Annotated in this window: 52 protein-coding genes and 2 pseudogenes (1 of these 54 cut by a window edge); 28 read left to right on the forward strand and 26 right to left on the reverse strand. The window is 59.5% G+C overall.

Annotation, left to right across the window (positions count from 1 at the left end; all coding sequences use genetic code 11):
- Window positions 1-8: 8 nt before the first annotated feature.
- Window positions 9-935, forward strand: a complete 927-nt coding sequence (locus ACOI8A_RS17180; protein ID WP_420646796.1) for a LysR family transcriptional regulator — start codon at window positions 9-11, stop codon at window positions 933-935.
- Here ACOI8A_RS17180 and ACOI8A_RS17185 read toward each other — a convergent pair.
- From ACOI8A_RS17185 to ACOI8A_RS17210, 6 genes are all read right to left on the reverse strand, one after another.
- Entirely contained in the window at window positions 852-1169 is a 318-nt protein-coding gene (locus ACOI8A_RS17185) for an AzlD domain-containing protein (RefSeq protein ID WP_420646795.1), read from the reverse strand. The genes ACOI8A_RS17180 and ACOI8A_RS17185 overlap by 84 nt on opposite strands.
- The gene (locus tag ACOI8A_RS17190; RefSeq protein WP_420646794.1) at window positions 1148-1864 is read right to left on the reverse strand and encodes an AzlC family ABC transporter permease; all 717 of its coding nucleotides are present in this window, start codon (window positions 1862-1864) and stop codon (window positions 1148-1150) included. The genes ACOI8A_RS17185 and ACOI8A_RS17190 overlap by 22 nt, the downstream gene beginning before the upstream one ends.
- The gene (locus tag ACOI8A_RS17195) at window positions 1861-2238 is read right to left on the reverse strand and encodes a GNAT family N-acetyltransferase (protein ID WP_420647164.1); all 378 of its coding nucleotides are present in this window, start codon (window positions 2236-2238) and stop codon (window positions 1861-1863) included. Before ACOI8A_RS17195 ends, ACOI8A_RS17190 begins: the two co-directional genes overlap by 4 nt.
- Before the next feature lie 79 nt (window positions 2239-2317).
- Window positions 2318-3064: a 2OG-Fe dioxygenase family protein gene (locus ACOI8A_RS17200; protein WP_420646793.1), complete on the reverse strand. Its 747-nt coding sequence runs from the start codon at window positions 3062-3064 to the stop codon at window positions 2318-2320.
- A gap of 232 nt (window positions 3065-3296) precedes the next feature.
- A complete protein-coding gene (locus ACOI8A_RS17205) occupies window positions 3297-4583 on the reverse strand; it encodes an OprD family porin (RefSeq protein ID WP_420646792.1) in 1287 nt (428 codons plus the stop codon).
- A gap of 295 nt (window positions 4584-4878) precedes the next feature.
- A complete protein-coding gene (locus ACOI8A_RS17210) occupies window positions 4879-5547 on the reverse strand; it encodes a DsbA family protein (RefSeq protein ID WP_420646791.1) in 669 nt (222 codons plus the stop codon).
- 256 nt (window positions 5548-5803) lie between these two features.
- Between ACOI8A_RS17210 and ACOI8A_RS17215 the strand changes: the two genes are divergently transcribed.
- Window positions 5804-7891 carry a TonB-dependent receptor gene (locus tag ACOI8A_RS17215; RefSeq protein WP_420646790.1) on the forward strand — a complete coding sequence of 696 codons (2088 nt, stop codon included), beginning with the start codon at window positions 5804-5806 and terminating at the stop codon, window positions 7889-7891.
- 56 nt (window positions 7892-7947) lie between these two features.
- On the opposite strand, the gene ACOI8A_RS17220 is transcribed toward ACOI8A_RS17215, so the two are convergent.
- The 3 genes from ACOI8A_RS17220 to ACOI8A_RS17230 all read right to left on the reverse strand — a co-directional run bounded on the left by ACOI8A_RS17220 (window position 7948) and on the right by ACOI8A_RS17230 (window position 12553).
- Entirely contained in the window at window positions 7948-8160 is a 213-nt protein-coding gene (locus tag ACOI8A_RS17220) for a hypothetical protein (protein WP_420646789.1), read from the reverse strand.
- A gap of 235 nt (window positions 8161-8395) precedes the next feature.
- Entirely contained in the window at window positions 8396-9502 is a 1107-nt protein-coding gene (gene aguA / locus ACOI8A_RS17225) for an agmatine deiminase (RefSeq protein ID WP_420646788.1), read from the reverse strand.
- 138 nt (window positions 9503-9640) lie between these two features.
- Window positions 9641-12553: an aminotransferase gene (locus tag ACOI8A_RS17230; protein ID WP_420646787.1), complete on the reverse strand. Its 2913-nt coding sequence runs from the start codon at window positions 12551-12553 to the stop codon at window positions 9641-9643.
- Between the two features lie 215 nt (window positions 12554-12768).
- On the opposite strand from ACOI8A_RS17230, the gene ACOI8A_RS17235 reads away from it, so the two are divergent.
- The 5 genes from ACOI8A_RS17235 (at window position 12769) to ACOI8A_RS17255 (ending at window position 17752) form a co-directional block, all read left to right on the forward strand.
- Window positions 12769-13293, forward strand: coding sequence for a DUF3916 domain-containing protein (locus ACOI8A_RS17235; protein ID WP_420646786.1), 525 nt, complete (start codon window positions 12769-12771; stop codon window positions 13291-13293).
- 140 nt (window positions 13294-13433) lie between these two features.
- On the forward strand, window positions 13434-13979 hold the full coding sequence (gene rfbC, locus ACOI8A_RS17240; RefSeq protein WP_420646785.1) for a dTDP-4-dehydrorhamnose 3,5-epimerase: 546 nt from the start codon (window positions 13434-13436) through the stop codon (window positions 13977-13979).
- A gap of 104 nt (window positions 13980-14083) precedes the next feature.
- Window positions 14084-15892, forward strand: coding sequence for a sensor histidine kinase (locus ACOI8A_RS17245; RefSeq protein ID WP_420646784.1), 1809 nt, complete (start codon window positions 14084-14086; stop codon window positions 15890-15892).
- Window positions 15889-17274, forward strand: coding sequence for a sigma-54-dependent transcriptional regulator (locus ACOI8A_RS17250; protein WP_420646783.1), 1386 nt, complete (start codon window positions 15889-15891; stop codon window positions 17272-17274). The genes ACOI8A_RS17245 and ACOI8A_RS17250 overlap by 4 nt, the downstream gene beginning before the upstream one ends.
- Before the next feature lie 22 nt (window positions 17275-17296).
- Window positions 17297-17752, forward strand: coding sequence for a YiiD C-terminal domain-containing protein (locus ACOI8A_RS17255; RefSeq protein ID WP_420646782.1), 456 nt, complete (start codon window positions 17297-17299; stop codon window positions 17750-17752).
- A 9-nt stretch (window positions 17753-17761) separates the two neighbouring features.
- On the opposite strand, the gene cysQ is transcribed toward ACOI8A_RS17255, so the two are convergent.
- Complete coding sequence (cysQ, locus tag ACOI8A_RS17260; RefSeq protein WP_420647163.1) at window positions 17762-18595, reverse strand: 3'(2'),5'-bisphosphate nucleotidase CysQ; 834 nt, start codon at window positions 18593-18595, stop codon at window positions 17762-17764.
- A 5-nt stretch (window positions 18596-18600) separates the two neighbouring features.
- Complete coding sequence (nudE, locus tag ACOI8A_RS17265; RefSeq protein ID WP_420646781.1) at window positions 18601-19167, reverse strand: ADP compounds hydrolase NudE; 567 nt, start codon at window positions 19165-19167, stop codon at window positions 18601-18603.
- An 88-nt stretch (window positions 19168-19255) separates the two neighbouring features.
- Here nudE and yrfG point away from each other — a divergent pair, with 88 nt between their 5' ends.
- Window positions 19256-19918 (forward strand): GMP/IMP nucleotidase, encoded by a 663-nt coding sequence (gene yrfG, locus ACOI8A_RS17270; RefSeq protein ID WP_420646780.1) that lies wholly within the window; start codon window positions 19256-19258, stop codon window positions 19916-19918.
- A gap of 108 nt (window positions 19919-20026) precedes the next feature.
- Here the strand turns inward: yrfG and lysM are convergent, their stop codons facing one another.
- Complete coding sequence (lysM, locus tag ACOI8A_RS17275; protein WP_420646779.1) at window positions 20027-20467, reverse strand: peptidoglycan-binding protein LysM; 441 nt, start codon at window positions 20465-20467, stop codon at window positions 20027-20029.
- Between the two features lie 138 nt (window positions 20468-20605).
- Here lysM and ACOI8A_RS17280 point away from each other — a divergent pair, with 138 nt between their 5' ends.
- From ACOI8A_RS17280 to ACOI8A_RS17295, 4 genes are all read left to right on the forward strand, one after another.
- A complete protein-coding gene (locus ACOI8A_RS17280) occupies window positions 20606-21493 on the forward strand; it encodes a LysR family transcriptional regulator (RefSeq protein ID WP_420646778.1) in 888 nt (295 codons plus the stop codon).
- 92 nt (window positions 21494-21585) lie between these two features.
- Complete coding sequence (fdhD, locus tag ACOI8A_RS17285; RefSeq protein ID WP_420646777.1) at window positions 21586-22425, forward strand: formate dehydrogenase accessory sulfurtransferase FdhD; 840 nt, start codon at window positions 21586-21588, stop codon at window positions 22423-22425.
- The gene (locus ACOI8A_RS17290; RefSeq protein WP_420646776.1) at window positions 22422-24770 is read left to right on the forward strand and encodes an FdhF/YdeP family oxidoreductase; all 2349 of its coding nucleotides are present in this window, start codon (window positions 22422-22424) and stop codon (window positions 24768-24770) included. The genes fdhD and ACOI8A_RS17290 overlap by 4 nt, the downstream gene beginning before the upstream one ends.
- Window positions 24771-24980: 210 nt before the next feature.
- Window positions 24981-25463 carry a glycine zipper domain-containing protein gene (locus ACOI8A_RS17295; protein WP_420646775.1) on the forward strand — a complete coding sequence of 161 codons (483 nt, stop codon included), beginning with the start codon at window positions 24981-24983 and terminating at the stop codon, window positions 25461-25463.
- 56 nt (window positions 25464-25519) lie between these two features.
- On the opposite strand, the gene ACOI8A_RS17300 is transcribed toward ACOI8A_RS17295, so the two are convergent.
- The 4 genes and pseudogenes from ACOI8A_RS17300 to ACOI8A_RS17315 form a co-directional block, all read right to left on the reverse strand.
- A complete protein-coding gene (locus ACOI8A_RS17300; protein WP_420646774.1) occupies window positions 25520-25951 on the reverse strand; it encodes an acyl-CoA thioesterase in 432 nt (143 codons plus the stop codon).
- Window positions 25952-25982: 31 nt separating this feature from the next.
- A pseudogene (locus ACOI8A_RS17305) lies at window positions 25983-27206 on the reverse strand (3-hydroxyacyl-CoA dehydrogenase NAD-binding domain-containing protein).
- 111 nt (window positions 27207-27317) lie between these two features.
- Entirely contained in the window at window positions 27318-29246 is a 1929-nt protein-coding gene (locus ACOI8A_RS17310) for a RecQ family ATP-dependent DNA helicase (protein WP_420646773.1), read from the reverse strand.
- 393 nt (window positions 29247-29639) lie between these two features.
- Window positions 29640-30143, reverse strand: coding sequence for a polysaccharide deacetylase (locus tag ACOI8A_RS17315; protein ID WP_420646772.1), 504 nt, complete (start codon window positions 30141-30143; stop codon window positions 29640-29642).
- Between the two features lie 304 nt (window positions 30144-30447).
- On the opposite strand from ACOI8A_RS17315, the gene ACOI8A_RS17320 reads away from it, so the two are divergent.
- The 3 genes from ACOI8A_RS17320 to ACOI8A_RS17330 all read left to right on the forward strand — a co-directional run bounded on the left by ACOI8A_RS17320 (window position 30448) and on the right by ACOI8A_RS17330 (window position 32603).
- On the forward strand, window positions 30448-30726 hold the full coding sequence (locus ACOI8A_RS17320; protein ID WP_420646771.1) for a hypothetical protein: 279 nt from the start codon (window positions 30448-30450) through the stop codon (window positions 30724-30726).
- Window positions 30727-30832: 106 nt separating this feature from the next.
- On the forward strand, window positions 30833-31960 hold the full coding sequence (locus tag ACOI8A_RS17325; protein WP_420646770.1) for a hypothetical protein: 1128 nt from the start codon (window positions 30833-30835) through the stop codon (window positions 31958-31960).
- 343 nt (window positions 31961-32303) lie between these two features.
- A complete protein-coding gene (locus tag ACOI8A_RS17330; protein ID WP_420647162.1) occupies window positions 32304-32603 on the forward strand; it encodes a hypothetical protein in 300 nt (99 codons plus the stop codon).
- Between the two features lie 367 nt (window positions 32604-32970).
- Here the strand turns inward: ACOI8A_RS17330 and ACOI8A_RS17335 are convergent, their stop codons facing one another.
- Together ACOI8A_RS17335 and hslO are read right to left on the reverse strand one after the other, a co-directional pair.
- Entirely contained in the window at window positions 32971-34512 is a 1542-nt protein-coding gene (locus tag ACOI8A_RS17335) for a phosphoenolpyruvate carboxykinase (protein ID WP_420646769.1), read from the reverse strand.
- 182 nt (window positions 34513-34694) lie between these two features.
- Window positions 34695-35597: an Hsp33 family molecular chaperone HslO gene (gene hslO, locus ACOI8A_RS17340; protein ID WP_420646768.1), complete on the reverse strand. Its 903-nt coding sequence runs from the start codon at window positions 35595-35597 to the stop codon at window positions 34695-34697.
- Between the two features lie 104 nt (window positions 35598-35701).
- On the opposite strand from hslO, the gene ACOI8A_RS17345 reads away from it, so the two are divergent.
- Entirely contained in the window at window positions 35702-36502 is an 801-nt protein-coding gene (locus tag ACOI8A_RS17345; protein ID WP_420646767.1) for a phosphatase PAP2 family protein, read from the forward strand.
- 131 nt (window positions 36503-36633) lie between these two features.
- Here the strand turns inward: ACOI8A_RS17345 and ACOI8A_RS17350 are convergent, their stop codons facing one another.
- Window positions 36634-37041, reverse strand: coding sequence for an RNA-binding S4 domain-containing protein (locus ACOI8A_RS17350; RefSeq protein WP_420646766.1), 408 nt, complete (start codon window positions 37039-37041; stop codon window positions 36634-36636).
- 253 nt (window positions 37042-37294) lie between these two features.
- Between ACOI8A_RS17350 and ACOI8A_RS17355 the strand changes: the two genes are divergently transcribed.
- On the forward strand, window positions 37295-37741 hold the full coding sequence (locus tag ACOI8A_RS17355) for an ATP-dependent zinc protease (RefSeq protein ID WP_175559556.1): 447 nt from the start codon (window positions 37295-37297) through the stop codon (window positions 37739-37741).
- On the forward strand, window positions 37738-38643 hold the full coding sequence (gene rimK / locus ACOI8A_RS17360) for a 30S ribosomal protein S6--L-glutamate ligase (RefSeq protein WP_007949201.1): 906 nt from the start codon (window positions 37738-37740) through the stop codon (window positions 38641-38643). The genes ACOI8A_RS17355 and rimK overlap by 4 nt, the downstream gene beginning before the upstream one ends.
- Window positions 38644-38734: 91 nt before the next feature.
- Here the strand turns inward: rimK and ACOI8A_RS17365 are convergent, their stop codons facing one another.
- Together ACOI8A_RS17365 and ompR are read right to left on the reverse strand one after the other, a co-directional pair.
- Window positions 38735-40048, reverse strand: a complete 1314-nt coding sequence (locus ACOI8A_RS17365) for an ATP-binding protein (protein WP_420646765.1) — start codon at window positions 40046-40048, stop codon at window positions 38735-38737.
- 102 nt (window positions 40049-40150) lie between these two features.
- Window positions 40151-40891 carry a two-component system response regulator OmpR gene (gene ompR / locus ACOI8A_RS17370; RefSeq protein ID WP_420646764.1) on the reverse strand — a complete coding sequence of 247 codons (741 nt, stop codon included), beginning with the start codon at window positions 40889-40891 and terminating at the stop codon, window positions 40151-40153.
- 360 nt (window positions 40892-41251) lie between these two features.
- Between ompR and ACOI8A_RS17375 the strand changes: the two genes are divergently transcribed.
- The 7 genes from ACOI8A_RS17375 (at window position 41252) to tauD (ending at window position 49589) form a co-directional block, all read left to right on the forward strand.
- Entirely contained in the window at window positions 41252-43582 is a 2331-nt protein-coding gene (locus ACOI8A_RS17375) for a Tex family protein (protein ID WP_420646763.1), read from the forward strand.
- Entirely contained in the window at window positions 43582-43965 is a 384-nt protein-coding gene (locus ACOI8A_RS17380; protein WP_420646762.1) for a PaaI family thioesterase, read from the forward strand. The genes ACOI8A_RS17375 and ACOI8A_RS17380 overlap by 1 nt, the downstream gene beginning before the upstream one ends.
- Before the next feature lie 214 nt (window positions 43966-44179).
- Entirely contained in the window at window positions 44180-45763 is a 1584-nt protein-coding gene (gene gshA, locus ACOI8A_RS17385; protein WP_420646761.1) for a glutamate--cysteine ligase, read from the forward strand.
- A gap of 302 nt (window positions 45764-46065) precedes the next feature.
- Entirely contained in the window at window positions 46066-47043 is a 978-nt protein-coding gene (gene tauA / locus ACOI8A_RS17390) for a taurine ABC transporter substrate-binding protein (RefSeq protein WP_420646760.1), read from the forward strand.
- Window positions 47044-47059: 16 nt separating this feature from the next.
- Window positions 47060-47854 (forward strand): taurine ABC transporter ATP-binding subunit, encoded by a 795-nt coding sequence (gene tauB, locus ACOI8A_RS17395; protein WP_420646759.1) that lies wholly within the window; start codon window positions 47060-47062, stop codon window positions 47852-47854.
- Window positions 47851-48690, forward strand: coding sequence for a taurine ABC transporter permease TauC (gene tauC, locus ACOI8A_RS17400; RefSeq protein WP_420646758.1), 840 nt, complete (start codon window positions 47851-47853; stop codon window positions 48688-48690). The genes tauB and tauC overlap by 4 nt, the downstream gene beginning before the upstream one ends.
- Before the next feature lie 56 nt (window positions 48691-48746).
- Entirely contained in the window at window positions 48747-49589 is an 843-nt protein-coding gene (gene tauD, locus ACOI8A_RS17405) for a taurine dioxygenase (RefSeq protein WP_420646757.1), read from the forward strand.
- A 159-nt stretch (window positions 49590-49748) separates the two neighbouring features.
- Here the strand turns inward: tauD and mgrA are convergent, their stop codons facing one another.
- The 3 genes from mgrA to ACOI8A_RS17420 are packed head-to-tail and all read right to left on the reverse strand — an operon-like array spanning window position 49749 to window position 54372.
- Window positions 49749-50786 (reverse strand): L-glyceraldehyde 3-phosphate reductase, encoded by a 1038-nt coding sequence (gene mgrA / locus ACOI8A_RS17410; RefSeq protein WP_420646756.1) that lies wholly within the window; start codon window positions 50784-50786, stop codon window positions 49749-49751.
- 39 nt (window positions 50787-50825) lie between these two features.
- Window positions 50826-52145 (reverse strand): LLM class flavin-dependent oxidoreductase, encoded by a 1320-nt coding sequence (locus ACOI8A_RS17415; RefSeq protein ID WP_420646755.1) that lies wholly within the window; start codon window positions 52143-52145, stop codon window positions 50826-50828.
- A gap of 1 nt (window position 52146) precedes the next feature.
- Window positions 52147-54372, reverse strand: a complete 2226-nt coding sequence (locus ACOI8A_RS17420) for a TonB-dependent receptor (RefSeq protein ID WP_420647161.1) — start codon at window positions 54370-54372, stop codon at window positions 52147-52149.
- Window positions 54373-54578: 206 nt separating this feature from the next.
- On the opposite strand from ACOI8A_RS17420, the gene ACOI8A_RS17425 reads away from it, so the two are divergent.
- A complete protein-coding gene (locus tag ACOI8A_RS17425) occupies window positions 54579-55631 on the forward strand; it encodes a LacI family DNA-binding transcriptional regulator (RefSeq protein WP_420646754.1) in 1053 nt (350 codons plus the stop codon).
- Between the two features lie 15 nt (window positions 55632-55646).
- Here ACOI8A_RS17425 and ACOI8A_RS17430 read toward each other — a convergent pair.
- Window positions 55647-55742 (reverse strand): annotated as a pseudogene (locus ACOI8A_RS17430) (type II toxin-antitoxin system HicB family antitoxin); the annotation flags it as partial.
- Between the two features lie 20 nt (window positions 55743-55762).
- Window positions 55763-56653, reverse strand: a complete 891-nt coding sequence (locus ACOI8A_RS17435; protein ID WP_420646753.1) for a LysR substrate-binding domain-containing protein — start codon at window positions 56651-56653, stop codon at window positions 55763-55765.
- Window positions 56654-56784: 131 nt separating this feature from the next.
- Between ACOI8A_RS17435 and ACOI8A_RS17440 the strand changes: the two genes are divergently transcribed.
- Both ACOI8A_RS17440 and ACOI8A_RS17445 read left to right on the forward strand, forming a co-directional pair.
- Window positions 56785-57525, forward strand: coding sequence for an SDR family oxidoreductase (locus tag ACOI8A_RS17440; RefSeq protein ID WP_420646752.1), 741 nt, complete (start codon window positions 56785-56787; stop codon window positions 57523-57525).
- A gap of 32 nt (window positions 57526-57557) precedes the next feature.
- A protein-coding gene (locus ACOI8A_RS17445; RefSeq protein WP_420646751.1) for a DUF1097 domain-containing protein crosses the window boundary here: on the forward strand, window positions 57558-57671 show its 5' end (the start). The gene runs 393 nt beyond the window's last position; 114 of the gene's 507 nt are visible here — the first part of the coding sequence; its start codon is at window positions 57558-57560; the stop codon falls past the right edge of the window.

Raw genomic sequence — 57671 nt, forward strand, 5'->3', positions numbered from 1 at the left:
CATTACCCATGGATAGCAGAACCTTACGCAACCTCATGCGCATTGTGCAGACCGGCTCGTTGTCGGCCGCAGCCGAGCACTCGTGCCTGACTGTGCAGGCGTTGGCCGCGCAGTTGAACAAGGTCGAAGAACAGTTCGGTTTCCGCTTGTTTCGCCGTTCCAACAAAGGTCTGACGCTGACGCCGCAAGGCACCGAGCTGACGCCTTATATGGATCGAGTGCTGATTGCTACACGGCAGATGGAAGAGAAGGTGGAAGCCTTGAAGGTGCCCGGCCAGCGCACCTTGAAGGTCGCGCTGAACAACACGTTGCCGCCGGACTTCAATCGACGAATGATCGGACGGCTGATCGAGGTTTTTCCCGACTATCAGATGGAATTCAGCTACGCCGAGTCGATGGAAAACCTCAGCAAGCTGAAGAATGAAGACTTCGACCTCGCGGTGCTGATAGGCCCGCAGCGCCCGGGGCTGCCGAGCATCGTCCTGCCGGAAGTGCAGGTCCAGGTGGTTGGCGCGCATTGTGGTCAGGAGAATGATCCGCTGACCTTGCTCGGCAACAAGTTTCAGGTGCGTCCTGCAGAAGATTGTCCATATTCCCACAGCTTTTTGCGTTTTCTCGACGCCGGGCTGGGCAATCACGAGAACGGCCAGCGCATGATTTATTCGTGCAGCGAGACGCTTACCCTGTCGCTGATCACGCAAATGGATGCCGTCGGCATGGTTTCTCGCGAGGCCGCGCAGAAATACGGCCTGACGATTTTCCCCGGTTTCGAGGATTTCCTCGAAGTGCGCCTGGCGGTGAACAACCCGAATCTGTCCGGCAAGGCGCTCAACGACGTGGTCGATCTGCCGCTACATGAACGCGCCGAGCGCAATGTACGCAGCCGTTCCAACCGCCACACTGAGAAAGAGGTTTTTGCTGAAATACGCACATAACAACGTCGGAATCGCTGCGTAGAATTCCGGGCGGTCGAGCTGTATGTGCTGATCCTTGATCAACAAGGGAGTCAGGCTGATCGCAGCGACGATCGCCACCGGCAAGTATTCCAGCGCACGCGCGACGAACGGCGGCCAGTGCTCGGTGTTGATTTGCAGGGGCAAGGCGCGCGGCAGGAAGGTCACGGCCATCATCAGCGCGACCACCAGAATCAGGAACGTTTGGTCAGGCATACACCCACCCCGCAACCCACGAACGTGGCGATGAAGACATTGAACGGCGAGCTACCGACCAGGCTCAGCGCGCCCATGCATACGACTGCGGCCAGTGCGGCGATGAGTTTATTGCGCGTGTTGCACAACGAGACCAGCACATAGAGCATCATCGCGGTCAGCGCGTAATCCAGCTGATACTTGATCAGGTGCGCTGCATATTGCGCGCACAGCGCTCCGAGCAGACCGCCAAGCACCCACGAGGTGTGGCAGAACAGATTGAAGCCAATCAGATAACGCACGTTGACCGGCGCGCCTTTGCCGAGCTTGACGCTGTGAAAGGCGAACGATTCATCGGTCAGCCCGCCGGCGTAGCACCAGCGCTCCATGCGGCTCAGGCCCAATGCGCGCAAGGCCTTGGCCATGTACACCGACATCAGCATGTGCCGCGCATTGATCAAAAACGTGGTCAACACAATGGTGGTCAACGACGCGCCGCTGCTGATCAGCGCCAGCGCCGCGAATTGCGAAGCCCCGGCGTACACGAACAAGCACATCGCCACCGGCAGCCACAGCGGCAGCCCGGCATTCACCGCCATCAGTCCGAAAACGAACGACACCGTGAAGTAACCGGCCACCACCGGACTGGCTTCGGCAAACGTGCGCGACGGCTGATGGCTGACCATCAGCGGCGCACTGCCGGACCTTTCATTCATAGATCCCTCTCAAATGTCCGTTCGCCGTGAGGCTCGCAAAAACCCTGGGCAGTCCAAAAACGCTTGCCCGCGAGGTTAGCATCGTCGACGAACAGAAACATCCGCAGCACACCGACCCGCTTCATGTCGGCGGATGCCGCTTCCACCAGGCGCTGGCCGACGCCTTGGCTGCGATAGCGCGGGCTGACGGCCAAGTGGTTGATGGTGCCACGACTGCCGAGCATGCCGCCGAGCACCGCACCGACGATTTCACCTTGGATGTCGAAAGCGAGATAGGAGGTGGTGGTCTTCTGGATCAGCACGCCGCGCAGGCATTTGGCATCCTGCCATTCGCAGAACGACACCTCGTCGAACTGGCGAAAGAAGCGCTCCATACGCTGCGCGTCCTTGGCCGTAGCGCGCCGCAGCACCACCGGCGTCGAGCACTCGACGCCATCGATTTGAGTGATCTGATTAGCGAACAATGTCGAAAGCGGTCCCGGGCCGCGAGAAGGAGATTGCCAGAATCTGCCGGTACGCCATGGCATGGGAATGCGTGTTGCGCGCAGGGGTTACGTAATGGCGCATGTCGCGGTCGAGGAAGTACGTGGTATCGAGGATTTCCTGGTAGGTGGTCGACGCCAGTTGCTCGCCATGGATGTCGTACAAACGACTCTCCGCACCCTCGACATTGTTGCGGCCCCAGAAGTGCACACCGCTGAACGGATAGCCGTCGCAGTGAATGCCTTCCGGGGTGATTTCAAGTTGTTTGCCGGGTTTGATCTCGATGCGGATCTGGTGAATCTGGCACTGCCAGATTTCCTCGTGCAGCTCTTCCGGCAAGACGTTTTTATACACTTCGAAATCGGTGTCGATCAGGCTGCGCATCACTGGCGAGTGCAGGACTTCTTCAGAAAAGTCGGCAAAGTGCCGCACTACGCCGCCAACGTAACTGTTGTTAGCCTTGGATTGCACGTACGCGCGATGTTCAAGTTGCGTGAGTTCGCGAGTCTTGGGGTTGTACTCGAAGTCGCTGTAACGACGGTAACGCATGCCGGCCTCGGCCTGACCGTAGTAGCTGTCAGGCTCCATGTTTTCCCAACTTTTGGTCAGTCTGACGAAGTCGGCGAAATGACCGTATAGATTGAAGTCGGCGCCCTGCACATTGGCGTATTTGTCGCGCCGTAGCGATTCGCCCACTTCTCTGTTTAAAACGATCATTACCAAATTCTCCGCTGCGTTGAGCGGCCTAATTTATTAGGTGGAGAATTTGCGTCCATGAGAAAGAATTTCAGGCATTTAAAGCCCCGTTTGAAACGCGATCTGCAGCAGCTGAAAAACAACTTTTTAATGACAAAAACACGGGTTATTTGCGCCTCTCAGGGAAAAACAGTCGAAAAAAAACCCCGAGCGATTCGGGGTTTTCTTACGAGTTTTACAACTCAACCGATCATCAGAAGATATTGATCGGGTAATCGACGAACACACGCAGCTCGTTGCCGCTGACGTTGTATTCGCTGGATTTCTGCGAAACACGCAGGATCGAGCTGCGCAGTTTCACGCTCAGGTCTTTGGCCGGGCCACTTTGCACGACGTACTTGAACTGGTTGAAGATCTCGCGCTCGGTGCCGCCTTCGCTGGTGGACGTGGTGATGTTGTCGCCACGGACATAGGCAAAGTTGTAGCTCAGACCCGGTACGCCAAATGCGCCGAAGTCCAGGCCGTAGCCCAGCTGCCAGCTGCGTTCGTCTTCGGCGTTGAAGTCCGACCAGTAGGAGTTGGCCAGGTAGATGGTGTTGCCACCGTCACCGACCCGACCCTGACCTTTCTGGTAACCGCCGTAGGCGTAACCCAGGTTGCTGTCGCCGGTGGATCGCTGGTGCGCCACGGTGAACGAGTGCGGGCCGGTGGCGAAAGTCGCTGCCAGGCTCCAGATCTTGTTGTCGTCGCCGGTCACACCGTTTTCGCGGACATAGGAATTGTCCAGCTTGGTGCGGTAGCCGTTGAAGTCCAGGGTCAGCGACTGATCCTTGTTCAGCGGGTACACATAGTTGGCGTTGATGTACTGCTTCTTCAGCACGTCTTCAACGTCGGAAGCGTACAGCGCGCCCTTGAAGTGCTCGGTGAACTGGTAGCTACCGCCCAACACGTTGATCGCTTTCAGACCACCGCTGTCACGGCCTTCAGCGCTCTTGCGCGATTCGGCGGTGAAACGACCGGCATCCAGCTTCAGGCCTTTGATCTCTTGCGAAGAGATCATGGTGCCGGTGTAGCTTTCCGGCAGCAGACGCGAGTTGTCGTAGTTCAGCACCGGCAGGGCCGGCATCTGGTCGCCGTAGGTCAGCACTGTGTTCGACACACGGAATTTGACCGCTGCGCCAACCTTGGACAGATCATCAGCTGCGTTGCCGCTATCACCCTGCTTGAAGAAGTCGATACCGCCGGCGCCGCTGCGACCCTTGCCGCCGTCCAGACGCAGTGCGTACAGACCGAAGGCGTCTACACCGACACCAACGGTGCCTTGAGTGAAACCGGACGAGAACGTACCGATGGCCGCTTGGCCCCACTCGACTTTGTCATCGTTGCCGTTTTTGTAATCACGATTGATGTAGGCATTGCGCAGCAGCACTTTGAGGCTGCTGTCTTCAACAAAACCCTTGGACTCGGCCTGGTCGTTAGCCATGGCCTGAGTGGCGCTCAACATCCCCAGAGCGATCAGACTGATTCGCTTATTCAACATTTTATTTTCCTTATTACGGGTTGAAACGCGCTGTGTCGAACGGCTGAAACGGCGCTATCGCGCTCTTTTTTCACCCCGAAACAAAAAGGCCCGCCCACGACAAAGTCATGGCGGGCCTTTTTATTATTTTGAGTCATGGCGGTTGGCCACAGGCGTTGGGCCGAATCGTAGCCGCGCCCTCAACAATGTGTCAATTTCAAGAATCGTCTTTAAATAGGCAAAAATCGTCTAAGGAAAGGCTTTATTGCGATAGCCGATTGCAGGAAAACGCCGGTAATCAGTGATTCTGTGGGGCTCAGGCGCAGCTGTCCGGCGTGCAAACCATCGAGGAAACGGACGACGCCGAGGCAGGAATCGCCTGACGCAACCATTCAGCAAATTCCTGCGGCTTGCCTAACCATGGGCTGATATCGATCAGCGTGAAGCGCCCGTCCTGTTCCAGGGCGAAGGTCGGAAAGCCCTGGCCGCCAACCTTGGCCAGCAATGCGCGGCTGTTCTTGATGTGCTGCTTGATGTCGGCAGATTCGAACGCGGCTTCGAAGCTGCTCGCTGCATAACCGACTTCCAGCGCCAATTCGATCAGCACTTGTTTATCGGCAATCCGCCGACCTTCGAGGTAATGCGCGGTCTGCAATCGGCCAAGCAACTGTAAGCCACGGCCATCGAGTTTTTCCGCAGCCAGAACGGCAGCAATCGGCGGCGCAGAATCGAACACCGCGGTGTGATCGCGCAGCAACCCTTCGAAATAGGCTTCGCCAAACGGCTGCCCGCTGAACTCGGCAATGCGCCGGTCGTGGGGCATCACGTAATCGCGCAATTGCGGTGAAACGTTCTGGCGATTGGCGTCGGTCATCATTCCGCCGCCGTGGGCAATCACCGGCAGTACTGCTTGTGCCGCTTGAACCAGCGGTTTGGCGCCGTAGCACCAGCCGCACAACGGGTCGTAAATGTAATGAAGGATCATCGGAAAACTCCGGCAGGAAAGTAGGGAAAAATCGATGGCGGCACATTAGCCCTTTGCTCGTTGCGGAAAAACGCTGGATTGGCTTCCAGTCTGTTTCGCCAATCGGTCGAATTCCGCCTCTGATAATTTGTATCAATCTGGAAACAAGTTGAAACAATCAAACCGGGGAACCTATAAGGAATTATTCACTACAGCAAATGCAAAGCATTACCATTCGCGCCTTCGAATTCCCCTACCCTTTCGGATGCGCCGATCAATGCCTGCCCCGTTCCGTCTCACGCCCGTCACTCTTGGTCTTTCTGCCTTTTTGTCTTCCGGTTTGGCTTACTCCGCGACCGAACTCCCCGCCACCTCGATCAGCGCCGAAGCGCAGGCCGACGACCCGCGAGTGAAAGTCAGCAACACCGCGACACGCACCTCGACTCCGGTGCGCTACGTGCCGCAGGCGATCGATTCGATCAAGACTGCCAACGTTGCGGATTACGGCACCAATGACATCGAAGATGCGCTGAGCGGGATCCCCAACGTCAGCGGCGGTGGCGACACGCGTTTTGACAGCCTGCGGATCCGTGGTTTCGACGCCAGTAACGACTTCTATCTGGACGGCATCCGCGACGACAGCCAGTACAAACGCGACCTGCACAACATCGAGCGTGTGGAAGTGCTCAAAGGCCCGGCGGCGGTTCTGTACGGTCGTGGCAGCCAGGGCGGGATCGTCAACCGCGTGAGCAAAATGCCGGAATCCGGCCGCCGCTCGACCATCGAAGCCCAGGGCGGCAGCGAGGATCTGCGCAGCCTGTACGCCGACCTCAGCACCGACCCGAGCGAGAACATCAGCCTGCGCCTGAACATGGGCAACATGGATGAAAACAGCTTCCGCGACGGTGTCAGTGGCAACCGCAAACTGTTTGCGCCGTCGATGAGCTGGCAGCTCACGCCGGACTTGAACTGGCTGGTGCAGTACGAATACAGCCGCTACAACCGCACGCCGGATCGCGGCATTCCGGGTGTCAACGGGCGCCCGGCGGACGTCGGCCGCGATACCACCTACGGCAACGATCACGATTTCATCGACGACAAGTCGCAATCCCTGCGTTCGAAACTCAGCTACGAACTCAGCGACAACTGGCAACTGCGCCACACCCTCGGCGTGTTCAAGCTCGACAGCGATTTCGACAACACCTACCTGACCGGTTATGTCCCGGCGACCAACAAGGTCACCCGTCAGCACTGGCAGCAGGATCTGACCACCCGCAACATCTACAACAACCTCGAACTCGAAGGCGGATTCGACACCTTCGGCCTCGAGCATCGCCTGCTTACCGGAGTCGAGACCGGCAGCCAGCGCCGCGACCCGACGCTGTACAACGCCGCCACCGGCCGTGGCATTCAAGCCGTGCCAGCGCTGGATCTGTACAACCCGGATCGCAGCTTGCGCCACACCGGACGCATGCAGGTGGCGAGCAGCAGCCACACCGAAGTCGAAAGTCGTGCGATCTACGTGCAGGATCAACTGCGTCTGAACGATCAATGGCAGATTCTCGCCGGTCTGCGCTACGACACCTTCGACATCGAGTCGACCAACAAGCTGCGCAATATTTCCGAAGACCGTGACAGCCACAGCACCAGCCCGCGTGTGGGTGTGGTCTGGACGCCGCTGCAAAATCATTCGTTCTATGCCTCGTGGACCAAGACCTTCTCGCCGGTCGGCGGCGGCTTGATCGGTATTACGCCGGGTGTGGCCGGCAACAGCAACGACCTGAGTCCCGAGCTGACCAAGCAGAAAGAAATCGGCGTCAAAAGCGACTGGCTCGACGATCGCCTGAGCACAACGTTGGCGATCTATGAACTGGAACTCTACAACCGCCGCACCACCGACCCGGTCGATCCGACCCTGACCGTGATGAGCGGTTTGCAGCGTTCGCGCGGGATCGAGTTGACCGGTACCGGCCAAATTGCCGGCAACTGGTATGTGCGCGGTGGCGTCGGTGTGCAGGACGCGAGCATCGTCAAAGACAACAACGGCCTGGAAGGCAAACGCATCAGCAACGTGGCCAAGCGCAACGGCAGCCTGTTCCTGACCTGGAAACCGGAGATGGGCTGGTACGCCGAAACCGGTCTGACCCTGGTCGGCCAGCGTTACGCCGACAATGCCAACACCACGGTGCTGCCGGGTTACGGCCGCTGGGATGCGCTGGCCGGTTACCGCATGAAGGATTGGGATCTGCGTGCAGCGCTGAACAACATCACTGATCGCGAGTATTACGATTCGGCGACCAGTGCTTTCCAGATTCAACCGGGCGCGCCGCGTAGCCTGGTAATGACCGGGACTTACAGTTTCTAACGCAAAAAAAAGCGCTGCCATCCCGGCAGCGCTTTTACCAATCCTTGTCGTTCTGCTTATCCCTCCATCACATCCCACAACGCATCCAGTTCGGCCTCGCTGAACAGGTCAGCGGGGTAACGCTCGATCATCATCCGGCGCGGATCAGGTTCTCTGATCTGACGCGTTCCATTGGACTTCAACCAGTGCGCGACAATCTGGAGCGACTCAGTATTCACAGGCATGGGATGCAACGTTCGCTCGCTGATCACGTTCACTTCGGCGTTCATTTCAGCGCTCCCTCCCCGTTCGTGAGCGGCTACGTTATCCAAGGTTCATGACAGAATTGTTGAAGTTGTCCTTCACTCTCTGTGCATCCAGACCAATACAAGAGCTATGCCAATGTTTCGCGATTGTCGACCAGCGGACATAAAGAAACCCGCAGTCCTGTCGGGCTGCGGGTTTCTCTTCAAACGCCGATGGCTTGGGCGATTATTTAATCAACTCAAGCTGTTACGTCGGCACTCACTCTTTGTGCGGCGCGGGCTGCTGTTGGGTAAGGCAGTGAATATTGCCACCGCCCAGTAACAGTTCACGGCCCGGCACCATTACCACTTCGTGCTGCGGGAACAGGTTCTGCAGAATTTCTCTGGCCGGACCGTCCATCGGATCGTTGAAGCTCGGCGCGATGATGCCGCCGTTGACGATCAGGAAGTTCACGTAGGAGCCTGCCAGCCGCACCGCAGGATTACGCTCCTGAGTGCCGTCCACCGGATCGACGCCAGCGCACTCTTCCTCGGTCGCATACAGCGGCCCCGGAATCGGCATCTTGTGCACCGTAAATGGGCGACCCTTGGCATCGGTGCTGTTTTGCAGCACTTTCATTGCGGCCTGGCAGCGCGGGTAGTTCGGATCCTGTGGATCATCGGTCCACGCCAGCAGCACTTCGCCCGGGCGCACGTAGCAGCAGAAGTTATCCACATGACCGTCGGTTTCGTCATTGAACAGACCGTCCGGCAGCCAGATGATCTTATCCACAGCCAGATTGGCGCTGAGTACCGCTTCGATTTCTTCGCGGCTCAGGTGTGGGGTGCGATTGCGGTTGAGCAGGCATTCTTCGGTAGTGATCAGCGTGCCTTCGCCGTCGACATGAATCGAGCCGCCCTCCAGCACGAAGCCTTCAGTGCGATAACGCGGGCTGCGCTCGATTTCGAGGATCTTGCCGCCGACCTGCGAATCGCGATTCCACGGCGAATACAGTCCGCCATCAAAGCCGCCCCAAGCGTTGAAATCCCAGTTCACGCCGCGCACTTCGCCGCTGTTATTGATGACGAAAGTCGGGCCGCTGTCGCGCACCCAGGCGTCATCACTGGACATCTCGACCACACGAATATTTGGCACGTCGAGGCGCGCGCGGGCGTTTTCGTACTGGCCGGCGGACACTGCCACGGTAACCGGTTCGAAACGCGCGATAGCCTTGGCCACTGCAGCGTGAGCCGCTTGCGCTGGCTTGCCACCCAGACGCCAGTTGTCCGGACGCTCGGGCCAGATCATCCAGGTTTGAGTTTGCGGCGCCCACTCGGCCGGCATGTAGAAGCCATCAGCGCGGGGGGTACTTTTCAATGTGGTCATGGCGATCAGGACTCCGGGAAACCGACGAGGTTTGCAAATTCAGCAATGGCGACTTTATAACCGATAAATATCGGCAATAGAAGAAAATTAACCACCACCCATCTAAAATACGAAGAATAATACAGATATAAATCTGCTTTACAGACCTTCATCAAGCACTTTGGCCAGCATGTCGACAAAGAAATCCACGCTTTGGCGCGACGTGACCATCGGCGGTTTGATCTTCAATACGTTGAGATAGTCGCCCGTGGGCTGCATGAAAATCCCCAACTCGCGGAGACGATCGCACAGCAGCATGGTTTCCTCGGTCGCCGGCTCCAGCGTTTCGCGATTGCGGATCAACTCAACGCCCAGATAAAAACCCGAACCGTGCACCGCGCCCACCAGCGGATGTTTATCGATCAGCGCTTCCAGCCGTGCCTTGAAGTGCGCGCCCACCACCTGCGCGTTCTCCCAAAGCTTTTCTTCTTCCATCACATCCAGCACCGCCATGCCAATCTGGCAGCTCACCGGACTGCCACCGGCAGACGAGAAGAAATACCCTTCGGCTTCCAGCGCCTCGGCGATTTCCCGGCGAGTGATCACCGCGCCCAGCGGCTGGCCGTTGCCCATGCCTTTGGCCATGGTGATGATGTCCGGCACCACGCCCTGCTCCTCGAAACCCCAGAAGAATTGCCCCATGCGTCCGTAACCTACCTGCACCTCGTCGGCGATGCACACCCCCCCACGCGCGCGGACTTTTGCGTAGACCGCCTGCAGATAACCCGGCGGCAGTGAAATCCCCCCGGCATTGCCATAAACCGGCTCGCAGATAAACCCGGCCAGTTGCCGTTGCTGTTCATCGATTTTTGCCAAGTGATGTTCGACGCTGCGCACGTAGTCCGGAGTCGAATCAACGCCGCGAAATTCGCCGCGATAAGTATTCGGCGCTGTCACCGCGTGCACCCAGTCCGGCCGGCTACCGAGGGCTTGCGGGTTGTCGGCAATAGAGGTCGACACCGCATCCGCGCCGACTGTCCAGCCGTGATATGCCTCAAGCACACTGAGCATGTCGCGACCACCGCTGTAGGCCCAGGCCAGGCGGATCGCCAGGTCATTCGCCTCGCTGCCACTGTTGACCAGAAACACCCGGTCCATGCCTTCCGGCGCCAGCTTCAGCAAGCGCTCGGAAAACTCCGCCACCGCCGCATAGTTGAAGCGCGAGTTGGTGTTGAGCAGCGACCACTGACGGCTCGCAACGGCCGCCATGCGCGGGTGACCGTGACCGAGCACCGCAACATTATTGAGCATGTCCAGATAGGAACGCCCCTGCATGTCGATCAGGTGATTGCGCCAGCCGCGTTCGATGCGCGGCGGGTCAACGTAATAGTGCTTTTGGGTACGGGCGAAACTGGCATCACGCCGAGCCAGCAAGGTTTGCCCATCCAGCTCCGGTTCGGCATCGCACGCCAGTCCCAGCAGCGCCGCTGGCGACGGGCACAATGCTTGCCACGCGGCTGCGCGCGAGGGCGTGCAAAACAGCGGCGCGCCGAGTTCAGCATCACGGATCAACTGCACGATCAACGGGCCGTTGACCGAACCCAGCACTTGTCCTTTTACCAGCGCGGCGCCGCTGTGAAGCGAGGTGACAATGCCCCACAGCCGCACGCTCAGTTGCGGGCCGTCCAGACGTAGCCCGCCATCCGCAGTCTGATGCAGCACACCGGCAAACGGCGCTTCCACCGTCGCACCATCCGGCACGCGCAATTCGACGTGCAGCGGAAAAGTCTCCGGCTCGTCAGCGCAGTCGGGCCGCGTGCGCGACAGCCGATATTGCCCGTAGCGACTCGCAGCCAGACCATGCGCAGTCGCCGCTTCACTCAACAGCCGCTGATCAACGCCCTGCTGCTCCCAGTTGCCTGCCTCGAAATGCGGGCTGAGTACGCCGAGATCGATCAGCGCGAATTCGCGGCCAACCAGACCCGGTAACAACGGCGCAAACCCTGCGCTGTCGAAGGTTGGCAAACCCTTCCCGACCGCCGTAAGAATTGCCGCCTCCATCAGCGCCAGTGGCACCGAAGTAGCAACGTGGAAAATCTCCCATTCATGGCTGAGATTGTCACGGCTATACGTATTGCCGGGATCAATGCTGACCTGCTGCTCGCCGCTGAGCACCAGTACCGCCGCCCGCGCGACGATCAATGGCCAGAGCGCCAGCAGCTCAGCGTGTTGCAGTGGATTGACCGCGTGATACGCCTGCACCGCCGGCAGGATGACAAACGGATCGCCACCGGCGTGATGCAGCAGCGCCGCGCACGTCACCGACAGATCGGTAATCCGCCACGTGCGAATCAGATCGCCGAAATCGATCACGCCTTGCAGTTGCCAGTGGCGCAGCGCGTCGCGCTGCCACACTACGTTGTCATCAGTAATGTCCATGTGAATAGCTTGCACCGGCAGCTTTTCCAGCAACGGCTGCAAGCGGCGCTCGGCATACTGCGCAGCTTCGGCAATCAGCGTGCGCTGCTGCTCGTTCTTGATCACCGGCAGCAAATGACTGATCAGCGCGCTGGCGTGGCGCGCATCCCATTGCAGCGTGCGTTCAAGGCCCGGATGGTCGAACCCGGCCAGGGCCAGATCCATCTCGCCGCAGAGTCGGCCAAAACCGGCCACCACATCGGCGCCCAAGTGGTCGAGGTGAGTCAGCGACTGGCCTTCGATGTAGCCCAGCAGCCGCACATGCACCGGCTCACCGCCAATCTGCAGCGACAGCAGATCTGCACCGCTGTTGGACGGGATCACCCGAGGGACATGCACATTCGAATGCTTGGCCAGATATTTGAGGCCGGCGTGCTGGGCCTGCAACTCCGCCAGCGAATAATCACCACGACAGATCTTCAGCACGAATCGTCCGCGCTCGCTGTCGACTCGATAGTTGAGATCCTGCTGACTGCCCAACGCCTGCAACGTACCGCTCAGCCCGTAATGCACCGCCAGCACATGCAGCGCCTGCTCCACTGAAACCTGCGGACTGGGCAAACTGGCGCGGTGAATCAACGTGGCGAACGACATGGAACGACCCCTGAAATTTTATTAGGTGCTTATATCGCCATTGCTTCTGGCGATAAGCAACCCCTTATACCGGTCGCAGATCCGGTCGCGGTGGATGCCTCCCACCGACAGAGCGCCAGTCGAATTTTCCTACAGCATTCTCGGATTGCCTTTCACCTCTCCCCGCTTCACCCTAGTGTCCAAGGATTTCTCAATATCAAGGATAAATGCTCCAGATGACCCTTCGCCGTCTTGCACTCACAAACAAAAAGGTTCGCAATATTCCTCGTCGGCTGAGAGCACTCGCGGCATGGGCGGCAGATTTCGACGGCTATTTTCCTGAGCACCTTACGGCGCAGCAGAAGTACAGCAACTGGAAAATTCCGGTCATCACATCACTGGTCGAAGGGAAACAAGCGACCACAGCTATCCGCAAAGAATGCGCGCAATCGATGATTGACGCCGCTCACCACCTGATTATGGCAAGGCCGAAAGACGCGCTGGACTGTCGGATCGTTGCGTGCATTTGTCTTCCGAGCATGTTTTCCAGTGAGATTTGCATCTACACCGATCTCGAGTACCACCGCAGCCACATTCCATCTGCCGACTCTGGAAGCGTCGAAAACACAATGAGCCTCGCGGCAGACTGGGGACTGGTTCTACCAGAGGGCGTGAAAGAGCGGGGGCTGAGCTACATGACCGAGGACTGGGATGATCAACCTTATGAGGAGCATCAGTGGTATTTCGGTGAGGTCGACTGAAGCATCTCAAGATTGCTTTGCGCACGCCGATCACCGACTGGCAATCAGTGAATCAATCGTTGAACCAAAACAAGGCACTCGCGTCGCTCGACGCTTTGCGCAAGAATGTTGGCCATCTACGCTTATCCACAGGAGCTCCCATGAATGTAATCACCACCGACCTGCCCGGTGTTCTGATCATCGAACCCAAGGTATTTGGTGACGAACGCGGTTTCTTCTACGAAAGCTTCAACGCCAAGGCTTTCCAGGAAGCAACCGGCCTGGACACGCAATTTGTCCAGGACAACCATTCCCGCTCGCAAAAAGGCGTGTTGCGCGGCCTGCATTACCAACTGGAAAACGCTCAGGGCAAACTGGTGCGCGTGACTGTAGGTGAAGTGCTCGACGTAGCCGTGGATATCCGCCGCAGCTCGCCGAATTTCGGCAAGTCGGTGGCTGTGCGCCTGTCTGCTGACAACCATCGTCAACTTTGGGTGCCGGAAGGTTTTGCCCACGGTTTCGTGGTGTTGAGCGAGTTCGCCGAATTCCTCTACAAGACCACCAACTACTACACCCCATCGGCCGAGCGCGCGATTCGCTGGGACGACCCCGATCTGGCCATCGACTGGCAGTTGGGCGAAGAACCGAAACTGTCCGCCAAGGATCAGGCCGCGTCGTTCCTCAAGGACGCTGAAGTCTTTTCCTGAAACCTTGTATGAATCTTCCACGGGGGCGCATCCGACAGCGGGTGCGCAGACTAAGCCCGTGGGCCTAGGCATAATGCGTCTGTTCCCTCAGGCGTTTGATGCTCATGACTCCACCACTCCCCCGCAGACCTCGCTGGCGCAGCCTCGCCCTGCTGGCCCTGTGCCTGGCTCCGCTGCTGTGGCCGCTGGAGCATCTGGCCGAGCGCTATTACCGCAGCGAACTGGCCGGCCAGAATCGTCAGACCCTAGACCTCTATGTGGCCAATTTGCTGGGTACCCTGCACCGCTATGAAGTGTTGCCGCAGATTCTCGGCGATCTGCCGGCCCTGCGCAGGGTGCTCGGCGCACCGGACGATGGCGTCACTCAGGGCAACGCCAACCGCCTGCTGAAAAACATCGCTGCACAGACCGGTGCGGAAGTCATGTACCTGATGGACACCAGCGGCAAGACGCTGGCGGCGTCGAACTGGGATAAACACGACAGTTTTGTCGGACGCAATTTTTCCTTCCGGCCGTACTTCAGCGAGGCCATGGCCGGGCGGCTTGGACGCTTCTTCGGTCTGGGCACCACCTCGGCCAAGCGTGGCTATTTCTTTGCTGCTGCGGTGCGCGACGGCGAAAAAGTCATCGGCGTGCTGGTGATCAAAGTCGACCTCGATCACACCGAAAGCCTGTGGGGCAAAACGCCCGAGCAACTGCTGGTAACCGATCACAACGGCGTAGTCATTCTCACTTCGCGCCCGGAATGGCGCTTCCGCTCGACCCGTACGCTGAGCGACGCCGAGAATGCCGCCATCACTGCGATCCAGCCCTATCCGACCCGCGAACCACGGCCGCTGGACCTCAGCCCGGCAGCCTGGCTGACGCAGACCCACGACATCGCGGAAACCGGCTGGAGCGTAAGCATCCTCGCCCCACGGACCTTGATCGATCGCCCGGTGCGCACCGTGGTCGCCATCGGCGGCGCGACTCTGTTGGTGGTGATGCTGTTGCTCGGTCTGATGATGCAGCGTCGGCGCCATTATCTGGAACGCATTGCCTTTGAGGCCAAGGCCCGGCGAGAACTCGAAGGTCGGGTTGCCGAGCGCACCAGCGATCTCGAAGGCCTCAACCGACGGCTGAAACAGGAAGTACTGGAACGGGAACAGGCCCAGCAGGAACTGGTGCGCGCTCAGGACGATCTGGTGCAGGCAGGCAAGTTGTCGGCATTGGGCACCATGTCGGCGAGCATCAGCCACGAACTCAACCAGCCGCTGGCGGCGATTCGCAGCTATGCCGAGAACGCCGAAGTGCTGCTCGATCACCAGCGCACCGATGATGCCCGTGGCAACCTCAAACTGATCAGTGAGCTGACCGGACGGATGGCCTCGATCATTGCCCACTTGCGCGCCTTCGCCCGCCGCGATCGTCATGCGCCGGAAAGCGTCGCCCTGCAACCGGCGCTGGACGATGCCTTGGCGCTTCTGGCCAAACGGCGCAGGAGCATGGATGTCGAGTTGATCCGCGACCTGCCCGCCGCGACGCTGTGGGTCGAGGCCGGCGAAACCCGCTTGCGCCAGGTACTCGGCAATCTGTTGGCCAACGCTCTTGATGCGCTGACCGAGAAAGGCCCGCCGCGCAAACTCTGGCTGAGTGCCGAAGCCACCGCCGATGGCGTCAACCTGTACATTCGCGACAATGGCCCGGGGTTCTGCATGGAAGCCCTCGGCCGCGCCAGCGAACCCTTTTACACCACCAAGACCCGCACCCAGGGTCTGGGGTTGGGCCTGGCAATCTGTGAAACCCTGATGCGCGCCTTTGGCGGTGAACTGTCGTTCGCCAACCACAAGCAAGGTGGCGCCTTGATTACCCTGCGGCTGCGCGCCGGTGCGCCCGGGGTCAGCCTGCAACCGTCCGAGGACCGAAGTGCATGACCATCGACAACCGCATTCAGGTGGTGCTGATCGACGACGATCCGCACCTGCGACAGGCCCTCGGGCAGACACTGGATCTGGCCGGTCTGAAAATTCTGCCGCTGGCCGAGGCCAAAGGTCTGGCCGGGCAACTCGAACGCGACTGGCCGGGCGTGGTAGTCAGCGATATCCGCATGCCGGGCATGGACGGTCTGGAGTTGCTGAGCGAACTGCACGCTCAGGATCCGGAACTGCCAGTGCTGCTGATCACCGGCCACGGCGACGTGCCGCTGGCCGTCCAGGCGATGCGCGCCGGGGCCTATGATTTTCTCGAAAAACCCTTCGCCAGCGACGCCCTGCTCGACAGCGTGCGCCGCGCCCTGGCCTTGCGCCGGTTGGTGCTGGACAACCGCAGCCTGCGCCTGGCCCTGAGCGACCGCAATGAACTGAGCACGCGACTGGTCGGTCAATCCGCCCCCATGCTGCGCCTGCGCGAGCAGATCGGCGCGTTGGCGGCGACCAAGGCCGACGTGTTGATCCTCGGCGAAACCGGCGCAGGCAAAGAAGTGGTCGCCCGTGCATTGCATGACTTGTCGAGCCGTCGCAACGGCCCGTTCGTGGCAATCAACGCCGGTGCGCTGGCTGAGTCGGTGGTCGAGAGCGAACTGTTTGGCCACGAACCCGGCGCGTTCACCGGCGCGCAAAAGCGCCGGATCGGCAAGTTCGAATTTGCCAATGGCGGCACACTGTTCCTCGATGAAATCGAAAGCATGAGCATGGATGTGCAGGTCAAACTGCTGCGCATGCTGCAAGAGCGCGTAGTAGAACGGTTGGGTGGCAATCAGTTGATCCCGCTGGATATCCGGGTCATCGCCGCGACCAAGGAAGACCTGCGCCAGGCTGCTGATCAAGGTCGCTTCCGCGCCGACTTGTATTACCGCCTCAACGTCGCACCGCTGCGCATTCCGCCACTGCGCGAACGCGGCGAAGATGCGCTGGTGCTGTTTCAGCACTACGCCGACGAAGCCAGCGCCCGTCACGGTTTACCGCCGCACGAACTGCAACCGGCGCAACGCGCGCTGCTGTTGCGTCACACCTGGCCGGGCAATGTCCGGGAATTGCAGAACGCGGCGGAGCGTTTCGCCCTCGGTCTGGAGCTGGCGCTGGACAACACCGAGTCAGAGGGCCATGGCGGCGCGTCGTTGGTACTCAGCGGCGGCCTCAGCGAGCAAGTCGAGCATTTCGAAAAATCCCTGATAGCCGCCGAACTCGCGCGTACGCACAGTTCCGTGCGCAGCCTCGCCGAGGCCTTGGGCATTCCGCGCAAGACCCTGCACGACAAACTGCGCAAGCACGGCTTGAACTTCGCCGACAGCGGTAGTCACACAGACGATTGCGAATGAACACTTTTCGAGAGATCAGGATATGAACCGCGATAGTGAGTATCTGGAAGCGGTGCTTCATCGCGACATTCCGCTGACCCGGGAGATGGGCCTGAAAGTGCTCGGCTGGCACGACCACCAACTACGTCTGCACTTGCCGCTCGAACCCAACGTCAATCACAAGAGCACCATGTTTGGCGGCAGCCTGTATTGCGGCGCGGTGCTGGCCGGTTGGGGCTGGCTGCATTTGCGTCTGAAGGAAGTCGGCATAGAGGACGGACACATCGTGATTCAGGAAGGCCAGATCAGTTATCCATTGCCGGTCACGGGCGATGCCACCGCGATTTGCCCGGCGCCGGATGCGGCGGTGTGGAAGAAGTTTCTGGCGATGTATCAGCGTTACGGGCGGGCGCGGTTGACCCTGAATACGCGGATTGTGAATGTGGGAAGCGATGAAGATGCAGTGACGTTCAGCGGGCAGTACGTCCTGCACCGCTGAAACAACAGATCAGCCGCGGGCCAACTCCAACAACTTCGCCCGCCACGCAGCCTTCGCCGGCAGCGCCAGAAAAAACTCGTTGCGCAACGATTCCCGTGCCGGATAACAAAACGCTTCACCGTTCAGATCCAACACTTCGCCGCCCGCCCCTTCCAGCACACCTTGCGCCGCCGCCGTGTCCCACTGCGAAGTCGGCGCCAGTCGCGGATAGCAGTCAGCCACGCCTTCAGCCAGTAAACAGAATTTCAGCGAACTGCCGATATTCGCCAGTTGCAACTCACCCAGACTGGCGCTCAATCCGGCCAGCAAGCGCTCCTGCTCCGGACTGGAATGACGGCGGCTGGCAACTACCGTAAATGCTTCACCCGGAGCCAGAGCATCGCGAACTTGAATTTGCTCAGGCGTGCCGCCTGTGTCGCCGCGCCATGCGCCGAGCCCGGCGCCGCCAACGTAGAACCGACCGCTGGTCGGAATCGACACCACACCAAACACCACCCGGCCGTTTTCGATCAGGGCGATATTAACCGTGAATTCCTCGCTGCCGCTGATGAACTCCTTGGTGCCATCCAGTGGATCCACCAACCACCAGCGCGTCCAGCCGGCACGCACGCTTTGGGGAATGTCGGCGTCTTCTTCGGACAGAATCGGAATGCTCGAATCCAGCGCCGTCAGACCGGCCACGATCACATGGTGCGCCGCCAGGTCGGCAGCGGTGACCGGCGAATCATCGGACTTGGCGGTGACCGCCACCTCGGCGCGCCAGAACGGCAGGATCGCCGCGCCAGCTTGCAATGCCAGCTCGATCACCGGCGCCATCAACGGATGGGGAAAATTCATCGACACTTCACTCATGACTGAAAAAATCCGCGCTGGCTCAGCAGATCGCGGGTCAAATACAACGCCGCCAAGGCGCGCCCCTCGGTAAATTGCGGATTCTGCGCCAGCGTCGACAGATCGCGCAGGTTGACCTTGTCCACGCGCATTGGCTCGGGTTCATCGCCTTCAAGACGTTCTTCGTACAGGTCGGTGGCCAGCACAACCTGGATCTTCTGGCTCATGTAGCCGGGGGACAAGGACAGTTCGGTCAGATGCTCGAGTTGGCGCGCGCCGTAACCGGCTTCTTCCTTGAGCTCACGCTCGGCCGCTGCCAGCACATCTTCGCCCGGTTCGATCAAACCTTTAGGTAACGACAATTCGTATTCATCGGTACCGCCGCAGTATTCCTCGACCAACACCGCGTGCTCGCCGTCGAGCATCGCCACGATCATCACGGCGCCATAACCGGCGCCCTTGCCGACCAGTCGCTCATAGGTGCGCTCCACGCCGTTGGAAAAACGCAGCTTCAGCTCTTCCACGCAGAACAGACGACTGGTGGCAACAATCTCGCGGGCAAGTACGGTGGGTTTCTGGCGCATGCAAAGCTCCTTGGCGTGAACGCGCTACTATAACGCGGCTTTTCCGATTGTTTACGTCGGATATCTTTCTACCGTTCGAGACGTTGCCATGCCTTCACTACCCTGGTCCGACATCGATACCGTTCTGCTGGACATGGACGGCACGCTGCTGGACCTGCATTTCGACAATCATTTCTGGCTGGAACATCTGCCGCAGCGCTACGCCGATCGCCACGGCGTCAGCCGGGCCATGGCCGAGATGGAATTGCAGCCGCTATTCGAGCGCCATGCGGGTCAATTGCAGTGGTATTGCCTGGATTTCTGGAGCACCGAGCTGAAGCTGTCAGTGCGCGAGCTGAAACTGGAAACCGCACACCTGATCGCCCTGCGCCCGGATGCCGATACGTTTCTGGCGGCGATCAAGCAAGCGGGAAAACGCGTGGTGATGATCACCAATGCGCACCGTGATTCGCTCTCACTGAAACTGGAACGGATCGAGTTGGCACCGTACTTCGAGCGGATGATCAGCTCGCACGATTACGGCTTCCCCAAGGAGAACCCGCAGTTCTGGGATGCGTTGCAGGCTGATATCGGTTTCGACCCGGCGCGCAGTCTGTTCATCGACGACACCTTGCCGATCCTGCGCAGTGCACGGGATTTCGGTGTGGCGCATCTGTTGGCCGTCAAGGAACCGGACAGCCGCAAAGGGCCGAAGGACACGGCCGAATTTGCGGCGGTCGAGGATTATCGCGATCTGATCAAAGGCTTATGAAACCCTGTAGGACTGCCGCAGGCTGCGATCTTTTGATCTTGCGTGAGGAAAAGCCAAAATCAAAAGATCGCAGCCTCGTTTCACTCGTCAGCTCCTACAATTTACCGATCATTTCGGAATACGCAGCTTCTGCCCCGGATAAATCTTGTTCACATCTTTGAGCATTGGCTTGTTGGCATCGAAGATTTTCTGGTACTGGTTGGCATTGCCATACACACGCAGAGAAATCGCGCTGAGCGTATCCCCCGCCTTGACCTCGACAAACTCTGCAGCCACGACCACCGGCCCGGTCACCGTGATCTGATCATCAACACTGCCCACGCCCTCAATATTGCCCACTGCCAGCAGAATCTTTTCTTTTTCTTCCTGGCTCGCCACTTCACCGGTCAGCGTGACTTTGTCACCCTCAACGGTCGCCTGAATGTTCGGATTGCCCAACCCGACCTTGCTGATGTGTTCCTTCAACTGCTCGCCGGCATTGGCGTTGCCGGGGGTCAGCAGGTCGATCAGTTTCTCGCCCGCTTCTTTTACAAAACTGAAAATACTCATAGCGCACACTCCTTGATTTAGATTCCAGACGCCCAAGCCTAGACCACCTTGAGCAAACACGGTTCCTGACCGACCAATGACCCTGCCCCCGCGCAGGCGTTAGAATCGCTCACCCCTTGCCTGCGCCCCGGAGCGAAGATGGACATCAAGCAGCTGAAATTCCTCATCGCCCTCGACGAAACCCGCCACTTCGGGCAAGCCGCCGCCCGGTGTCACATCACCCAGCCGACCCTGTCGATGCGCCTGCGCAGCCTGGAAGAAGAACTCGATCTGCCGCTGGTCAATCGCGGCCAACGCTTCGAAGGCTTCACCGCGCCGGGCGAGCGGGTGCTGGCGTGGGCGCGCACGGTGTTGGCGGCGTACGACGGGTTGCAGGCGGAAGCGGCGGCGTGTCGCGGCAATCTGGTGGGTACGCTGCGCCTCGGCGTGGTGCCGCTGTCGAGTTTCGACGCGTTACCTCTGATGCAACGCCTGCATGCGCAGCACCCGAACCTGCGCTTTGAACTGTCAGCACTGAGCTCCGAGCAGATTCTCGAGCAACTGGCGAACAATCGCATCGATATCGGCGTGTCCTATCTGGATCGGCTGGACAGCGAGCGCTTCGAATCGCTGGCCTTCAGCGAAACACGCATGGGTCTGCTGTATGACCAACGCTTCTTCACGTTCGGCGAGGAACCGTTGAGCTGGGAAGCGCTGATCGAGCTGCCGCTGGGCATGCTCACCAGCGGCATGCACTTTCGTCAGTCCATCGACCATAACTTCCACAGCCGTGGCCTGAGCCCGCAACCGCTGCTGCAAACCGATGCCGTGCATCAATTGTTGCAAGCGGTGCATGGCGGATTCTGCTGTGCGGTGATGCCGCTGGACGGCGGCCTGGAAAACCTCACCGATGACCTGCGCCTGCAACCCATTGAAAATGCTCAGACCCTCGCCCGCCTGGGCTTCATCATGCGTCGCGGTGCACCTCGTTCAGCGTTGGCTGAGGCGTGTTTCGCGCTGTATCAAAAATCGCCAATAGCTTCTTGATCGACGGCATCTATCGGTAGATCAGTATTAGCGATTAGACGCGACAAGTTGCCGCGCCTAGTCTTAACGTTGATCAAACCGTCGGTGATGCCATGAACGCCAAGCGCCCTGCCTGCGCGGCGCCTGCTCTGCAAACGCCCGCGCCCGCCGCCAGCCAGACTTACAGCTATAGCGATCTTGCTTTGCAAGAATCGACCAGCACCGCGCTGGCCGAGGAAGTAGCGTTGGCGATTGCCTACAACAGCATTAGCCAGGCGGTGATGCTGGTGACCCCGACTGACCTCGAAGATTTTATCGTCGGCTTCAGCCTCGGCAGCGGCATCATCGAACACGCCGAAGACATCTACGACCTGCAACTGAGCGGATCAGGCTCGGCGCAGTACGCACAAGTAACCATCGCCAACCGTGCTTTCTGGAACCTCAAGACTCAGCGCCGGCAACTGGCCGGCACCAGCGGCTGCGGATTGTGCGGGGTGGAAGCGGTCGAACAGGCGCTGCCCGATCTCAAGGTGTTGCCCGGCGCACCGTTACCGCCGATTGAATGGCTCGACGGCTTGCGCCAGCGCATCGGCGCGTTCCAGCCGCTGGGCCAGCATTGCGGCGCAGTACATGCGGCGGTGTTCATGGACGCCAGCGGCCAGTTGCTGCTCGGGCGCGAAGACATCGGTCGGCATAACGCGCTCGACAAACTGATCGGCGGCCTGATCCGGCAGAAGATTTCCACCAGCGGCGGCCTGGCGATTGTCACCAGCCGTTGCAGCCTCGAATTGATCCAGAAAGTTTTGCGCGCCGGCATCCAGACATTGGTCAGCCTCTCCGCGCCCACCGGCCTCGCCGTGCAATGGGCGCGCCGCCACAATCTCAATCTCATCCACCTGCCGCAGAAAAATGCGCCGCGGGTGTATAGCCCAGAAATGGAGAAGCACCTGTGAGCCAACATCATCAAGCCGACCAGAAACCTGTCCCGCGCTATAAGCCTTACAAAGGCGCAGCCGGCGGCTGGGGCGCGCTGATCAGCGTGGCTCAGGCCTGGTTGACCAGCGACAACGCGCTGAAAAACCTGCGCATGATGCTCAAGACCAACCAGAACGGCGGCTTCGACTGCCCGGGTTGCGCGTGGGGCGACTCGCCGGAAAGCGGCATGGTCAAGTTCTGCGAGAACGGCGCCAAAGCGGTGAACTGGGAAGCGACCAAGCGCCGGGTGGATGGCAAGTTCTTCGCCAAGCACAGCGTGACTGCGCTGCTGGAACAGAGCGACTACTGGCTCGAATACCAGGGCCGTCTGACCGAGCCTGTGGTCTATGACGCCGAGACCGACCGCTACAAACCAATCAGTTGGGAAGATGCGTTCGCGCTGATCGGCAAACATCTCCAAGGCTTGTCGAGCCCGGATCAGGCCGAGTTCTACACTTCGGGCCGCGCCAGTAACGAAGCCGCGTACCTTTATCAGCTATTCGTGCGCGCGTTCGGCACCAACAACTTCCCCGACTGCTCGAACATGTGCCACGAAGCCAGCGGCGTTGCGTTGGCACAAAGTGTCGGCGTCGGCAAAGGCACAGTGACCTTCGACGATTTCGAACACGCCGATGCAATTTTCGTCTGGGGCCAGAACCCTGGCACCAATCACCCGCGCATGCTCGAACCGTTACGTGAGGCGGTGAAACGTGGCGCGCAGGTGGTCTGCGTCAACCCGCTGAAAGAGCGTGGTCTGGAACGTTTCCAGCATCCGCAGCACCCGATCGAGATGCTCACCAACGGCGACAAGCCGACCAACACCGCGTATTTCCGCCCAGCATTGGGCGGCGACATGGCATTGATGCGCGGCATGGCCAAGTTCTTGCTGCAATGGGAACGCGACGCGCAGAAGGCTGGCGCGCCAGCAGTGTTCGATCACGACTTCCTCAATGAACACAGCGTCAACGTGCTCGAGTATCTGGGTGTAGTCGATGACACTCCATGGGAGCAGATCGTCGAGCAGTCCGGCCTGACCCTGGTGGAAATCGAACAAGCGGCGCGCATGTACGCCAAAGGCAAGAACGTAATCATGTGCTGGGCGATGGGCATCACCCAGCACCGCCACTCTGTGCCGACCATTCAGGAAATCGCCAACCTGATGCTGCTGCGCGGCAACATCGGCCGGTCGGGTGCCGGTCTGTGCCCGGTGCGCGGCCACAGTAACGTGCAGGGCGACCGCACCATGGGCATCAACGAGCGTCCGCCAGTGGCGTTCCTCGATTCGCTGGAACGACGCTTCCAGTTCAAGGTGCCACGTCACAACGGGCACAACGTGGTCGAGGCGATCCACGCCATGGCCGAGGGTCGCGCCAAGGTGTTCATCGGTCTGGGCGGCAACTTCGCTCAAGCCACCCCGGACAGCCCGCGCACGTTCCAGGCACTGACCAATTGCGACCTGACGGTGCAGATCAGCACCAAGCTCAACCGCAGCCATCTGGCCCACGGCAAACATGCGTTGATCCTGCCGTGTCTCGGTCGCACCGACATCGACATCCAGACCGAAGGCCCGCAAGCGGTCACCGTGGAAGACTCGTTCAGCATGGTCCACGCCTCCAACGGCCAGTTGCAACCGCTGTCGAACCAGATGCGCTCGGAACCGGCAATCATTGCCGGCATCGCTGCCGCAACTTTGGGCAGCAAACCGGTGGACTGGAACTGGCTGGTGGCCGACTACCGGCGCATCCGCGAGCTGATCGCCGACACCATTCCGGGCTTCAAGGAATTCAACGAAAAGGTTAAAAATCCGGGAGGCTTCTATCTCGGCAACAGTGCCGGTGCGCGCAAGTGGAACACCCCTTCGGGCCGGGCGAATTTCCGTCCCAACGTGCTGCCCAAGGATCTGGTGCACGAACGCACCCGCGCCACCGGGCAATTGCCGGACCTGATCCTGCAATCGATGCGCTCACACGATCAGTACAACACCACCATTTACGGTCTCGATGACCGTTATCGCGGGGTCAAGGGTCAACGTGATGTGGTGTTCGTCAACGAAGCCGACATCATTCGTCTGGGCTTCAAGCCGGGGCAGAAGGCTGACATCGTTTCGTTGTGGGACGATGGCCGTGAACGTCGCGTGAAGGGCTTCACGCTGTTGGCATTTGATATTCCGGCCGGGCAAGCGGCGGCTTATTACCCTGAAGTGAATCCGCTGGTGCCGCTGGAAAGTACCGGGGATGGCAGCCATACGCCGACGTCGAAATTCATCGCAATTCGCCTGGAGGCGGCGAGTGAGACCGGGTTGATCATGGCCAAATCGGCCTGATATCTCACTTTCGTGCGCACACAAAAAAGGCCGCTTTTGTATAAAAGCGGCCTGTCCGAAGTAGCTAAAGACCGGCGAAAATCGCTTAAGTTCCACAGTTAAAACAGTAACTTGCGCAATTGTATACAAGTCGTGCTATTCGTCGGATTTCGATTGTCACGCCCATCACAGAGCCTCAGGATCGCGCCGTCATCCCTTTGAGGCTCCTCTATGAAGTTCTCCCAGATTCTCTTGTTGTCCCTTGGCCTGGTCAGTGGTTTCGCTTCTGCCGGAGGCACCACCGAAGCAGGTGTGGGCGGCGCATTGGGCGGGGTTCTTGGCTCGGTCGTCGGTCAGTCTTTAGGCGGCAACACAGGTTCCACCATCGGCGCAGCCTTGGGCGGCGCGGGTGGTAGCGCAGTTGGCGCCGACAAACGCAGCCGTGGCGAAGCGGCCATTGGCGGCGCGCTGGGCGCGGCCGGCGGTAACGTAGTGGGTCGCAGCCTTGGCGGCTCGACCGGCAGCCTGATCGGTTCGGCCGCAGGTGGCGGCGCCGGTGGCGCGCTGGGTAACTATATGGGCAACAAAAGTGATGACGACGACCGTCGTTACGACCGTGGCCGTGACGATCGTCGCTATTACCGTGACGACCACCGTGGTCGCGGTCATGCTTACGGCCACCGCAAGCATAAAAAGCACTATCGCCACCGTTAAGGCGCATGCTTGAAGAAAAATCGCAGCCCGAGGGCTGCGATTTTTTTTGCACATTTTCAGACCACCAAGCGCTCCAGCGCTTCACGCAATCCGCCGGGAATGGCCACGGGTTGATTGGATGCCCGATCGACGAATACATGCACGAACCGTCCTGCCGCACTGGCCTCATCTTCGCCAGCCTTGAATACCGCCAGTTCGTATTGCACCGAGCTGTTGCCCAGTTTGCCAACGCGCAGGCCGATTTCGATTCGATCCGGGAACGCGATCGAGGCGAAGTAATCGCACGATGAGCTGACCACGAAACCCACGACTTCGCCGTCATGGATATTCAGCCCACCGACCTCAATCAGGTAGGTGTTCACCGCTGTGTCGAAGAAGCTGTAGTAGGTCACGTTGTTGACGTGACCGTAGGCGTCGTTGTCGTGCCAGCGCGTGGTGATGGGCTGGAAGTGCGGGTAGTCGGTGCGTTGCGGCGTCGGGTTGGACATCAATGTCGATTCCTCAAGTTATCTGCCCAGTCTAAAGGTAAAAACCTTTGCCTCGCGCCGCCAACTCACCGATCAACGGCGCCGGCCGCCATTGATCACCCTGCCGCGTCTGCAACGCCAGCAAGCGCTGATGGATATCTGCCAGTCCCTCATCGTCCGCCCAGGCCATCGGGCCGCCCCGGTCCACCGGAAAGCCGTAGCCATTCAGGTACACCAGGTCGATATCCTGCGCCGACTCGGCAATACCTTCCTGCAAGATCTTCGCGCCCTCGTTGACCAACGCCAGCATGCAACGCTCAAGAATCTCATGGGCGCCGATCTCGCGACGCTGAAAGCCCAAGCCTTCGCTGACGTTCAACACCAGCGCATCAACCTCGGGATCATGCTCCGCCTGCCGGCTGCCAGGCTCGTAGTGGTAATAACCGTTGCCGGACTTCTGCCCGAACCGACCCAACTCGCAGAGCCGGTTATCAATCTGAACCTCTGGCGCATCCTGCCCTTTACCGGCGAGTTCACGCGCACGCCATTCAAGATCAATCCCGACAACGTCATACATGCGAAACGGCCCCATCGCGAAACCGAAGCTCTGCAACGCGGCATCAACCTGATGTGGATAAGCACCTTCAAGCAGCATCTTGCGTGCTTCGAGGACATACGGATGCAGCATGCGATTGCCGATAAAGCCATGGCAGTTACCCGATACCACGCTGACTTTGCCCATGCGCTCGCCCAATGCCAACGCTGCTTTCAACGCTGCCGGGGATGTTTGCGCGCCGCGAACGATTTCCAGCAGTTTCATGATGTGCGCGGGACTGAAAAAGTGCAGTCCCAGCACTTGATCCGGCCGCCTTGTCGCCGCGGCAATCGCATCGATATCCAGCGCCGACGTATTACTCGCCAGCAATGCCTCAGGCTTGAGCAAACCATCGAGCTCGCGGAAGATTTTTTGCTTGAGCTCAAGGTTCTCGTACACCGCTTCGATCACCAGATCGACATTGCGAATCGCCGCATAGTCCGCCGCTGAGCCAATCCTCGCGATCCGCGCATCGGCCTCGCCCTGATCAATGCGCCCCTGACGCACGTTATGCGCGTAGGTATCGGCCACTGCGCTCAGTGCCTATTCAAGCATCTGCGGATTGTTGTCGACCCATTGCACCGTCACCCCGGCATTCGCCAGGCACATGACAATGCCACGGCCCATGGTTCCTGCGCCGATCACGGCGGCTTGCTGAATATCGAAGGCTGTCTGGCTCATTGTTGTTCTCTTGTTGGAGATCCAAAGACAAGTTTCACCATAGTCAGCCATCGGCGTTTTTTGAAGTTTATTAGCGTGATGATCAACATTCAGCGCATGGATGAGACTGACTCAGAGGTGCGCCTCCGCCCAACTGCGCACTTGGGCATACGGATACTCCTCCAGCGCAGCAAATCCCGGAATTGCCCGAGCCTTGAGCTTGGTAAACAGCGGCACACTGATCCCGCACAAGAACCGCGTCAGGCGTTCTGCCGAAGGCGCATTGCCAGTGTGCTGCTCGTGCCTGTGGATAAAATCACTGCACAGCGCCTCGAAGTTTTTATCCACAAGCGCTGGCAAATCCGGCGGCGCCGGCAATCGCGCGATCTGACCATGGCAGACCGAACAATGCCCACATTGCTCGGGCGCATTGTGATCGCCGAAGTATTCGGCCAAGCGATAACCGAGGCACCGCTCAGTGGCGAACAACTCAAGCATCGCGTGGATCCGCGCGACTTCTGTCTGCTCATGTCGGGTGAAATACGTGTGCAGTTCAGCGCTCAGACTCTGACTGTCGAAGTCAGTGTTCAGCAAACTGTAGACCTCGGTCATCTGCTTGCTCTCAAGCTCTACCCAGCCCTTCTCCTGAAAATAATCCAGCGCCTTCACCACCCGATTACGCTCAGCCGAATACTGCTCGTACATCGCGTCGAAATTCACCGTCGCCCATGTCCGTGCGCGACTGGACGTGCGGATGATCGCTGCGACGAAATCCTTGCGCTCGCCCTCGAAACGCTCCAGCAATGCCTCCGGCTCCAGCAGGTATTTGAAGCGGTACTCGGCGTAATACGCATAGCGCGGTGCGATCAGCCGACGCAGTTCCAACTGCACCAGAAGGGTCTTGAGCGGCAGCGCGCGGATGTTGCTCTGATCCGCCAGTGGCCCGAGCAAAAACTCCCATTGGCCGTCAGGTGCAGCGAGCTTCATTTCATCCAGCACATGGCGGATGCCATCGCGCTCCGGCGTGTCACCGTAGACGAAGTTTTCCAGCACGTTGAGGCTGTCGCGGTTGGCCAGCACCAGACAATCCGAAGGCTGACCGTCACGCCCCGCACGGCCGATTTCCTGACTGTAGTTTTCGATGGATTTGGGCAGGTCGAAATGCACCACGTTGCGAATGTCGCTCTTGTCGATGCCCATGCCGAACGCAATGGTGGCGACGACGCAATTGGACTGCCCGCCCATGAAGCGTTTCTGGATCGCCTCACGTTTTTCATGTGGCAGGCCGGCATGATAAGCCTCGGCCTGAATGCCGCTGCGGCCAAGATGTTCGGCAATCTGCTCGGCGGTTTTTTGCAGGGTCACATAGACGATGCTTGGCTGGCCTGGACGCGCGCTCATCCATTCAACCAAGCGTCGGCGCTTGTCCTGGCCACGTACGGGCTCGACCAGCAGATTGAGATTGGGTCGGTAGAAACCGGTGGTTACCACGTCGGCCTCGGCGATGCTGAATTTGCTCTGCATGTCGGCGATGACTTTCGGCGTTGCGGTAGCCGTCAGCAGCAAGGTTTGCGGGATGTTGAACTGACGCTGATAGTCCGGCAGCTTGAGGTAGTCGGGTCGGAAGTTGTGGCCCCACTCGGAGATGCAGTGCGCCTCATCCACCACCAGCAGCGAGATCGGTACCTGCTGCAAAAAATTGCGAAAGCGCTCGTTCTTCAAGCGCTCCACGGAAATCATCAGGATCTTCAATTCGCCGGACCGGGCACGAGCCATTACGTCGTTGGCATCATCGCGGCTCTGCGCCGAATCGATGCTGCCGGCCGAAATGCCGTGGCGTTGCAAAAAACCCAGCTGATCCTGCATCAGCGCCAACAACGGCGAGACCACAAGAGTCAGATGCGGCAGTAGAAGCGCCGACAATTGATAGCAAAGAGACTTGCCCGACCCAGTGGGAAAAATCGCCGCTGCCGAGCGACCGGCGAGCACCGCGCTGACTGCCGCTTCCTGACCGGGACGAAACTGTGGATAGCCGAAAACCTGTTCCAGGGTGTTGTGCATTCGCTGTCACTCCGTTGACCGCTGACATGCCAACAGCCTAGCGGGCGATCGCAGCGAGTCGAGAAAAGGTCGGGGGCAATTCGATACGGGATGATACAGCGTCGGGCGACGGGCCACGGGTTGAAACAGGCGAGGTTATTTGTTTATCGCGCCGTTTGTCCGCCAAGCGGTAATGTACCGGCTCCACAAAAATCTGCGCATGCCCCTTCACGCCAGGACGGCTGACGGGCGCAGATTCTCACCAAGGAATGATCATGTCGAACCGGTTGAAGTTACCCCTCGCCCTCATCGTCGCGTCACTGCTGCTGAGCGCATGTACGCCGCCACCCGATGGCTTACCGCCGCGCGCCGGTCTCTGGTTAGCGGATGCGGCTCAAGTGCAATGACCCCGCGCTAGGGCAACAGCACCGCAAGGCGCAGTTGCTCGTTCAATACCTGCTCATGCACGCCTGGGCTTTTACTCGCCCAGAGTGCATGGGCAGGGCTGATATCGCCTGTGAAGGCCGCTGCCAACTGACGCAAGTCGGCGACGCTGCGTACCCGCGGGCAAAACGCTTGGGCGTCACAGCTCTGACTGGAGTCGCGGTAAGTGCTCAGCAAACGATCCCAAAGTCCGTCACGGACTTGCCGGATCGACTCGAGGTGCACTTGCGGCACGCCCAGTTGCTGTTTCAATCCGCTCTCGTTCAACGCTTCGCTGGCGAGCAGCGCCTTGCCGAACATCAGCACTTCGGCGCGAGACGCGGTGTCGATGCCTGTCTGGTTCGTCAGCGAATCCGGCCACCCGGTGCGTTCCAGATTGGCCAGCACCAACCCGTTGCCCGCATCGGAAGCCATCGTCAAACGACAACCGCTGACCCACAGCAAAATGATCGAGGCCATTCGTAGCCACTGCATACCTAATTCCCTTTAAGCGCGTGTCGGACGTTTGGAAACGCCCTACGGATTCTGGCGCGCACCATACAGAGGTTTGCCAGGAAACACCTGATAATCCAGTAGGAAACTTCTCATCTAAGGGTTTGGTGATGAAAAAGCCTCGAAAAGTCGTAGGGCAAATACCCGAGCCACGGAAAACCCCCTACGCATTCTGTCCATCGCGGCTGTCTTGTCCCGCTTGATCAGGCCCTTCTATAGTGGCCGGCGCGGCTGAACACTGGGTGTCGGCCCGCCCAAGCGACTGCATAAAGGACGCGCCTCAACCATGAACACCTTCGAACCGCTTGAATCCCGTTATCGCCCCCTTAAAAGCAACTACTGCGACAATCCGGTGCTGGTGATTGATACCGACGCAACTCAGAGTGATTTGCTCGATGCCGCCGAGCAACGCATGCGTGCAGCCACTGACCTTCTGGAAACTCTTTACTGCTTGTGTTTCAAACAGGCGGATGTGAAAGACATTCCGAACATCATCAATGCGCTTTATTTATTGATGCAGGATGGATGCGACCTGCTGGAAGTTGCAAAGCAACAAGTTAAATAAGCCACATGATTTACAAACCTACAAAACTCGCAACAACCCACCGCTTTATTTATCGGAAAAACCAGCACTAGTCTGTTTGCTCTTACATCAACCAAGAGCACTACTCATGACAACATTAACTATTTTCTTTTGCGGCACGGGTTCCACGAAGTTTGATACCACCAATGGCAACTACTGGGACGGCGAACTGGTTTCCACGCTCGCCTCGCATCACGGCGGCCGCGAGTTCGCCGAGTGGCTGGTGGTTGACGGTCCCGGCACCAGCAATTTGCAGGCAGACGAACTGTTCACCAAGTCCAAAGACTACGGGCTCAGCGGCACGCTATTCGGCAAGGGCTGGGACGAAAACGTGCAACACGCTATGAATATCATTAAAGGCAAGTGTGACTGGCAGCGCGAGCAACTGACCGAGGCCGAATACAACCGCCTGAAAGCTGCCGGCATCCCCATTGAAGATGTCAAAGTAGAAGGATCGTGGATGTGGCGTAAATATAACTACGGTGATCGCAGCGTCACGCAACAGAAGTTGCAGGAACAGATAATCAAAACGTTCCGCAAGGACGGTGTCATTCCAACCAAAGTCAATCTTGTGGGTTGGAGTCGCGGTGGCATCAGTTGTCATATGCTGGCCAACGCAATGTTCAACGACAGCGCACTGAAGAACATCCCGGTGAACATCTTCGCGATTGATCCGGTGCCGGGCATCGGCAACTTTCAGGAGAACCGCGTCAAACTCAATTACAACGTCAAAGAGTACGTGGGCTTCTACGCACGCGACGAGCGCTCGAAAGGCTTCAGCTGCGTCATCCCGCAAACTGCCACCGGCACCAAAACCAGCATCTACCCAATGCCCGGCCGCCACGCCACGCTGGTGGGCAATGCGGCAGCCGACGGCGTGGCGGGCGCGAAAGTGCTGGCCGAACCGGGCCTGATCGTCCGCCACTTCGCTGAAACCTGCCTGAAACGCTGGGGCGTAACGCTGGCCAAACCACTCAACCTGACCCAAGCCGACCTGCAAACCCACCACAACGCCATGACCCGCGCCGCCGCACAGTACAAGGCGATGGAAAAGCATTCCTACACCTATTTCACCGAACTGGATAAAGGCGAGCGCTACGTTTCGCTGGGCAGCAAAGGCGTGATGCTTTCGGCGGTGAAGGGCACGATCTACGCGCCGGCCACGGGGCTGAGCACCGCGCTGGGGGATGTTGCGGCGTATCAGCATATTGGTTGAGGCGACGAAAAAACCTACAGCAACGGCCTATGCGATCTTCGTCCTGTTCCTACAAGTGAAGACTCTTTATCGCCTATCGCGGCTTGGTGGCTCGAATCTATAGTCGACTCCGCCGCTGCAAGATATCAGCGGCTCAGGTTTGGTCACCTGAAAAACAGAGATAACTGATGCATGCCCTTGTATGCTGCCGACGTTTTTTGTCGGCTCGCTATATGGCGGCTGTGTTTGGGACGCTTCGGCGTACCGGGTTATCTCTGCCGGTTTGACCAACTTGAACACAGTCCGCCTCCACCGCTTGGTCACGGTAGCAGCGGTTCATCCGAAGCCTACAGAGATCGCATTTATGAATTCACGGAAACACTTCCCCACCGATCGCTACCACCCACTCGAATCCAACCTCACCGACACCAAGCCCTTGGTGATCGACACAGAAGCCAACCCGCAAGACATCCTCGAATGCGCCTTCCAACGCCTGCGCGCATCCGCCGATCTGCTCGAAACCCTCTACTGCCTCTGCTTCAAACAAGCCGACGTCAAAGACATCCCCCATATCACTCATGCGCTCTACATACTGACCCAGGACGGCTGTGACCTGCTGCAGGTTGCGCAGCAACGCATGATGAATTGGAAAGCACCGGCCTGAAGCCAAGGGAGAACTCATTCCTGCGCTTCGCGTGGGAATGATCCAAATCAGGTAACAACCATGAGCCGATTTTTTGAAGAGTTACTTGAAAGCGTTCGAGAGATGGACGACATCGTTCGAGGTTTGCGGCGTCCCTCTCGCGAGTTCCGAGTGGAAAAGTTGCGAGCCACAGAAAAAGTCGCAGGTGAGCAGCACGCACCTATGACGCCTCTGCGAAAAACCAAAGCTTGGCGGATAAGTGGCAGAATTTTGGCTGTTAAGCGCAATTAACGCTGGAATATTGATACTTAAGCATTCGCAGCGCGGACCCACTGCCCACAAAAAAGCCGCCCCAAAAGGCGGCTTTCTCATTCACCAGACCTAAGTCTTACAACTTCGGACCAGCAGCCTTGATCGCGTCGCTCACTTCGAACTTCTTGAAGTTCTCGATGAACAGACCGGCCAATGCTTTGGCGGCTTCGTCGTATGCAGCCTTGTCAGCCCAGGTGTTGCGTGGGTTCAACAGGCCAGTTTCAACGCCCGGTACGGCCAGTGGCACGTCGAGGTTGATGGTGTCCAGGTGCTCGGTTGCAGTGCCGATCAGGGCGCCGCTCTGGATCGCTGCGATGACTGCGCGGGTAGTCGGGATGTTGAAGCGTTTGCCGACACCGTAGCCGCCGCCGGTCCAGCCGGTGTTGACCAGGTAGACCTTGGAGCCGAAGCCGCGGATGCGTTTGATCAGCAGCTCTGCGTATTCGCCGGCCGGGCGCGGGAAGAACGGTGCGCCGAAGCAGGTGGAGAAGGTCGACTTGATGCCGCTGCCGGAACCCATTTCAGTCGAGCCCACCAGCGCGGTGTAGCCAGACAGGAAGTGGTAGGCCGCTTGTTCTTCGTTGAGGATCGACACTGGCGGCAGTACGCCGGTCAGGTCGCAGGTCAGGAAGATTACAGCGTTCGGCTCGCCACCGAGGTTCTTCTCGGAGCGCTTGGCAACGTGCTCCAGCGGGTACGCGGCGCGGCTGTTCTGGGTCAGGCTGACGTCAGCGTAGTCGGCGTGCTTGGCATCGTCGATCACAACGTTTTCCAGCACTGCGCCGTGCTTGATGGCTTTCCAGATGACCGGCTCGTTCTTCTCGGACAAGTCGATGCATTTTGCGTAGCAGCCGCCTTCGATGTTGAAGACAACGCCTTCGCCCCAGCCGTGTTCGTCGTCACCGATCAGGTAACGGCTTTCGTCGGCCGACAGGGTGGTTTTGCCAGTGCCGGACAAACCGAAGAACAGGGTCACGTCGCCTTCTTCGCCGATGTTGGCAGCGCAGTGCATAGGCAGTACGTCAGTAGCCGGCAGCAGGAAGTTCTGCACCGAGAACATGGCTTTCTTCATCTCACCGGCGTAACGCATGCCGGCAATCAGGACTTTTTTCTGGGCGAAGTTGAGGATCACGCAACCATCGGAGTTGGTGCCGTCACGCTCGGGCACGCACTCGAAGTTGGCAACGTTGAGCACTTGCCACTCATCGCGGCCAGCCGGGTTGTACTTTTCCGGGTTGATGAACAGGCAACGACCGAACAGGTTCTGCCAGGCAGTCTGAGTGGTCATTTTCACGGCGAGGTAGTGATCGTCGGCCGCGCCTACATGCACGTGGGAAACGAAATGCTCTTGTGCGTTGTTGAACGCTTCAACGCGGTCCCACAGGGCATCGAACTTGTCGGCCGGGAACTTGCGGTTGATCGGGCCCCAGGCGATAGCGGCCTGGGTGGAAGGCTCTTCAACGATGAAGCGATCGACTGGCGAACGACCGGTGCGATGACCGGTGCGAACAACCAGAGCGCCGGTATCGGCAAGCTCGCCCTCACCGCGGTTCAGGGCTTCTTTTACCAGATCATCAACACTCAGATCGGTGTACACGGCGTTATTGGCTTGCGTCATGAGATTCCCCGTCGGCCAGTGGCCGAGTGTGCTCCAAACGTTTTGTAGTAGAAAGTCGTGCACTACTACCGCGACAAAAAGTGGGCCGGATTATGCCAGAAACGCCCAAAAAGAGTAGGGTCCTCCCGTCGTAACGGCGTAATTCCGTCGTAGCGCAGTGAATTTACCTGCGCTGAACCGTTTTAGTGCCGGGTATCTGACGGGGTCTCTACGCCTGCGCCAGCGAACAATTGGACAACATCTGTTGCATCAAACAGGTAGCGTTCGTTGCAAAACTGGCAATCGATCTCGATATTTCCACCGTGTTCGATGACCAGTGCCTGCGCGTCTTCCAGACCGAGGCTGATCAGCGCATTGCCCGAACGCTCACGCGAGCAGCTGCAATGGAAGTGCAGATGCTGCACATCAAACAGACGCACCTGCTCTTCATGGTAGAGGCGGTGCAGCACGGTTTCGTTGTCCAGGCTCAACAGTTCATCGGCGGTCAATGTACTGCCCAGCGCGGTGATGTGCTGCCAACTGGCGGCTCGTTCTTCTTCGTCCTTCAAGCGGTCCGCCGGTAGTTGCTGCAGCAGCAGACCACGGGCGCGACGGCCATCAGCGTACAGCCAGAAACGCGTGCCGATTTGTTGCGACATGACGAAATAGTTGGTGAAGCACTCGGACAGGGTTTCGCCGTCCAGATCGACGATGCCTTGATAACGCTGGCCTTCGGTCGGATCGACGGTCAGGGCCAGGACGCCCTTCGGCATCAGGTCGCTGAGGGTCGCGTCCGGGGCGATCTGGTCCGCGTGATAACGCGCCAAACCACGGATTTCGCGCTCGCTGGAGCACTCGATCATCAGCATCGGGATCGGGCCTTCGGAGCGCGCCTGCAGAATCAGCAAGCCGTCGAATTTCAGCGTGCCAACCAGCAACGACGCGGCAGCCATCAGCTCGCCGAGCAACTGCGCGACCGGCTCCGGGTACGGATGCTTGGCGAGCACTTCGGCATAGCTGCGTTCCAGCGACACCAATTCGCCGCGAGTGTCGCTGTCATCGAAGATGAAGCGTTGGGTGTAGTCGGTATCCGGGAGATCGGTCATAGGTCTGGGTATCTGAATTGATGACAAAATGATTACAAGATATGAGAATGCCGCGCTTCTTTGCACCTGTTTGGTGCGTAACGTTCAGCCACGGGAGGCATTTTATGAACAATCCGGGTTTGTTCCAATCCAGATGGAACCTCGGCCGGCTGGTTCTGTGCAATGTGGTGCCGTTGGCGCTACTGGCTTTCTGGTTATGGCCTACGGGTCAGATGCTGTGTGTGATTTTCGACGAGTGGCTGTTCCGCTCACTCAATACGCCGCTGGCCAGCAACCCCATATGGCTCCACATCTGGGCAATTGCAAGTCTGCGCCCGTTCGACATCGTTGTCGGACTGATTCTGCTGACGCTTCTTATCAAGGGCGACTGGGTGTTCAAGGCGATTGACGCGCGCCGCGCATTCTTCGGTTTTTTCTCGATTCTGCTGTTGATGGTGGTGATTCGCGCGCTGTTCTCCAAGTTCGCCGATCGCATGGGCTGGCAACACAGCAGCCCGTCGATGGTGCTGGAAGGCGCGGTGCATCTGAGCGATTACTTCCCGCACCTTGAGAAAACCTGGGAGCTGAAGGATCGCTCGAGCCAGAGCTTTCCCGGTGACCATGCTTCGGTATTGCTGATCTGGGCGCTGTTCATGGGCGTGTTCAGCCGCACGGTTGGCCAGTTTCTGGCGGTGTGGGGTCTGGCGCTGTTGTTTATGCTGCCGCGTTTGGTGGCCGGTGCGCATTGGGGCCAGGACGACTACATTGGCGGAATGTTGTTGGCGGTGTGGGCGCTAGGTTGGGGTTACTACACACCGTTTGCTTATCACGCGGCGAATTTCTGGCTGAAGGTCACGGCGCCGATTTTTAGTTTGCTGGGCAAATTGCCGGTGGTGTCGCGGATGAGTGTGGTGCGCAGCGCCTGATATTGCGTCGCCTATGGCGAGTGCTGCGCACTCGATCGCCAGCAGGCTGGCTCCCACTTTCGAATGCATTTCACTGTGGGAGCTAGCCTGCTAGCGATGAGGCCGCAACAATCACTACACAAATACCATCCTTACTCGCTGCTGCTGTTCCCACGAAACTTGAACAAATCCCGCCGCTGCTTTTTGCTCGGCTTGCCATCGGTGGTCACGCCCATCGCACCGGCCTTGCGCATCTCGGCGGAGGCTTCGCGCTTGGCGATGCTGGCTTCGGTCTCCGCATACAGCGTCTGCGCCTCAGGCGCGCCACGGCGTACGATCGACAGAGCCTGCACCACGACAACTTTTGAATCGAACCCGGTGCGAATCTCGAATTCATCGCCGATGCGTGGCTCTTTGCCAGGCTTGCAGCGCTCTCCCCGACAATGCACCTTGCCACTCTCGATGGCGGCTTTGGCCAAGGCGCGGGTTTTGTAAAAACGCGCAGCCCATAGCCACTTGTCGAGACGGACCTTGTCGTCCTCGACGCTTTTTTGTGCCATGGAATGTCCTCATTCTGAAATATTGGTGAACTGTACTACCGTTCCTGTCATGCCATGAATTACCCCGACGCGCATTACAATGTGCGCGTCGCCGTCTGGCTTGAACTACCAACAATCCGGGCCGTCGATATCTGTCGCCTTTTAACCATTATTCTGCGTGAATACCGCCAATCCGAGCCAATACAGGCCCGTCGGCAGTTTTCACCGGTTGAGCATTTTTTTGAAGACATTTGACCATTTGACCGTTGTCGGTCTGCGCGAGTGGGTGGCGCTCCCGGATCTGGGAGTCGCCGGCCTTCGGGCAAAAATCGACACCGGCGCCAGTACCTCCAGCCTGCACGCCACCGACATCGAGCCGTTTGAGCGCGATGGCCAGAAATGGGTGCGTTTCACCGCGCACCTGGGCACGGTGGTGCAGTTACGCCATCGGCGTTGCGAAGCGCCGCTGGTGACCCGCAAGACTATCAAAAGCTCTAACGGCCACGCGCAGGAGCGCTACGTGATCAGCACGACGCTGGCCCTCGGTGATCGAGTCTGGCCGATCGAGTTCACCCTCGCCTGCCGCAAGTCCATGCGTTATCGCCTGTTGCTCGGTTCCAAAGCCCTGATCGACGGCCACCTGGTGGTCAATCCGGGCATCAAATATGTACAAGACAAGCCGGTGTTCCCGGTATCTACCTCCTCCACAGGTGTTGCATGAAGATCGCTGTTCTGTCGCGCAATCCGCGTCTGTATTCCACCCGCCGTCTGGTCGAAGCCGGAACCGAGCGCGGGCATGAAATGGTGGTGATCGACACATTGCGCGCCTATATGAACATTGCCAGCCACAAGCCGCAGATCCACTACCGTGGCAAACCGCTGGAAGGCTTCGATGCAGTGATTCCAAGGATCGGCGCGTCGGTGACGTTTTATGGCTGCGCAGTGTTGCGTCAGTTCGAAATGATGGGGGTGTTCCCGCTCAACGAATCGGTGGCGATTGCCCGTTCACGGGACAAGCTGCGTTCGCTGCAATTGCTCTCGCGGCGCGGTATCGGCCTGCCGGTGACCGGTTTTGCCCACTCGCCGGATGACATTCCAGACCTGATCGACATGGTCAACGGCGCGCCGCTGGTGATCAAGGTGCTGGAGGGGACCCAGGGCATCGGCGTGGTCTTGTGCGAAACCGCGACGGCCGCGGAGTCGGTGATCGAAGCGTTCATGGGTTTGAAGCAGAACATCATGGTCCAGGAATACATCAAGGAGGCCGGTGGCGCCGACATCCGTTGCTTCGTGGTCGGCGACAAGGTGATCGCGGCGATGAAGCGTCAGGCCAAGCCTGGGGAATTTCGCTCCAACCTGCATCGCGGCGGCAGCGCCAGCCTGATCAAGATCACCCCGGAAGAACGCATGACTGCGCTGCGTGCGGCCAAGGTCATGGGGCTGGCGGTGGCGGGTGTGGATATCTTGCGGTCCAATCACGGGCCGCTGGTGATGGAAGTGAACTCGTCGCCGGGGCTGGAAGGGATCGAGACCACCACCGGGAAGAATGTGGCGGGGATCATCATTGAGCATCTTGAGAAGAATGGCGGGCCGAATATGACTCGTACTAAAGGCAAGGGATAAAGCGAAAAGATCAAAAGATCGCAGCCTGCGGCAGCTCCTACATGGAATGCGTCCCCTGTAGGAGCTGCCGCAGGCTGCGAGCTTTTAGCGGTTAAACGGCGTCTCTTGGAAGCATCAACCCCAGCGGCAACCGAACTCGCGCCTCCAGCCCACCCCCGGATCGATTGCGCAACTCAACATTCCCTCCATGCATCGAAGCAATCCGCTTCACAATCGCCAATCCCAGCCCAGTGCCCTTCCCGCCCCGCGCCCGATCCCCACGGGTAAACGGATTGAAAATCGCCTCAAGCTCGGACGGGTCAATCCCCGCGCCACGGTCCATCACACTCAGCACCACATACGGCGCACTGGTGTCGCCGGATACATAAGCCGCCACTTCAACCCCACTACCCGCGTGATTCAAGGCATTGCCAATCAGGTTGTTCAGCAAACGTTTCATCGACACCCTACGCAGCGGAAACGGCTGGATAGGCTCCAGACGCAAACGCACTTTTTCTTCGCTCTGGTTGTACGGCGCAGCCACTTCACGCACCAGATCGCTGAGGTCCACCTCTTCTACGGTTTCATCACGGCCGTCACGAATGAACGCCAGGAACTGGTCGAGAATCGCGTCCATGTCTTCGATGTCGCGCACCATATCGTCGGTCAGATCGGTGTGATCGCCCATCAGCTCAAGCGACAAGCGCAAACGCGTCAGCGGCGTACGCAAATCGTGGGACACACCCGCCAGCATCAGCTCCCGCTCGCGACCGGCCTGCTCGACGTCTTCCGCCATCTGGTTGAACGCGCGGTAAACCTCGGTCATTTCGCTCGGTGTATCGCTGATTGGCAGGCGCACGCTGCGGCCCTGACCCAATTGCCGGGCGGCGTAGACCAAGCGCTTCAACGGTTGATTGAGCTGGCTGACAAAAATCCACGCCGATGCGGTGGACAGCAAACCAATGGCGAGGAACCAGCCGAGCACGTTCCAGATCTTCTGTCCGCGCAACGGATGCGGGTACAGCGGCACTTTCAGCCAGCCATCACCCAGGCTAGGCGCGCGCACCCACAGCGCCGGCGGCGAGTGCATGCGCAAGCGCACTTCGGTGTCGGCACCGAGTTCTGCCTGCATCTGTCGCTGATAGATTTCGCTGTACGGCCAGTGCTGTTCGCCTTCCGGCACACCGGCGCCGACCACGCGGATCAGGGTTGCGGCATCGGCAATCTTCTCGCGGTTTTCTTCGTCGGCCGCCCAATAGGCGCGCAACGTCAGGGCCACGCCGTGGCTGTATTGGCGATCCACCAGCACGTCTTCGTTCATCAACAGATAAACCAGGGTCAGCGCCTTGGAAAACAGCACGACGATGAGCACCAGCCACAGGGTGCGGGAGAAGAAACTTTGCGGGAACCAGACGGGGGTTTTCATGGATAAGCGCTACACACTTGCATGAGCGAGCAATGCTCGCATATTGCGGATTGCGAGTCTGCGGACAACTCATCCGCCAGACCCGCTCCTACAAATCACCAATCACTTGGTGGCGTTGCCATCCGGTACGAACACGTAGCCCACGCCCCAGACCGTCTGGATGTAGCGCGGTTTGGACGGATCAGGTTCGATCATCCGGCGCAGACGGGAAATCTGCACGTCGATGGAACGCTCCAGAGCATCCCATTCACGACCACGGGCCAGGTTCATCAGCTTGTCGCGGGTCAGTGGCAGACGCGCGTTCATCACCAAGGCCTTGAGTACCGCAAACTCACCGGTGGTGAGCATGTGTACTTCGTCGCCGCGCTTGAGTTCGCGGGTGGCCAGCGACAGCACGTAATCACCGAACGTGACGTTTTCGTCTTCGCTGCCCGGTGCGCCCGGTACAGGTGTGGCTTGGCGACGCAGGACCGCTTTGACGCGGGCCATCAGCTCGTCCGGGTTGAACGGCTTGGCCAGGTAGTCGTCGGCGCCCAGTTCCAGGCCCTTGATACGGCTCAGCTCGTCGCCCTTGGCGGTGAGCATGATGATCGGGATCTGATTGTTCGCGCCACGCAGGCGGCGGCAAGCGGTCAAGCCGTCTTCGCCGGGCAGCATCAGGTCGAGAACCACCAGATTGAACACTTCGCGGGCCAGCAAACGGTCCATCTGCTCAGTGTTCGGTACAGCGCGGGCACGGTAGCCCTTGCTGACGAAGAAACGTTCCAGCAGGCTGCTCAGCCCCGGATCGTCGTCAACAATAAGAATTTTTTCGCCTTCAGCAGGTTGTGCAGTGCTGCTCATTAGATGCTCCTTTTAGCTCGGCGCGCATTATGGCGTAGCTGTCGTTATACGCACCGTGTGCATTGTTAGCAGATTTTTCCTTCACTGCCAGAAAACCGGGGTTTATGCCTACAGACTGCGTCGCCCCCGAATGACAGAACGCTGGTTATAATGCGCGGCGTTTTGTGTCAGGCAACGTCTGAATCGTTACCTTAGATGGCCGCTGGTTTTTTCCATGGCCAGCGCAGTAATTGTTCGATTTCACGGGTCAATGGCATGCCTCTTGACCCAGGCAGCGGCGAACGTCAGGCCGCTCAACCAGACTCCGGGCCTTTATTTTCGTGCCTGCGAGCCTGCTTTCACAATTTGTCAGGTGGTTTTATGGACAGCATCAACAGCCGCATCGCCGAGGAACTCGGCGTACGCCCACAACAGGTCGAAGCGGCCGTCGCGCTACTCGATGAAGGCTCGACCGTGCCCTTCATCGCCCGTTACCGGAAAGAAGTCACCGGCAGCCTCGATGACACCCAGTTGCGTCATCTGGAAGAACGTCTGCGCTACCTGCGAGAACTCGACGAACGGCGTATCAGCATCCTCGCCAGCATTCAGGAGCAGGGCAAACTCACCCCTGAACTGGAACGCGACATCAAGCTTGCCGACACCAAGACCCGCCTCGAAGACTTGTACCTGCCGTACAAGCAGAAGCGCCGCACCAAGGGCCAGATTGCCCTGGAAGCCGGCCTCGGCGAGTTGGCCGACGGTCTGTTCAACGACCCATCGCTGACGCCGGAAACCGAAGCCGCACGCTTCATCGACGCCGAAAAAGGCGTGGCCGATGTAAAAGCTGCGCTGGAAGGCGCCAAGTACATCCTCATGGAGCGCTTCGCCGAAGACGCCAACCTGCTGGAAAAACTGCGCAACTATCTGAAACAGGAAGCCACTCTGAGTGCCCGCGTGATCGCCGGCAAGGAAGAGGCAGGCGCCAAGTTCCGCGACTACTTCGAACACGACGAACCGCTGAAAAGCATGCCGTCGCACCGTGCGCTGGCGATTTTCCGTGGCCGCAACGAAGGCATTCTCAGCTCCGCACTGAAAGTCGGCGACGAACTGCCGGGCACCATGCACCCGTGCGAAGGCATGATCGGCCAGCAATTCGGCATCCAGAATCAGGGCCGTCCGGCGGACAAATGGCTTGGCGAAGTAGTGCGCTGGACTTGGAAGGTCAAGCTCTACACCCACCTCGAAACCGACCTGCTCGGCGAGCTGCGTGACGGCGCTGAAACCGAGGCGATCAATGTGTTTGCGCACAACCTGCACGACTTGCTGCTGGCCGCTCCGGCCGGCCCGCGCGCAACCTTGGGTCTCGACCCGGGCCTGCGCACCGGTTGCAAGGTTGCGGTGGTCGACTCCACCGGCAAGCTGCTCGATCACACCACGGTTTATCCGCACGTGCCGCACAACAAGTGGGATCAGACCATCGCCGTGCTGGCTGCTTTGTGCGCCAAGCACTCGGTCGACCTGATCGCTATCGGCAACGGCACCGCCAGCCGGGAAACCGACAAGCTGGCGATCGAGCTGATCAAAAAATATCCAGCCATGAAAATGACCAAGGTCATGGTCTCCGAGGCCGGAGCATCGGTGTACTCGGCGTCGGAACTGGCAGCCAAGGAATTCCCGGATCTGGACGTGTCGATCCGTGGCGCAGTGTCTATCGCTCGTCGCTTGCAGGATCCACTGGCCGAGCTGGTGAAAATCGATCCGAAATCCATCGGCGTCGGCCAGTACCAGCACGACGTATCGCAGCTGAAACTGGCGCGAGGCCTGGACGCAGTGGTCGAGGATTGCGTGAACGCCGTCGGTGTCGACGTGAACACTGCTTCCGTGGCGCTGCTGGCACGGATCTCCGGCCTCAACGCGACCCTGGCGCAGAATATCGTTACCCACCGTGACGAAAACGGTGCATTCAAAACCCGCGCCGCCTTGAAGAAAGTCGCACGTCTGGGCGAAAAAACCTTCGAACAGGCTGCCGGCTTCTTGCGCGTGATGAACGGCGACAACCCGCTGGATTCCTCGGCGGTGCACCCGGAAGCCTATCCGTTGGTGCAGCGCATCGCCGCTGAAACCGACCGCGATATTCGCTCGCTGATCGGTGATGCCGCGTTCCTGAAGCGTCTGGATCCGAAGAAATTCACCGACGAGACTTTTGGTCTGCCAACCGTTACCGACATTCTGCAAGAGCTGGAAAAACCGGGCCGCGATCCGCGTCCGGAGTTCAAGACTGCCGAGTTCCAGGAAGGCGTCGAAGAGCTCAAGGACCTGGAACTGGGGATGATTCTCGAAGGCGTAGTGACCAACGTCACGGCGTTCGGCGCGTTCGTCGACATCGGTGTGCATCAGGATGGTCTGGTGCATATCTCGGCGTTGTCGGAGAAATTCATCAAGGATCCACGCGAAGCGGTGAAGGCCGGCGACGTGGTGAAAGTGAAGGTCATGGAAGTCGACATCCCGCGCAAACGCGTCGGTCTGTCGATGCGCATGGGCGACACGCCGGGCGAGAAAATCGACGGTGCCCGTGGTTCGCGTCCGGGCTCGGCTTCGCGTCAGTCCTCCGGCAACGCACCGCGTAAAGAAGCGCCAACGGCCACTGCCGCGCCGAGCAACAACGCCATGGCGTCGCTGTTCGCCAACGCCAAGCAGTTGAAGAAACGCTGATGGAAATACCGGCCGGGCTGGTCGAGAGCGCATTTTTCAAGCTGTTGGGCTGCCGCCTGTACAGTCTGGAAACCGGGGTGGCGCAAGTTGCCTTGGCGCTGGAACCGCAGTTGCGCAACCGTGGCAACAAACTGCACGGCGGCGCGCTGTTCAGCCTGGTCGACATCGCCATGGGGCTGGCCTGTTCCAGCACCCACGGCTTTGATCAGCAAAGTGCGACCATCGAATGCAAGATCAACTACATCCGCGCCGTTTCCGACGGCGAGGTGCTGTGCACGGCGCGGGTCATCCACCCGGGCCGACGCACGCTGGTGGTCGAAGCCGAGGTGATGCAGGGCGACAAACTGGTCGCAAAAGCGCAAGGCACGTTCGCTGTCCTGTAGATGTTGCCCATCATTTTGAGTTAATTTCGGCGCTGTGACCGCAGCGTTGGAATTTTCTTCGCCCGCGTCTGCCAGATTCAGGGAACGAAGTCGGCATTTCCAGTGGGGCTTCCATGGCCCGAAAACCAGGCGAAAACGCCAGTTTCAACTTCACCCTTGTAGACCGTCCTGCCCACCCCCATATTGGGGCGACTGACGCGTGAAGGAATCCAAATTGAGCGAACTTCTCAACCGCCGCCTGGCTCTGCTCGGTGAGCGCGCCAACCTCTCTCTGCTTGAGCAGTGCCTGCACGGTATCGAACGTGAATGCCTGCGCGTGACCGGCGAGGGTCGTCTGGCGCAAACACCGCATCCCGAAAGCCTGGGTTCCGCGTTGACCAACGAACAGATCACCACCGACTATTCCGAGTCGTTGCTGGAGTTCATCACGCCTGCCCTGCCCGACCCGGCCGACACTCTCGCCAGCCTGGACAAGATTCATCGCTTCGCCTATAGCAAGCTCGGCACCGAGTACCTGTGGAGTCCATCGATGCCATGCCCGTTGCCGGCCGAGGAAGACATCCCGATTGCCTACTACGGCAGCTCCAACATCGGTCAGTTGAAGTACGTCTACCGCAAGGGCCTGGCTCTGCGTTACGGCAAGACCATGCAGTGCATCGCCGGGATTCACTACAACTTCTCCCTGCCGGAAAAACTCTGGCCGTTGCTCAAGGAGTCCGACGGTTTCGTCGGCACTGACCGCGACTTCCAGTCGGTCTCCTACATCGCACTGATCCGTAACTTCCGTCGCTACAGCTGGCTGTTGATGTACCTGTTCGGTGCCTCGCCGGCGCTGGACGCGGGCTTCCTGCGCGGTCGTTCGCATCAGCTCGAACAGCTCGATCCGGACACCCTGTACCTGCCTTACGCCACCAGCCTGCGCATGAGCGACCTCGGTTACCAGAGCAACGCTCAGGCCGGCCTGACGCCGTGCTACAACGATCTGGCGAGCTACACCGACAGCCTGCGCAAAGCCGTGGCCACGCCGTACGCGCCGTACGTTGAAGTCGGTACGCACCAGGACGGCGAGTGGGTGCAACTCAACACCAACATCCTGCAGATCGAAAACGAGTACTACTCGAACATCCGCCCGAAACGCGTGACCTACACCGGCGAACGGCCGATTCAGGCGCTGGTGGCGCGTGGCATTCAGTACGTCGAAGTACGTTGCCTGGACATCAATCCGTTTTTGCCGATGGGCATCGACCTCACCGAGTCGCGCTTCCTCGACGCGTTCCTGCTGTACTGCGCGCTCAACGACAGCCCGCTGCTGACCAACATATCCTGCAGCGGCGCGACTTCGAACTTCCTCAGCGTGGTCAAGGAAGGTCGGCGTCCGGGCCTGCAATTGCAGCGCGACGGTGAGCCGGTCGAGATGAAGGCATGGGCCGCCGAGCTGCTGGAGCAGATCGCCCCACTGGCCGCGCTGCTCGATCAAAGCCACGGCGGCGACGCTCACAGCAAGGCGCTGGATGTGCAACTGGCCAAGGTCAAGGATTCGTCGCTGACGCCTTCGGCTCAAGTGCTGGCGGCGATGGCGGAACACAAGGAGAGCTTTGCGCAGTTCTCCCTGCGCAAGAGCCAGGAGCATGCCGAGTACTTCCGCAGCGAGCCGTTGGCGGCTCAGGAACAGGCGAAGTTTGAGGAACTGGCGCGGACATCGCTGGCGGCGCAGGCAGAGCTTGAGCAGAACGAGGTGGGGGATTTTGATGTGTTTGTCGGGTCGTATCAGGCGAGTATTTTGGCGATCAGTAATTGACCTGAATAAACATAAATTTGTGTGCTGAGACAACTCTGTGGCGAGGGGATTTATCCCCGTCGGGCTGCGAAGCAGCCCCAAATCCTCAACACGCGGCGTATCCGAAACACCATGAAAGATGATTTTACGACTGCTGCGCAGCCGAACGGGGATAAATCCCCTCGCCACAAAAGCGTTATCTGCCCACCCGCTTAGATTTTTCCGTTAATAAGCTAATTCGAAAAAGTTATTTATTTCTAGATTCTTAGATCATTTAGTCTCCTCACACGCCGACCCTCGGCCGCCTGATGAGGAGCTCCCCCATGAAAATGAATTTCCCGCTTCGCCTGCTGGCAGCAGCCTCTCTGGCTGCCGCGAGTGTTATGGCTCAGGCCGCCGACTTCACCGTCGCCTACCAAACCACCGTTGACCCGGCGAAAGTCGCCCAGGCCGACGGCGCTTACGAAAAAGCCACCAACGGTAAAATCGACTGGCGCAAATTTGATAACGGCGCCGACGTCATCACTGCCATCGCTTCCGGCGACGTGCAGATCGGCTACCTCGGTTCCAGCCCGCTGACGGCGGCGATCACCCGCAAGGTTCCGGTAGAAACTTTCCTCATCGCCACACAGATCGGCGCCGCCGAAGCACTGGTCGCTCGCGACGGCTCCGGGATCAAGACGCCGCAGGATCTGATCGGCAAGAAGATCGCCGTACCGTTCGTGTCCACCGGTCACTACAGCCTGCTCGCGGCGCTGAAGCACTGGAACATCGATCCATCGAAAGTCACCGTACTCAACCTCGCCCCGCCAGCGATCATTGCCGCGTGGAAACGCGGTGATATCGACGCCACTTATGTGTGGGATCCGGCGCTGGGTGTGGCCAAGGAAAACGGCAAAGTGCTGATCACTTCCGGTGAGCTGGCCAAGTTCGGCGCGCCGACTTTCGATGCGTGGATCGTGCGGAAAGATTTCGCCGAGAAGTATCCGGAAATCGTCACCGCGTTCGCCAAAGTCACGCTCGACGCCTACGCCGATTATCGTAAAGACCCGAAAGCCTGGCTCGCCAACCAGAGCAACGTCGACAAACTCGTAAAACTGTCCGGCGCCAAGGCCAGCGACATTCCATTGCTGCTGCAAGGCAACGTCTACCCGCTGGCAGCGGATCAGGTCAGCGACCTCGGCGCGCCGACCACCAAAGCCATCACCGACACCGCCGTGTTCCTCAAGGAACAAGGCAAGGTCGACGCGGTACTGCCGGACTACGCGCCGTACGTCAGCGCCAAATACATCACCAACTGATCGGGAGCTAAATGCGATGGCCTTGCTACAGCTGGAGCGTATCAGCGCACAGTATCCCGGCAGCCCTGCACCTGTGCTGGCGGATATCTCTCTGACCCTGGGGCCTCAGCAATTGCTGGTGGCCCTCGGCCCGTCCGGCAGCGGCAAGACTTCGCTGTTGAACCTGATTGCCGGTTTCGTCGAGCCGAGTGCCGGGCGCATCACCCTTGATGGCGTGCCCGTCAAAGGCCCAAGCGCCGAGCGCGGGGTGGTGTTCCAGGACGACGCGTTGCTGCCATGGCAGGACGTATTGGCCAACGTCGGTTTCGGTCTGGAACTGGCCGGAGTGGCCAAGGACAAACGCGAAAAAATCGCCCGTGAAATGCTCGCGCTGGTTGACCTTTCCGGTTTCGAAAACCGGCGCATCTGGCAACTCTCTGGCGGCCAGAAACAGCGCGTTGGCCTGGCCCGCGCCCTCGCCGCCGATCCGCGCGTTTTGTTGATGGACGAACCCTTCGGCGCCCTCGATGCGTTCACCCGCGAACAGATGCAGGAACTGTTGCTGCAAGTCTGGCAACGCACCGCCAAACCGGTGTTCCTGATTACTCACGACATTGAAGAAGCAGTGTTCCTCGCCACTGACCTGATTTTGCTCGCGCCGAATCCGGGGCAGATCGTCGAACGCCTGCACCTGGATTTCGGCCAACGTTACGCTGCTGGCGAGTCGGCGCGGGCGATCAAATCCGACCCGCGCTTCATCGAAACCCGCGAACACGTGCTTGGCAAAGTGTTCGCGCAACGCAGCGCCGCCCAGCGGCAGGAGCGGGCATGAGCAGCTACGACGTTTCTGCAGCCACGGTAAAACCCGCCGGCACTTCGGTGGTAATTCCGGTTCGGCGCGGCCTGAGCACGCGCTGGATCAGCCTGCTGACATTGTCGGCATTGGTGCTGATCTGGTGGGCCGTAACCGCCAGCGGTTTGATCGAACCGCTGTTCCTGCCGCCACCCTCCGCCGTGATGCAAAAAGGCTGGCTGCTGGTGACGACTGGCTATATGGACTCGACCCTGTGGCAGCACTTGGGCGCGAGTTTGAGCCGCATCGGTCTGGGCCTCGGTTTCGCGATTGTCACAGCGGTGCCGGTCGGCATCGCCATCGGCGCCAACCGCATTGCCCGTGGCGTGCTTGATCCGCTGATCGAGTTCTATCGGCCGATTCCGCCACTGGCCTATTTGCCGCTGATCGTGATCTGGTGCGGCATCGGCGAGTTGTCGAAAGTGTTGCTGATCTACCTGGCGATTTTCGCGCCGATTGCCATCGCTACCGCGACCGGCGTACGCACGGTCGACCCGGCCAAATTGCGCGCCGCGCAGTCGTTGGGCGCGACGCGGGCACAGCTGATTCGCCATGTGATTTTGCCCAGTGCCCTGCCGGATATTCTGACTGGCGTGCGCATTGGTCTGGGAGTTGGCTGGTCGACCCTGGTCGCCGCTGAACTGATCGCCGCCACCAGCGGTTTGGGCTTCATGGTGCAGTCGGCCGCGCAGTTTCTGGTCACCGACGTGGTAGTGCTGGGGATTCTGGTCATCGCGCTGATCGCCTTCGCCATGGAAATGGGCCTGCGCGCCCTGCAACGCAAACTGGTGCCTTGGCACGGCCAGGCCCACTGATTTTTCAGCACTGACTACCCCGACACATCGGGGCCCCGGAATTGAAGAGAACCACCATGAGCAGCCTGCATATCACTCCATTAAGCTCAGCCCTCGGCGCGCAGATCAGCGGCGTCGACGTCAGCCAGCCGCTGAACCTGGAACAACGCGACGCCATCGAACAGGCGTTGCTCAAGTACCAGGTGCTGTTCTTCCGTAACCAGCCGATTCAACCATCGCAACAGGCGCGCTTCGCCGCCTATTTCGGCGACCTGCACATTCACCCGATTTACCCGAACGTGCCAGAACAACCCGAAGTGCTGATCCTCGACACCGCCGTCACCGACGTGCGCGACAACGCGATCTGGCACACCGACGTGACCTTCCTGCCGACCCCCGCCATGGGTGCTGTGCTCAGCGCCAAGCTGCTGCCGGAGTTCGGTGGTGACACTTTGTGGGCCAGCGGGATTGCGGCGTATGAATCACTGTCGGCGCCAATGAAGAGTTTGCTCGAAGGACTGACTGCGACTCACGATTTCACTCGTTCGTTTCCGCTGGAGCGCTACGGCAACACACCCGAAGCGCTGGCGCAGTGGGAAGAAGCGCGACGCAAGAATCCACCGTTATCGCATCCGGTAATTCGTACGCATCCGGTGAGCGGACGGCGTTCGCTGTTCGTCAACGAAGGCTTCACGTCGAAGATCGATGAGCTGTCGGAGACCGAGAGCGACGGGATTTTGAAGTTTCTGTTTGCGCATGCGACGCGGCCGGAGTTCACCATTCGCTGGCGTTGGCAGCAGGACGATATTGCGTTCTGGGATAACCGCGTGACACAGCATTATGCGGTGGATGATTATCGACCGGCGCGGCGGGTGATGCAGCGGGCTACGGTGTTGGGGGATGTGCCTTTCTTCCGCTGAATCCGGACTTTTGATTGAATGTTAAGGCCCCATCGCGGGCAAGCCCGCTCCCACAGGATTGGTGGCGTACACAAAACTTGTGAACGCCGCTGTAACTGTGGGAGCTGGCTTGCCAGCGATGGGGCCGGAAGAGGCGCCGAAGAATCCGGCACCGAACAGTTACTCAGCCGTTGAAGGCCGCTCCCAAAGATTAATCCCACCCTCCTGCGCAAACCGGTCAATCTCCGCCAATTCCTCAGCGCTAAAACTCAAATTCTTCAACGCCCCGACGTTCTCGATAATCTGTTCCGGCCGGCTCGCACCGATCAGCGCCGAAGTCACTCGCGGATCGCGCAGCGTCCACGCCAGCGCCAGTTGCGCCAGACTCTGACCACGACGTTTGGCGATCTCGTTCAACGCGCGCACGTGAGCAATATTCGCCTCGGACAAGTGCGACGCCTGCAGCGAACCACCGCCCGGACGATTGACCCGCGCATCCGCCGGCACGCCGTTCAGATATTTGTCGGTCAGCAGCCCTTGCGCCAAAGGTGTGAAAGCAATCACGCCAGTGCCGAGTTCATCGGTGGTATCCAGCAGATCCTTTTCCACCCAGCGATTGAGCAGGTTGTACGCCGGTTGGTGGATCAGCAACGGCACTTTCCACTCTTTGAGCAGTGCAGCAATCTCACGGGTTTTCACCCCGGAATACGACGAGATACCGATGTACAACGCCTTGCCCTGTTGCACCGCAGTGGCGAGCGCGCTGGCGGTTTCTTCCAGCGGGGTGTCCGGGTCGAAGCGGTGCGAATAGAAGATGTCCACGTAGTCCAGACCGAGGCGTTGCAGGCTCTGGTCGAGGCTGGCCAGCACGTATTTGCGCGAACCGCCGCCCTGACCATACGGGCCGGGCCACATGTCCCAACCGGCCTTGCTCGATATGATCAATTCATCGCGGTACTGCTTGAAGTCTTCGCGCAGCAGACGACCGAAGTTGACCTCGGCGCTGCCGTACGGCGGGCCGTAGTTGTTGGCCAGGTCGAAGTGATTGATGCCAAGGTCGAACGCGGTGCGCAGCAGCGAGCGCTGGGTGTCGATTGGCGTGCTGTCGCCGAAGTTGTGCCAAAGGCCGAGCGACAGCGCCGGCAGCACCAGTCCGCTGCGGCCGACGCGGCGGTAAGGGATGGAGTCATAGCGGTTTTCGGCAGCGGTGTAAGTCATCGAATCCTCTCTTGTCTGTCTTGAATTGGGTGTCGATTGCTACGCAAATCGATTGCCGGGCCGGGCGAGGCCAAGGTTCTGGCGCAAGGTTCGGCCTTCATACTCGGTTCTGAACAGCCCACGCCGTTGCAGTTCCGGCACCACGCCGTTGGCGAAGTCTTCGAGACCGCCGGGCAGATGCGGCACCAGCACGTTGAAGCCATCCGCCGCGCCTTGCTCGAACCATTCCTGCAAGCGGTCGGCAATCTGCGCCGGCGTGCCGATCAGGCTGTAATGCCCGCGACCACCGGCAATCCTGCGACCGAGTTCGGCCAGCGTCAGATTCTCGCGGCCCGCCAGTTCGGTCAGCAGTTTCTGCCGGCTCTGCTGGCCACTGTCGGTCAGCGGTAATTCCGGCAACGGCCCGTCCAGCGGGTACTTCGACAAATCGAAGTTGCCCAGCATACGCCCAAGTAATGCCACGCCAACCTCGGGTTCGACTAATTGCTGAAACGTTTCATATTTCTCCAGCGCTTGCTCTTCGGTATCGCCGACCACAACAAACACACCGGGCATGATTTTCAGTGAATCGGCGCTGCGGCCAAACTTGGCCAAGCGACTTTTGAGGTCGGCGTAAAACGCTTGGGCGCTGGCCAGCGAAGTCTGTGCGGTGAACACCACTTCAGCCGTTTGCGCAGCCAGTTCGCGACCGGTTTCCGAAGACCCCGCCTGCACAATCACCGGTTGCCCCTGCGGCGAACGCGCGACGTTCAGCGGGCCCTTGACTCGAAAGTGTTCGCCGACGTGATTCAGCACATGCAACTTCGCCGGATCGTAGTAAGCACCGCTGGCCTTGTCGCGAATGAAGGCATCGTCCTCCCAGCTGTCCCACAACCCGGTCACGACTTGATGAAACTCGCGCGCCCGGCTGTAGCGTTCGGCGTGGCCGATGTGTTCATCGCGGCCGAAATTCTGCGCTTCGGCGGCGTTGTCCGAAGTCACCAGATTCCACCCCGCGCGTCCGCCCGACAAATGATCCAGTGACGCGAATTTGCGCGCCACGTGGTACGGCTCGTTGTAACTGGTGGTCGCCGTGGCGATCAGGCCGATGTGCTCGGTAACGGCGCTGAATGCCGAGAGCAAAGTCAGTGGCTCGAAGTGATCCGAGCGCGCCATGCGGCTGGCGATGTCCTGAGTCGGCGCGGCCACGCTGTCGGCGACGAACAACGCATCGAACTTCGCCGCTTCAGCAATCTGCGCCAGACGTTTGTATTGAGCGAAATCCAGTCCGGCATTTGCCGGTATATCCGCATGCCGCCACGCCGCCACATGGTGCCCGGTGGCCATGAGAAACGCGCCAAGCTTCAGCTGTCGACTCATCTCAGAAATCCTTGCGCAGTTGCACGCCGAAGTAGCGCTCATCGTCCCGCGGCACGGCGCGGTAAATGTAATTGCCGCCGCTGGCCAGTAGCGGTGAATAAGACTTGTCCGCGAGGTTTTTGCCGAGCAAAGCCACGCGCCAGCCATTGGTGTAATCGGCCAATCCGATGCTGGCGTTCCAGAGGCCGTAAGCGCCCTGCTTGGTGTCGGCGTTCTGGCTGATGTCGTACTGCACTTCGCTCTGCCAGCTGTAGTCGGTGCCGAGTTCGATATCCAGGCCATTGTCCAGCGGGATCGTGTAATCGGCGCGCACGTAGCTTTTCCAGTCCGGGCTGAACGGCAACGGTTTGCCGTTGACGTTGCACGACGCCGCCGCGCCCGCCGGGCAGGCGAACTCGTCGATGCGCGCGCGGGTGTAAGCCAGTGCGCCGGAGAGTTTCAGTTGCTGGGTGGCCTGCAAGGCGTAGTCGAGTTCGACGCCTTCGGTACTGACGCTGCCGGCGTTGATCAGCCGCGTCACGACTTGCCCGGCGACGGTGTCGAAGAAGTTCGCCTGATAGTTATCGTAATCGCTGTGGAAAATCGCCAGATTGGTGGTCAGACGATTGTTCCACGAGGTGGCTTTGATCCCTGCTTCCCAAGTGTTGGAGGTTTCCGGTTTCAGCGCCTCGGTGTCGCGCGGCTGCATGTTGAAGAACACGTTGTAGGCCGGGCCTTTGTAGCCGCGCGAGTAGGTCAGATAGGTGGTGACCGCATCGCTCAAGTCGTATTGCACACCGAGTCGCCCGGACCAGCCGTCCTCGTCCACCGAACCGGAGCTGCTGGTCGCTGGTTGAATGCCGCTGACGGTGGTCGCCGAGGTCGAGACGCGGCGGTGATCGTATTCCAGATCATCGTGGGTGTAGCGCAGGCCGGCGATGCCACGAAAGTCCGAAGTGAAATTCAGCGTGCTCTCACCGAACACCGCGTAACTGTCGCTGGTGGTGCTGTAATCGGCCACGCCTCGCTCGGTGCGGGTGGTTGTGGTGAGTGTGCGCTGATAGGTCTCGTCGTCCTTGCCGTGCATGTAGAACAGGCCACCGACGTATTCGAGGAATTCACCTTTTGGCGAAGCGAGGCGCAGCTCTTGCGAGTATTGATCGAAGGCCAGATCGCCCTTGTCCGCCGTGCCGGGGAATGCTGCGGTCACCGTGCCGAGACGGTCGCCGTCCTGATACTGGGTGTTGTCCCAGCCACGCCACGCGGTGATCGACGTCAGGGTGTAATCGCCGAGTTGCCAGTCGAGTTGCCCGGACAAACCTTTGTTGGTGTCCTCGACGTGGCTGCGGGTGTCGGTGTTGATGTCGCGGTTGTGGCTGGTGGCATTCACCGGGCGCAACGCGTTGCTGAACGCCGGGGTCAACGACTTGCTGACCACGCCGTTGGGCGCGTCGTCGTGGGACTGCATGTAGTCGGCGATCAGCGTAAAGGTGACGTCATCATTCGGGGTGAATTCGAGTTTGCCGCGCACGCCGCGATGGTTGTAGCCGTTGACCTCCTGACCGTTGTGCTGGTTGTCGACATTGCCGTCGTAGCTGCCGAACAAAGTGCTGATCGAGCCTTTGAGCGTGTCCGGAATCAGGCTGCCGCCAATGCCGAAACGCGTACGGCTTTCGTTGCCGCTGTAGTACGACTGATCGATGTAGCCGTGGGTCTGGTTGGTCGGTGCCTTGCTGGTGATATTCAGCACGCCGGCCGAGGCGTTCTTGCCGAACAGCGTGCCTTGCGGACCACGCAGCACTTCGACGCGTTCCAGATCGAGCAGATCCAGAGTCGACTGACCAGGACGCGCATACACCACGCCGTCGATCACCGTGGCCACGGTCGGCTCAACGCCTGGAGAAGTGGAAATCGTGCCCACGCCGCGCACGAACAACGAGGTGTCTTTATTCGATGCACCGGTGCGGAAATTCAGCGACGGCACTTGCTGGACGATGCTCGCCACGCCGTTGCGATTGTCGCGTTCCAGCTGTTCGCCATCGATCACCGAGACCGCCACCGGGACCTTTTGCAGCGACTCTCCGCGGCGGGTAGCGGTGACCGTCACGGATTTGAGTGTCGGCTCTTGTTCAGTGCTGTCGGCGGCGAATGCAGCGGGCAGCGGCAGCGCAGCCAACCCGGTGAGTAGCCAGCCCGCAGCGCGAATCGATTGCGCCAGTTTGTGTGTCGCCCCAGGAATGTTGTGCATGCTCTGCCCGCTCGAAAGTTGCCTTGAACCACTGCCGTTCTGCGACGACAGCGCCTGTTTCGGTGTCTTGGGCATTCGCTCGAGCGAGTAGCAGACAACGCGCTTTGTTAGCGCTAACATCGCCAGTATTGGCAACTCGGGCATAGAGCGTCCAATACTGAAAAATTACGCTTATATGCGATTTGGTTTCTAAGAAGGATCGAACCTTGAGCGAAGAAAAGCCGCGCAAACGCCGTGGCGCCGGGCGCGTGACCCTGAATGCGGTGGCTCGGCAAGCGGGTGTTTCGGCGATCACCGTGTCGCGTTACTTCAATCAACCGGAGCAGGTTTCGCCTGAGCGCCGCGAGCGGATTGCGGCTGTGGTGGAAGCATTGGGCTACGTGCCGAATCTGGTGGCCGGTGGATTGGCTTCAGCGCGCGGCAAAATCGTTGGCATGGTTATCCCGAACATCTCCGGGCCGATCTTCGCCAACACCATTCAAGGCTTCAGCGACACTCTCAGTCGCCACGGTTATCAGCTGTTGTTGGCGTCGAGTTACTTCAGCACCGAGCAGGAAGAAAACGCAGTGCGCGCGTTCCTCGGCTGGTCGCCGGCAGCGCTGGTGTTGACCAGTCACTTTCACAGCGTGGGCACGGAAAAGATGATCGCCGAGGCGGATATTCCGGTGATCGAAACCTGGGATTACCAGCCTGATCGCGAGCCGATGCAGATCGGTTTTTCGCACTTTGCAGTGGGCGTCAGCGCCGCCTGCTATCTGCACGACAAGGGCTACCGGCAGATCGCTTTTGTGCAAAACAGCGCACCCGGCGACTTCAGCGCATTGGAGCGCCGCGATGGGTACGCCGCCACTGTGCGCGAGTTGGGGCTGCAGCCGTGGGTGTTTGCACCGGATGCCGACCGTGCGCCGTTCGAGGCCGGCAAGCAGGCGATGCAAGCGTTGATGAGCGCCTCACCGCGCCCCGACGCAATCATCTTCGCCAACGACAACCTCGCCGCCGGCGGCTTGCTCGCCGGCCAACGTGCAGGCCTGAAAATCCCCGAAGACTGCGCCGTGTTGGGCTTCGGTGATTACCCGTTTGCCGAGATGCTGCTGCCAAGTTTGAGCACAATCAAACCGCCAGCGCTGGAGATTGGTGTGCTCGCGGCGACGCGGGTGCTGGAGAGTCTCGGGGTACTGCCGACTGATGAAGTGCAGCGCTTGAATTTGCTGGAGTGCCGAATCATCGAACGTGAAAGCACCAGCCCCACAGAACTGTAGGAGCTGCCGCCAAAAAACCGTAACGCCTGCGGAGAAGCACCCCGGTACATCCGGGACAATCACTCCGTAGTCCGAGTCGGCATCCTTGTGCAGAACGACCGGGAATTTCATGTGGCTGAATCCTTCCTCTGCTAGCCCGCGTCAGCAAACACTTCCCCCAACCAATCCACAAACACCCGAACCCGTGGCGACATGTGTCGGTTGTGCGGATACAACACCGAGACCGGCATTGGCGGCGGTGGCGTTTCAGTGAGCACTTCGCGGACCAGGCCCTGTTCGATCTGGGTTTGCATGCGGTAGTGCGGGCACTGGATCAGGCCTAGCCCGGCAATGGCCGAGGCGGCGTAGATTTCGGCGCCGAACACCGACAGAGCACCATCGATGGCGACTTCCTGCAGTTCGCCGTCGACCACGAATTCGAAGGGAAACAACTTGGCCGTGGTGCGCGAGACGTAGTTCACCGCGCGATGGTTTATCAATTCAGAGAGGTTCTTCGGCTCACCGTATTGACGCAGGTACGCCGGGCTGGCGCAGGTGATCTGGCGCAGGTTGGCGACTCGCTTGCCGATCAGGCTGGAATCGCCAAGCGTCCCGGCGCGCAGCACGCAATCGACGCCTTCGGCGATCAGATCGACGAAGCGGTCGGCCTCGCTGATCGACAATTCGATGTCGGGATAACGCTCCATGAATTGCGGCAGCGCCGGGATCACAAAATGCTTGGCCAGCGTCCCGTGCAGATCCACCCGCAGCCGTCCTTTTGGCGCCACACCGCGAAACGCCAATTCGGCATCCTCCAGTTCCGCGAGCAATTGCACACAGCGTTGGTAGTAAGCCTCGCCGTCCAGTGTCGGCCGCACTTTGCGCGTACTGCGCTCAAGCAAGCGAGTGCCGAGCCAGGCTTCGAATTGATTGAGGGTGTGAGTCAGTGTCGCCCGTGGCAGGTTCAGGTCATCGGCCGCCAGGGTGAAGCTGCTGCGCTCGTAGATCCGCACGAACACCTTCATTGCTTTGACTTGATCCACGGCGCTTTCCCCCGGCTTTTGATTGTTGGCGATTTTTGAACAGTCAAGGCAACTCTCGTGCATTTATCGGCGTGAGTAAACATGTGAAATTGTCTCCACACCCAATCAACACCTGCACAAGGATCATCGCCATGACTCAGCAAACTTCGAAAGTCGCCCTCGTAACCGGTGCTTCTCGCGGCATCGGCGCCGTGATTGCCAAGCAACTGGCCAGCGAAGGTTTCGCCGTCGCCATCAACTATGCCAGCAGCGCCAGTGAAGCCTCGAAACTGGTGGTGGAGTTGCGCCAGGCCGGGCATCAGGCCATGGCGGTCAAGGCCGATGTCGCCAATGCCGACGACGTGCAGCGCATGTTCGATGAGACCGAGGCACAACTGGGCAAGATCGATGTACTGGTGAACAACGCCGGCATCCTCAAGGTATTGCCCTTGGCGCAACACACGGACGAACTGTTCGAGCAGAACTTCAACATCCACGCTCGCGGCACTTTCAATACCCTGCGCGAAGCAGCGACACGCTTGAACAGTGGCGGGCGGATCATCAACTTCTCCAGCAGCACCGTCGGCATGAACCTGCCGGGTTACGCGGTGTACATCGCCAGCAAAGCAGCGGTGGAGTCGCTGACCCAGGTATTCGCCAAGGAAATGCGCGGACGCAACATCACCGTCAATGCCGTGGCACCGGGCCCGGTCGCTACTGAGTTGTTTCTGCACGGCAAGAGTGAAGAGCAGATTCAGACCTTCGCCAAGATGCCTCCGCTGGAACGCCTGGCTCAGCCAGAAGACATTTCCCGCGTCGTGTCCTTCCTGGTCGGCCCGGATTCGGCTTGGGTCAACGGGCAAGTCCTGCGCGTCAACGGCGGCCTCGTCTGAGCGTCCTCACCCGAGTCAAGGAGAAGAAAATCATGAGTCATCCAGCCAATACCGCCCACACCGGGCAATCGAAACTGATGTTTACGCTGTTCACTGCGGTGGCTGCCGCCACTGCCGCACTGGCGGCCGGTTCCAGCCTGTTGCTG

The organism is Pseudomonas sp. P4795 (genome assembly GCF_048822895.1).
Classification (GTDB): Bacteria; Pseudomonadota; Gammaproteobacteria; order Pseudomonadales; family Pseudomonadaceae; genus Aquipseudomonas.

Bases quoted from the DNA above. Each gene is read 5' to 3' on its own strand.
- ACOI8A_RS17335 (WP_420646769.1), bottom strand. From the start codon at position 34,512: ATGACGCAAGCCAATAACGCCGTGTACACCGATCTGAGTGTTGATGAT.
- ACOI8A_RS17205 (WP_420646792.1), bottom strand. From the start codon at position 4,583: ATGTTGAATAAGCGAATCAGTCTGATCGCTCTGGGGATGTTGAGCGCC.
- fdhD (WP_420646777.1), top strand. From the start codon at position 21,586: ATGAACGCCAAGCGCCCTGCCTGCGCGGCGCCTGCTCTGCAAACGCCC.
- ACOI8A_RS17295 (WP_420646775.1), top strand. From the start codon at position 24,981: ATGAAGTTCTCCCAGATTCTCTTGTTGTCCCTTGGCCTGGTCAGTGGT.
- tauD (WP_420646757.1), top strand. From the start codon at position 48,747: ATGAGCAGCCTGCATATCACTCCATTAAGCTCAGCCCTCGGCGCGCAG.
- mgrA (WP_420646756.1), bottom strand. From the start codon at position 50,786: ATGACTTACACCGCTGCCGAAAACCGCTATGACTCCATCCCTTACCGC.
- nudE (WP_420646781.1), bottom strand. From the start codon at position 19,167: ATGCGCCAGAAACCCACCGTACTTGCCCGCGAGATTGTTGCCACCAGT.
- rfbC (WP_420646785.1), top strand. From the start codon at position 13,434: ATGAATGTAATCACCACCGACCTGCCCGGTGTTCTGATCATCGAACCC.
- ACOI8A_RS17300 (WP_420646774.1), bottom strand. From the start codon at position 25,951: ATGTCCAACCCGACGCCGCAACGCACCGACTACCCGCACTTCCAGCCC.
- ACOI8A_RS17255 (WP_420646782.1), top strand. From the start codon at position 17,297: ATGAACCGCGATAGTGAGTATCTGGAAGCGGTGCTTCATCGCGACATT.
- aguA (WP_420646788.1), bottom strand. From the start codon at position 9,502: ATGACCACATTGAAAAGTACCCCCCGCGCTGATGGCTTCTACATGCCG.
- ACOI8A_RS17220 (WP_420646789.1), bottom strand. From the start codon at position 8,160: ATGAACGCCGAAGTGAACGTGATCAGCGAGCGAACGTTGCATCCCATG.
- tauC (WP_420646758.1), top strand. From the start codon at position 47,851: ATGAGCAGCTACGACGTTTCTGCAGCCACGGTAAAACCCGCCGGCACT.
- lysM (WP_420646779.1), bottom strand. From the start codon at position 20,467: ATGAGTATTTTCAGTTTTGTAAAAGAAGCGGGCGAGAAACTGATCGAC.
- ACOI8A_RS17235 (WP_420646786.1), top strand. From the start codon at position 12,769: ATGACCCTTCGCCGTCTTGCACTCACAAACAAAAAGGTTCGCAATATT.
- ACOI8A_RS17245 (WP_420646784.1), top strand. From the start codon at position 14,084: ATGACTCCACCACTCCCCCGCAGACCTCGCTGGCGCAGCCTCGCCCTG.
- ACOI8A_RS17215 (WP_420646790.1), top strand. From the start codon at position 5,804: ATGCCTGCCCCGTTCCGTCTCACGCCCGTCACTCTTGGTCTTTCTGCC.
- tauA (WP_420646760.1), top strand. From the start codon at position 46,066: ATGAAAATGAATTTCCCGCTTCGCCTGCTGGCAGCAGCCTCTCTGGCT.
- ACOI8A_RS17310 (WP_420646773.1), bottom strand. From the start codon at position 29,246: ATGCACAACACCCTGGAACAGGTTTTCGGCTATCCACAGTTTCGTCCC.
- ACOI8A_RS17195 (WP_420647164.1), bottom strand. From the start codon at position 2,238: ATGGAGCGCTTCTTTCGCCAGTTCGACGAGGTGTCGTTCTGCGAATGG.
- yrfG (WP_420646780.1), top strand. From the start codon at position 19,256: ATGCCTTCACTACCCTGGTCCGACATCGATACCGTTCTGCTGGACATG.
- hslO (WP_420646768.1), bottom strand. From the start codon at position 35,597: ATGACCGATCTCCCGGATACCGACTACACCCAACGCTTCATCTTCGAT.
- ACOI8A_RS17190 (WP_420646794.1), bottom strand. From the start codon at position 1,864: ATGAATGAAAGGTCCGGCAGTGCGCCGCTGATGGTCAGCCATCAGCCG.
- ACOI8A_RS17420 (WP_420647161.1), bottom strand. From the start codon at position 54,372: ATGCACAACATTCCTGGGGCGACACACAAACTGGCGCAATCGATTCGC.
- ACOI8A_RS17345 (WP_420646767.1), top strand. From the start codon at position 35,702: ATGAACAATCCGGGTTTGTTCCAATCCAGATGGAACCTCGGCCGGCTG.
- ACOI8A_RS17350 (WP_420646766.1), bottom strand. From the start codon at position 37,041: ATGGCACAAAAAAGCGTCGAGGACGACAAGGTCCGTCTCGACAAGTGG.
- tauB (WP_420646759.1), top strand. From the start codon at position 47,060: ATGGCCTTGCTACAGCTGGAGCGTATCAGCGCACAGTATCCCGGCAGC.
- ACOI8A_RS17315 (WP_420646772.1), bottom strand. From the start codon at position 30,143: ATGCAGTGGCTACGAATGGCCTCGATCATTTTGCTGTGGGTCAGCGGT.
- ACOI8A_RS17325 (WP_420646770.1), top strand. From the start codon at position 30,833: ATGACAACATTAACTATTTTCTTTTGCGGCACGGGTTCCACGAAGTTT.
- ACOI8A_RS17415 (WP_420646755.1), bottom strand. From the start codon at position 52,145: ATGAGTCGACAGCTGAAGCTTGGCGCGTTTCTCATGGCCACCGGGCAC.
- ACOI8A_RS17330 (WP_420647162.1), top strand. From the start codon at position 32,304: ATGAATTCACGGAAACACTTCCCCACCGATCGCTACCACCCACTCGAA.
- ompR (WP_420646764.1), bottom strand. From the start codon at position 40,891: ATGAGCAGCACTGCACAACCTGCTGAAGGCGAAAAAATTCTTATTGTT.
- ACOI8A_RS17230 (WP_420646787.1), bottom strand. From the start codon at position 12,553: ATGTCGTTCGCCACGTTGATTCACCGCGCCAGTTTGCCCAGTCCGCAG.
- ACOI8A_RS17380 (WP_420646762.1), top strand. From the start codon at position 43,582: ATGGAAATACCGGCCGGGCTGGTCGAGAGCGCATTTTTCAAGCTGTTG.
- ACOI8A_RS17200 (WP_420646793.1), bottom strand. From the start codon at position 3,064: ATGATCGTTTTAAACAGAGAAGTGGGCGAATCGCTACGGCGCGACAAA.
- ACOI8A_RS17365 (WP_420646765.1), bottom strand. From the start codon at position 40,048: ATGAAAACCCCCGTCTGGTTCCCGCAAAGTTTCTTCTCCCGCACCCTG.
- ACOI8A_RS17185 (WP_420646795.1), bottom strand. From the start codon at position 1,169: ATGCCTGACCAAACGTTCCTGATTCTGGTGGTCGCGCTGATGATGGCC.
- ACOI8A_RS17440 (WP_420646752.1), top strand. From the start codon at position 56,785: ATGACTCAGCAAACTTCGAAAGTCGCCCTCGTAACCGGTGCTTCTCGC.
- ACOI8A_RS17375 (WP_420646763.1), top strand. From the start codon at position 41,252: ATGGACAGCATCAACAGCCGCATCGCCGAGGAACTCGGCGTACGCCCA.
- ACOI8A_RS17250 (WP_420646783.1), top strand. From the start codon at position 15,889: ATGACCATCGACAACCGCATTCAGGTGGTGCTGATCGACGACGATCCG.
- rimK (WP_007949201.1), top strand. From the start codon at position 37,738: ATGAAGATCGCTGTTCTGTCGCGCAATCCGCGTCTGTATTCCACCCGC.
- ACOI8A_RS17280 (WP_420646778.1), top strand. From the start codon at position 20,606: ATGGACATCAAGCAGCTGAAATTCCTCATCGCCCTCGACGAAACCCGC.
- ACOI8A_RS17210 (WP_420646791.1), bottom strand. From the start codon at position 5,547: ATGATCCTTCATTACATTTACGACCCGTTGTGCGGCTGGTGCTACGGC.
- ACOI8A_RS17320 (WP_420646771.1), top strand. From the start codon at position 30,448: ATGAACACCTTCGAACCGCTTGAATCCCGTTATCGCCCCCTTAAAAGC.
- ACOI8A_RS17180 (WP_420646796.1), top strand. From the start codon at position 9: ATGGATAGCAGAACCTTACGCAACCTCATGCGCATTGTGCAGACCGGC.